Annotated in this window: 46 protein-coding genes (1 of these 46 running past the window's edge); 27 read left to right on the top strand and 19 right to left on the bottom strand. The window is 69.7% G+C overall.

What is annotated here, in order from left to right:
* The 7 genes from ABTW72_RS00230 to ABTW72_RS00200 all read right to left on the bottom strand — a co-directional run.
* Positions 1–327: the 5' portion of a hypothetical protein gene (locus ABTW72_RS00230; protein WP_350852108.1), read on the bottom strand. The gene continues 1,209 nt to the left of window position 1, outside the view; only the first 327 of its 1,536 coding nucleotides appear in the window; it begins with the start codon at positions 325–327; the stop codon falls past the left edge of the window.
* 160 nt (positions 328–487) lie between these two features.
* Complete coding sequence (locus ABTW72_RS00225) at positions 488–892, bottom strand: hypothetical protein (RefSeq protein ID WP_350852106.1); 405 nt, start codon at positions 890–892, stop codon at positions 488–490.
* Entirely contained in the window at positions 889–3,342 is a 2,454-nt protein-coding gene (locus ABTW72_RS00220; RefSeq protein ID WP_350852104.1) for an AAA family ATPase, read from the bottom strand. Before ABTW72_RS00220 ends, ABTW72_RS00225 begins: the two co-directional genes overlap by 4 nt.
* Positions 3,343–3,548: 206 nt before the next feature.
* Complete coding sequence (locus ABTW72_RS00215; RefSeq protein WP_350852101.1) at positions 3,549–4,367, bottom strand: ribonuclease HI; 819 nt, start codon at positions 4,365–4,367, stop codon at positions 3,549–3,551.
* Positions 4,368–4,411: 44 nt separating this feature from the next.
* Entirely contained in the window at positions 4,412–5,029 is a 618-nt protein-coding gene (locus ABTW72_RS00210) for a hypothetical protein (RefSeq protein WP_350852098.1), read from the bottom strand.
* 51 nt (positions 5,030–5,080) lie between these two features.
* A complete protein-coding gene (locus ABTW72_RS00205; RefSeq protein ID WP_350852095.1) occupies positions 5,081–6,856 on the bottom strand; it encodes a DUF6119 family protein in 1,776 nt (591 codons plus the stop codon).
* A 95-nt stretch (positions 6,857–6,951) separates the two neighbouring features.
* A complete protein-coding gene (locus ABTW72_RS00200) occupies positions 6,952–7,506 on the bottom strand; it encodes a DUF4352 domain-containing protein (RefSeq protein WP_350852092.1) in 555 nt (184 codons plus the stop codon).
* A 218-nt stretch (positions 7,507–7,724) separates the two neighbouring features.
* On the opposite strand from ABTW72_RS00200, the gene ABTW72_RS00195 reads away from it, so the two are divergent.
* From ABTW72_RS00195 to ABTW72_RS00165, 7 genes are all read left to right on the top strand, one after another.
* Positions 7,725–9,863 carry a hypothetical protein gene (locus ABTW72_RS00195; RefSeq protein ID WP_350852089.1) on the top strand — a complete coding sequence of 713 codons (2,139 nt, stop codon included), beginning with the start codon at positions 7,725–7,727 and terminating at the stop codon, positions 9,861–9,863.
* A 28-nt stretch (positions 9,864–9,891) separates the two neighbouring features.
* Complete coding sequence (locus tag ABTW72_RS00190) at positions 9,892–11,505, top strand: class I SAM-dependent DNA methyltransferase (RefSeq protein ID WP_350852086.1); 1,614 nt, start codon at positions 9,892–9,894, stop codon at positions 11,503–11,505.
* The gene (locus tag ABTW72_RS00185) at positions 11,498–12,763 is read left to right on the top strand and encodes a restriction endonuclease subunit S (RefSeq protein ID WP_350852084.1); all 1,266 of its coding nucleotides are present in this window, start codon (positions 11,498–11,500) and stop codon (positions 12,761–12,763) included. The genes ABTW72_RS00190 and ABTW72_RS00185 overlap by 8 nt, the downstream gene beginning before the upstream one ends.
* On the top strand, positions 12,760–15,969 hold the full coding sequence (locus ABTW72_RS00180) for a type I restriction endonuclease subunit R (RefSeq protein WP_350852081.1): 3,210 nt from the start codon (positions 12,760–12,762) through the stop codon (positions 15,967–15,969). Before ABTW72_RS00185 ends, ABTW72_RS00180 begins: the two co-directional genes overlap by 4 nt.
* Before the next feature lie 113 nt (positions 15,970–16,082).
* Entirely contained in the window at positions 16,083–17,219 is a 1,137-nt protein-coding gene (locus ABTW72_RS00175; protein ID WP_350852079.1) for a restriction system modified-DNA reader domain-containing protein, read from the top strand.
* A gap of 103 nt (positions 17,220–17,322) precedes the next feature.
* Complete coding sequence (locus ABTW72_RS00170; protein ID WP_350853907.1) at positions 17,323–17,916, top strand: DUF6308 family protein; 594 nt, start codon at positions 17,323–17,325, stop codon at positions 17,914–17,916.
* A complete protein-coding gene (locus ABTW72_RS00165) occupies positions 17,913–18,449 on the top strand; it encodes a hypothetical protein (protein ID WP_350852076.1) in 537 nt (178 codons plus the stop codon). The genes ABTW72_RS00170 and ABTW72_RS00165 overlap by 4 nt, the downstream gene beginning before the upstream one ends.
* A 67-nt stretch (positions 18,450–18,516) precedes the next feature.
* Here the strand turns inward: ABTW72_RS00165 and ABTW72_RS00160 are convergent, their stop codons facing one another.
* Together ABTW72_RS00160 and ABTW72_RS00155 are read right to left on the bottom strand one after the other, a co-directional pair.
* Positions 18,517–18,720, bottom strand: a complete 204-nt coding sequence (locus ABTW72_RS00160; protein ID WP_350852073.1) for a DUF397 domain-containing protein — start codon at positions 18,718–18,720, stop codon at positions 18,517–18,519.
* Entirely contained in the window at positions 18,713–19,600 is an 888-nt protein-coding gene (locus ABTW72_RS00155) for a helix-turn-helix domain-containing protein (RefSeq protein ID WP_350852070.1), read from the bottom strand. Before ABTW72_RS00155 ends, ABTW72_RS00160 begins: the two co-directional genes overlap by 8 nt.
* 232 nt (positions 19,601–19,832) lie before the next feature.
* On the opposite strand from ABTW72_RS00155, the gene ABTW72_RS00150 reads away from it, so the two are divergent.
* The 6 genes from ABTW72_RS00150 to ABTW72_RS00125 all read left to right on the top strand — a co-directional run bounded on the left by ABTW72_RS00150 (position 19,833) and on the right by ABTW72_RS00125 (position 28,998).
* Positions 19,833–20,135 (top strand): DivIVA domain-containing protein, encoded by a 303-nt coding sequence (locus tag ABTW72_RS00150; protein ID WP_350852067.1) that lies wholly within the window; start codon positions 19,833–19,835, stop codon positions 20,133–20,135.
* A complete protein-coding gene (locus ABTW72_RS00145; protein ID WP_350852064.1) occupies positions 20,132–20,383 on the top strand; it encodes a hypothetical protein in 252 nt (83 codons plus the stop codon). The genes ABTW72_RS00150 and ABTW72_RS00145 overlap by 4 nt, the downstream gene beginning before the upstream one ends.
* 237 nt (positions 20,384–20,620) lie before the next feature.
* Complete coding sequence (locus tag ABTW72_RS00140; protein WP_350852061.1) at positions 20,621–23,908, top strand: type ISP restriction/modification enzyme; 3,288 nt, start codon at positions 20,621–20,623, stop codon at positions 23,906–23,908.
* 385 nt (positions 23,909–24,293) lie between these two features.
* A complete protein-coding gene (locus ABTW72_RS00135; protein ID WP_350852058.1) occupies positions 24,294–25,802 on the top strand; it encodes a hypothetical protein in 1,509 nt (502 codons plus the stop codon).
* Complete coding sequence (locus ABTW72_RS00130; RefSeq protein ID WP_350852055.1) at positions 25,799–28,285, top strand: hypothetical protein; 2,487 nt, start codon at positions 25,799–25,801, stop codon at positions 28,283–28,285. The genes ABTW72_RS00135 and ABTW72_RS00130 overlap by 4 nt, the downstream gene beginning before the upstream one ends.
* Positions 28,286–28,314: 29 nt before the next feature.
* Positions 28,315–28,998: a hypothetical protein gene (locus ABTW72_RS00125; protein WP_350852053.1), complete on the top strand. Its 684-nt coding sequence runs from the start codon at positions 28,315–28,317 to the stop codon at positions 28,996–28,998.
* Between the two features lie 117 nt (positions 28,999–29,115).
* Here the strand turns inward: ABTW72_RS00125 and ABTW72_RS00120 are convergent, their stop codons facing one another.
* From ABTW72_RS00120 to ABTW72_RS00105, 4 genes are read right to left on the bottom strand one after another with little or no spacing between them, the layout of a single operon-like run.
* Positions 29,116–29,346, bottom strand: coding sequence for a hypothetical protein (locus ABTW72_RS00120; RefSeq protein WP_350852050.1), 231 nt, complete (start codon positions 29,344–29,346; stop codon positions 29,116–29,118).
* 3 nt (positions 29,347–29,349) lie between these two features.
* Positions 29,350–30,633 carry a WXG100 family type VII secretion target gene (locus ABTW72_RS00115; protein ID WP_350852047.1) on the bottom strand — a complete coding sequence of 428 codons (1,284 nt, stop codon included), beginning with the start codon at positions 30,631–30,633 and terminating at the stop codon, positions 29,350–29,352.
* Positions 30,630–30,974 carry a type VII secretion target gene (locus ABTW72_RS00110; protein ID WP_350852045.1) on the bottom strand — a complete coding sequence of 115 codons (345 nt, stop codon included), beginning with the start codon at positions 30,972–30,974 and terminating at the stop codon, positions 30,630–30,632. Before ABTW72_RS00110 ends, ABTW72_RS00115 begins: the two co-directional genes overlap by 4 nt.
* Positions 30,961–31,404, bottom strand: a complete 444-nt coding sequence (locus tag ABTW72_RS00105; protein WP_350852043.1) for a YbaB/EbfC family DNA-binding protein — start codon at positions 31,402–31,404, stop codon at positions 30,961–30,963. Before ABTW72_RS00105 ends, ABTW72_RS00110 begins: the two co-directional genes overlap by 14 nt.
* A 180-nt stretch (positions 31,405–31,584) precedes the next feature.
* Between ABTW72_RS00105 and ABTW72_RS00100 the strand changes: the two genes are divergently transcribed.
* Positions 31,585–32,529 carry a TAXI family TRAP transporter solute-binding subunit gene (locus tag ABTW72_RS00100; protein WP_350852040.1) on the top strand — a complete coding sequence of 315 codons (945 nt, stop codon included), beginning with the start codon at positions 31,585–31,587 and terminating at the stop codon, positions 32,527–32,529.
* A gap of 85 nt (positions 32,530–32,614) precedes the next feature.
* On the opposite strand, the gene ABTW72_RS00095 is transcribed toward ABTW72_RS00100, so the two are convergent.
* Together ABTW72_RS00095 and ABTW72_RS00090 are read right to left on the bottom strand one after the other, a co-directional pair.
* Positions 32,615–34,057 carry a sensor histidine kinase gene (locus ABTW72_RS00095; RefSeq protein ID WP_350852037.1) on the bottom strand — a complete coding sequence of 481 codons (1,443 nt, stop codon included), beginning with the start codon at positions 34,055–34,057 and terminating at the stop codon, positions 32,615–32,617.
* A gap of 6 nt (positions 34,058–34,063) precedes the next feature.
* Complete coding sequence (locus ABTW72_RS00090; protein ID WP_350852034.1) at positions 34,064–34,747, bottom strand: response regulator transcription factor; 684 nt, start codon at positions 34,745–34,747, stop codon at positions 34,064–34,066.
* Between the two features lie 144 nt (positions 34,748–34,891).
* Between ABTW72_RS00090 and ABTW72_RS00085 the strand changes: the two genes are divergently transcribed.
* From ABTW72_RS00085 to ABTW72_RS00070, 4 genes are read left to right on the top strand one after another with little or no spacing between them, the layout of a single operon-like run.
* Positions 34,892–35,914 (top strand): tripartite tricarboxylate transporter substrate-binding protein, encoded by a 1,023-nt coding sequence (locus ABTW72_RS00085; protein ID WP_350852031.1) that lies wholly within the window; start codon positions 34,892–34,894, stop codon positions 35,912–35,914.
* 1 nt (position 35,915) lies between these two features.
* A complete protein-coding gene (locus ABTW72_RS00080) occupies positions 35,916–36,377 on the top strand; it encodes a tripartite tricarboxylate transporter TctB family protein (RefSeq protein ID WP_350852028.1) in 462 nt (153 codons plus the stop codon).
* A 20-nt stretch (positions 36,378–36,397) separates the two neighbouring features.
* On the top strand, positions 36,398–37,903 hold the full coding sequence (locus tag ABTW72_RS00075) for a tripartite tricarboxylate transporter permease (protein WP_350852025.1): 1,506 nt from the start codon (positions 36,398–36,400) through the stop codon (positions 37,901–37,903).
* A gap of 43 nt (positions 37,904–37,946) precedes the next feature.
* Positions 37,947–39,881 carry a Na+/H+ antiporter NhaA gene (locus tag ABTW72_RS00070; protein WP_350852022.1) on the top strand — a complete coding sequence of 645 codons (1,935 nt, stop codon included), beginning with the start codon at positions 37,947–37,949 and terminating at the stop codon, positions 39,879–39,881.
* 347 nt (positions 39,882–40,228) lie between these two features.
* On the opposite strand, the gene ABTW72_RS00065 is transcribed toward ABTW72_RS00070, so the two are convergent.
* Positions 40,229–41,629 carry an MFS transporter gene (locus ABTW72_RS00065; protein ID WP_350852019.1) on the bottom strand — a complete coding sequence of 467 codons (1,401 nt, stop codon included), beginning with the start codon at positions 41,627–41,629 and terminating at the stop codon, positions 40,229–40,231.
* A 112-nt stretch (positions 41,630–41,741) separates the two neighbouring features.
* Here ABTW72_RS00065 and ABTW72_RS00060 point away from each other — a divergent pair, with 112 nt between their 5' ends.
* The 8 genes from ABTW72_RS00060 (at position 41,742) to ABTW72_RS00025 (ending at position 54,163) form a co-directional block, all read left to right on the top strand.
* On the top strand, positions 41,742–42,305 hold the full coding sequence (locus ABTW72_RS00060) for a TetR/AcrR family transcriptional regulator (protein WP_350852016.1): 564 nt from the start codon (positions 41,742–41,744) through the stop codon (positions 42,303–42,305).
* 170 nt (positions 42,306–42,475) lie between these two features.
* A complete protein-coding gene (locus ABTW72_RS00055) occupies positions 42,476–46,522 on the top strand; it encodes a discoidin domain-containing protein (RefSeq protein WP_350852013.1) in 4,047 nt (1,348 codons plus the stop codon).
* Between the two features lie 319 nt (positions 46,523–46,841).
* Complete coding sequence (locus ABTW72_RS00050) at positions 46,842–48,518, top strand: ABC transporter substrate-binding protein (protein ID WP_350852010.1); 1,677 nt, start codon at positions 46,842–46,844, stop codon at positions 48,516–48,518.
* 6 nt (positions 48,519–48,524) lie between these two features.
* Positions 48,525–49,481: an ABC transporter permease gene (locus ABTW72_RS00045; protein ID WP_091399352.1), complete on the top strand. Its 957-nt coding sequence runs from the start codon at positions 48,525–48,527 to the stop codon at positions 49,479–49,481.
* Complete coding sequence (locus ABTW72_RS00040) at positions 49,478–50,365, top strand: ABC transporter permease (RefSeq protein WP_091399349.1); 888 nt, start codon at positions 49,478–49,480, stop codon at positions 50,363–50,365. The genes ABTW72_RS00045 and ABTW72_RS00040 overlap by 4 nt, the downstream gene beginning before the upstream one ends.
* On the top strand, positions 50,362–51,378 hold the full coding sequence (locus ABTW72_RS00035; RefSeq protein ID WP_350852005.1) for an ABC transporter ATP-binding protein: 1,017 nt from the start codon (positions 50,362–50,364) through the stop codon (positions 51,376–51,378). The genes ABTW72_RS00040 and ABTW72_RS00035 overlap by 4 nt, the downstream gene beginning before the upstream one ends.
* A complete protein-coding gene (locus ABTW72_RS00030) occupies positions 51,375–52,376 on the top strand; it encodes an ABC transporter ATP-binding protein (protein WP_350852002.1) in 1,002 nt (333 codons plus the stop codon). The genes ABTW72_RS00035 and ABTW72_RS00030 overlap by 4 nt, the downstream gene beginning before the upstream one ends.
* Entirely contained in the window at positions 52,373–54,163 is a 1,791-nt protein-coding gene (locus tag ABTW72_RS00025; RefSeq protein ID WP_350851999.1) for a gamma-glutamyltransferase family protein, read from the top strand. Before ABTW72_RS00030 ends, ABTW72_RS00025 begins: the two co-directional genes overlap by 4 nt.
* A 23-nt stretch (positions 54,164–54,186) precedes the next feature.
* Here the strand turns inward: ABTW72_RS00025 and ABTW72_RS00020 are convergent, their stop codons facing one another.
* Positions 54,187–54,867 (bottom strand): GntR family transcriptional regulator, encoded by a 681-nt coding sequence (locus ABTW72_RS00020; RefSeq protein ID WP_350851996.1) that lies wholly within the window; start codon positions 54,865–54,867, stop codon positions 54,187–54,189.
* A gap of 70 nt (positions 54,868–54,937) precedes the next feature.
* Here ABTW72_RS00020 and ABTW72_RS00015 point away from each other — a divergent pair, with 70 nt between their 5' ends.
* The gene (locus ABTW72_RS00015; protein ID WP_350851993.1) at positions 54,938–55,654 is read left to right on the top strand and encodes a YoaK family protein; all 717 of its coding nucleotides are present in this window, start codon (positions 54,938–54,940) and stop codon (positions 55,652–55,654) included.
* Positions 55,655–55,657: 3 nt separating this feature from the next.
* Here the strand turns inward: ABTW72_RS00015 and ABTW72_RS00010 are convergent, their stop codons facing one another.
* Together ABTW72_RS00010 and ABTW72_RS00005 are read right to left on the bottom strand one after the other, a co-directional pair.
* On the bottom strand, positions 55,658–56,284 hold the full coding sequence (locus tag ABTW72_RS00010) for a response regulator transcription factor (RefSeq protein ID WP_350851990.1): 627 nt from the start codon (positions 56,282–56,284) through the stop codon (positions 55,658–55,660).
* Positions 56,281–57,531, bottom strand: a complete 1,251-nt coding sequence (locus ABTW72_RS00005) for a sensor histidine kinase (protein WP_350851987.1) — start codon at positions 57,529–57,531, stop codon at positions 56,281–56,283. Before ABTW72_RS00005 ends, ABTW72_RS00010 begins: the two co-directional genes overlap by 4 nt.
* Between the last annotated feature and the right edge of the window lie 140 nt (positions 57,532–57,671).

Below are 57,671 nucleotides of genomic sequence, written 5' to 3'. Positions count from 1 at the left end.
GGAGGCGGCGATCTTTCCCTTGCTCGTGACGAGCGAACCCAGGTTCCAGCCGCCCGACGTCATCGGCTGCGCCGTCTTGAGCGCCTGCAACGTCTCGGGCGCCAGACGCACCAGCCCCTGCGCGGTGGCCGCGCCCTGTGCGCCCTGCGCCGCGAGATTGCCGATGCCCGAGGCCATCGCGAGCTTGTCGGTCAGGCCCTGGCTTGCGTGAAGGCTCATCATTTCAAAGGGGATCAGGTCGAAGCCGACGGGCGGCTGGTCCGCGAAGAGCACGGCCAGCCCCGGCTCAATCTCGACGAGGCTCACCATCGGTCCATCGAGCGCCATCCCACATCCTTCATGATCGACAACGGGAGCATCACAGTACGTGTCAAGCAGGTCACCCCGGCTCAACCGGAGCGGCACCTCATTCCGCGTACTGTCCACACGAGAGTGGCTGAACAGGTCGAACGCGTGGCGCGAGCGCGACTGACGGATAGGGGCTGGGTCAGCTCGTGCTGCTGGCGGGCGCCTGGAGTCGGGTGAGCAGGGCGCTCACCTCGGTGTGCAGGCGACGCAGCTCCGCAGCGGTAGGGGCCAGCTCGTAGCAGTGGTGGTGCGTGGCGGTGGAGAGCGTCGCCCAGGCGAAGGCCACCCGACGAGCGGTTTCACTGCCTGGGCCGAGCCGCCCGCGCAGCATCAACTGCTTCGCGCGGCCCTGCCGGCACGCCGCCACGGCCGGCTTCACCCGCCGCCAGTAGGCGTCAACGCCGCCTTCGAGGGCGAGCCGGATCAGACAGGCGCAGGCCCGCGGCCACCAGCCCGCGGTCACGGCAGTGGCGCCGAGTAGCCCGGCCCCGCGCAGCAGCTGATCGGCCGCCGTCAGGCAGCGCTGTGGCGTCGGCGCGGTCACGACAGCGCCGCCACGAGGAGGCGGGCGTCCGCGACCAGGCCGGGCAGGTCCGCCAGGTACGCACCGTGCACACCCTCCCGACATGCCTGGTACGCGTTCACCGCACGTCGTCCGTGCCGGCGGCCCAGCCAGCCGAGCACGTCACCACCCTTCTCGGCGTCGTCGAACACCGCCAACGCGACCGTGGTGGCGACCCGCCGGGACGCGTCCTCGATCGCCTCCTCGATGTCGGCATGCCGGACACCCCGCGCCACCCGGTTCCGCCACACCGAGCGATGGCAGGCCGCCTCGACCGCGGAGCGGCACAGCTCCGCGACCACCGGCCCGCGCACCTCGGCGGGGATCTCCTCGTTGCGCGCCAACGCGTACGCGTCGTTCAGGTAGCGGGTCACCGGGTCGGAGCCGGGCCGCAGCGTCACCACCGACTTCTCCGCGCGGGTCACCTCGATGATCCGCGCCTTGCCGAGATCGAGTCGGCGGACCGCGTCCGGCAGCCGGGTGTCGTGGGTGAAGACGACCACCTGCCGCTGCTCGGCCAGCTCGGCGAGCACCCGCGCGAGACCATCCACCTTCGACGGGTCCATGCTCTGCACCGGGTCGTCGACCACAATGAACCGGAACGGGCTCTCCGGGGCGCAGCTTCGGGGCAGGAACGTCGCCAGCCCGAGCGCCTGCATCTCACCCTGACTCATCACGCCCAGCGCCGTACCGTTGTCAGCACCGTCCACGCTGACCGGGAAGACGACCCGCCGCCGCGTGTTCGCGCCCTCCAACGTCATCGACCCCAGCTCGACGTTGCTCTCCTGCCGCAGCTGCGCCCAGATTTCCTGCGAGTGCTTGGCGAACGGCGCGACGCGCTCGTTGCGGATCTCCGTACCGGCGTCCTTCAGCCAGGCGCGCGCGGCCTTCAACCGGGCCACTGTCGCCTCCCGCGCCGGCAGTCCGCCGGCGGTGGCCACCCACTCGCGCACGTCGGCCGCCGCCGCCCGCCAGCCGGTGTCGCGCTGCCGCAGAAACCCCTCGGCGTACGCGCGGGCGGCGTCGACCGCCGCCACCACCGCCGGGTACCGCGCGGCCAGGTGGTCGGCCAGCTCGCCCGGCTCCCCGGGTACGCGCCGCAGCGCGGCAACGGCGTCACGCAGCGCCCCGACCGTCGGCTCCGATCCGGGGCCCTCGGGCACAGCGAGGTCGTCGATCAGGTGGTGCGTCTGCCGCAGCAGAGCCGTCAGCCGGGTCGTCGCCGTCTGGGCGGCGACACTGCGCTGCCGAAGGTCGCCGAGCGACTCTGCGGCGACGGCACGCCAGCCACCGTCGAGAGTGCCGGTGGCGCAGACCGGGCACGACCCGTCGCCCTCGTCCTCGTGATGTTCGAGGGCGAGGCGGAGCAGCTCGGCGCTCCGCAACGCGGCCCGGGACCGACCACCGTCGTATCGTTGGGCCTCGACCGACGCGTCCCGCAGCTGACCGGCCAGCCGGGTCACCTCGTCGACCGGCGGCGGGGCGAGGGCGGCGAGCTCCCGACAGAGCAACACCTGCTGGTCGGTGGTCGCCTCGTCCGGCTCGTCGAGGATCGCCGTCACCGCCGCGAGGTCGACCGCGCCCCGGCCACGCAGCAGCGCGGCGGTCCGCCGGGCCCGGTCGTCGGCGATCCCGTCGAGCGTGGCGACCAGGGTGGCGCGCTGTGCGCGTACCTCCTTGATCGCTGCTTCGTGCGGCCGGGCGGCGCGCAGCAGACGCTGGTCGGCGTCGGTGAGCGCGTCCAGACCGAGGATCGCGAAGAGCGCGTCGAAGAGCTGACTCTGCGTTCCGGCGGCGAGCTTGCCCAGCTCGGCCGCTGTGAGGAACGGCCGGTACAGCTCCAGGGGACGGGCCAGACCCAGCTCGGAGAGGTCCGCATGCCGGCCCTGGGCGCTGGTCACGGTCACCTCGGCGTCGGCCAGCTCGGCGCCGACCGGCCAGGCGCGGTTCACCCTGGTCGGCGTGGCCACCCCGTCGACACGCAGCTCCACACCCACCCAGCACGGGTCCGGGTTGTGCAGGTTGCGCCACCCGGTACGCCAGACGCTGGTCTTGTCGGCCCACCGGGCGCTGTCCCCGGTGAGAGCGAGTTCGGCGGCCTCGGCGAAGCTCGACTTGCCGGAGCCGTTACGGCCGACCACAAGGGTGAAACCCGGGCCGGGCCCGATCTGGATGGTCCGCTCCGGCCCGACGCCACGGAACCCGGCGACGGTCACGGACTTCAACCAGATCCGTTCCGCCGGACCGTCGTCGGTGGGGGAGCGGGGGTCGAGCCGGGTGGGAGTGCCGGCGAGTGCCGCGGTCAGGTCCTCGTCGCCGGTGAGGGCGGCGAGGACGAGCTCGGCGGTCTCGGTCGGGACGCCGTCAGCGGCGGCGAGGCGGTCGAAGATCAGCTCGATCAGCGGGGCGGTGGTCGGTGCGGGCTGGGTCATGGTCGTCTCCAGGCGTGTGGTGTCCGCGGGCCGACGGCGCGTCGGCCCGCCCGGGGTGAGCGGTGGAAGTGGGGAGGCCGCTGTCGGCCTGGCTGGGGGCGAGCAGCGGGGTCGGGAGGCGGTGGTGGTCGCCGGACGCTGTGGAGCTGATGTCGCAAACGAATCAGTGGTCCAGCGCCGGCCGCTCCGGGCGCCCCCGGGAGGGCTCAGAGCATGGCGTTCGCGTGCCAGTCGCGCAGGAACGCGTCGACCAGGGCATGCGCACGAGGACGGAGGTCGAAGGACTCCTCCCGCCGGCGGCGGGCCATGTGCGACAGGCCGTCGGCGGCCTCGTTGAGGGCGTGGCCGCTGTGCCCCTTGACGTGCGTGAACGTCAGGTCGGGACGGTGGGCCACCTGCTCAGCGAGCCGGACCAGGGTCGGTTTGTCTGACCAGCGGCGCTGCCGCAGGCTGTAGCCGGCGGGCATCGCGTCGGTCTCGCCGGCCTGCCAGCGGTGCAGGTACCGCACGGCCGTCAGGCTGTCCAGCAGCACGGTCATGCCCGCTGGCACCTCGTCGTACCCGGTGAGCAGATAGTCGACCGCGCGCAGTTCATCGACGAGCACCCGGGACCTGCCGGTCGGGTCGAGCCGGCCGGTGCCTCGCCCGAGCAGGCCGTAGTGGCCGTCGCTGACCACGTACCCGATGCCACCGGCGCGGCCCTTCCAGCTGGCGTCGGTCGCCGCCACCAGCGGACCGGCCGCCTTCGCCCAGCGGATTACCCGCCCGCGCCCGCACTGCTGGTCCGGGCGTGGCGGCGCATGCTCGGCGTGCTCACCAGCGAGGCGCTCGGCGGTGTCGAGCAGCTTGGCGGCGGAGGTCAGCTCGTCGTAGTGGGCGGCGGTGAGGGCGAGGTGGACCGCATCACCGATGCCCTGGCAGTCGTCGCAACGGGTGGCGCGGGTGTAGGGGCGAAGGATGAGGACGCGGTCGTGCAGGGTCGGGGGGAGCTGGGTCAGGGCGCGGAGGAACTCATCGGGGCGCACGACGCCTCCTGACGTCTTGTGATGGGGGCATGCTCATCGAGTTCTCACAGCTCCGACACGTCGGTCACTACGGCGGTCAGCTTGTCGCCGGAGCGCTTCGTGCTGGCCGTCTCCTCCTGCTGGACGGAGGCGGAGTCGCCGGTCACCTCGAAGGTGTTGATGACCGGGTCCTCCGCGCCCTTGACCTCGTACGTCACCTCGTAGGTGCTGGACGGGTCGAGGCCATCGCCGGTGTAGGTGACGTCAATCCGGTAGGTGATGTTGCAGCCGGCGCTGCCGAAGCACTGCTTCCGCAGGGTCTTGACCTTGAGCTTGAAGTCGCCCTTCGTCGGGGTGTCGTAGACGGGTGCGGGCGGCGGCGTCGTCGCGGGCGCGGTGGTCGGCGCCGCAGCACTGGTCGGGGCGGACGTGCTGGGGCGCGACTGGGATGCGGCGGTGGGGGCGGCCTTGCCCTGGTCGGGCGACTCCTCACCGTTTGTCGTGGCCAGCAGCACGCCGCAGCCGCCGAAGCAGAGCAGCAGCACCAGAACGGCAGCACCGGCGATGACCCACCGGACCTGGGACCTCTTGCGGATGACGGGCTGCGGGCTCGTCGCGCCCACGGTCTCGGGCTGAGCCGAGGGCTCAGCCGGCGGGTTCGGCTGGTGGCGGGGCTCGGTCATGGTTCTCTCCTCTGTGGAGTCGGAAGCTGTGGAGCTGATGTCGTGAAGGGATCAGGCCGACGGGATGCCGACGACCTGGACCTCGACGCCTTCGTTGCGCAGGGACTTCATGGCCCGGTAGAGCGCGACCTGGGCGAAGGTGAAGAGCGAGTCCACGGTGAGTGGCTTGCCGGAGCCGAGGGCAATCGCGTAGATGACCTTGCGGGGCCGGAAGTCCAGATCGACGTCGCGCGCCGATGGCTGCCGCTTGACCATCTCGACCAGTGCGGTGCGGGCGTCAGCCTCGTAGCGGAGCGCGTCGACCGACACTGCGCCCTGGGCGAAGAGATGACTCAAGGCCGAGCTGCCCTTGGCCCGCTTGACGTGGATCAGCTCGTCGCCGGGCCCGAGCAGGTCGCAGGCCTCGAAACCGCGGTGGTGCTGGCTCGTCCGCAGCAGCTTCCGATCCAGCAGGGTCAGACCGCAGACCTCCGCGGCGCGGAGGTTGTACGCCTCCTCGTCCGACAGGTCGGCGGTCCAGGCCGGGAGCGCGAAGCTGGCCGGTCCGGCCAGGATCTGCTCGATTTCGTCGCGGAGGAACTTGCGGTGCTGGTCGCCGATTTCGTACCAGCCGCCCTCGTGCAGCAGGAGCTGACTCTCACCGTGGGCGAGCTGCGCGGTGATCCACCGCGAGGCAGCCGTCGAGCCAATCTCCTCCGCACCGGCTGCATCCGCGTAGAGGGTGACGCGTCCGTTGCAGAGCGACGCCCACCGCTCGCCGTCCGGGACGCCCTCGGTCTGCGCGAGCACGTCCGCCACCGTGAGCTCCGGCACACGCGCCGGAGCGAGGCCGGACTTCGGCACCCGAAGCTTGTACGACCGGATCCGCTCGATCTCGCTGAAGACCCGGCCCGGTACGGCCAGTCCGACCTCCGCAGGCTCCGGCAACCTGAGCAGCCGATCCAACTGCTCTTCTACCTTCGCCAGCCGGGGATCCCGGGCCGGCACCGGTCGGATCTGGGTGATGAACTCCAGGTCAGCGAAGGGTGCCTCCTGCCTGCAGACCCGGTCGATCTCCCGCAGGTCGGCGAGCAGGCTGGCGGGCTCGACACCGAGGTGGATGCGCAGGGTGTCGCTGCCCTCGACCGGGGTGGCCTTGCCGGTGGACCGGCAGACGGTGAGGTTCGGGTTGAACGTCCGCCCGCAGACCTGGCCGACAATCTCGCCCCACTTGTCGATGCCGTACATCCGGATGTGCTGACCGCCCGGGACCATGTTGCGGTCGACGCGGCCGGTGGTGCCGAACACCCGCCGGCGTACCTGCTTGATCTCGTCGGGGGCGAGCGAGCGCACCGCGAAGCCGATCCCGAAGCCCGAGTTGGCCAGGTCCAGGTCGACCATGTGGCGGCCGACGGTGCCGTAGGCGAGTGCGTAGACGTGGTCGTCGACCGCGACGAGCAGCGCGGCACCGCCACTGCTGAACCCCAGGTCGGTTTCCTCTCCGGTCAGCGAGGCGAGCACATCGCACCAGTCGGCCCGCTGGCGCGGCACCGTCCCGTGCACCAGCAGCGCCGGCGCACCGGCGACCAGGCGCTCCTCGACCAGGAAGTCGTGCTGTCGCACGTAGCGGTGGTTGACCGCGTCATGCAGTCCATCGATGGTCGGCGTCACCCGCTCGAGCTGGTAGACCGACGTCAGATAGGTGCCCTCCGGTCGCTCGGGCAGGTCGAGGTCGAAGAGGGTGGGTGCTTCGTACGGCGGATGGGTGACGTCCTTGCGGACGACACGGCGGTTGGTCGGTCTGGTCGTGGTGGCTCTGGTCGTGGTCGGCTGGCTCGCACGGCGCACGTCGATCTCCTCGCGTTGAGAATCGGGGTGGCGGTGGTGCGGGGGAGGGGTGCGCCGAGGACGGGCTTCGCGGGTCCCGCCCTCGGCGCGAGGGGTCAGCTCAGGGCGACGGTGACGCCGCCGGAGAACATCGAGTCGTGCAGCTCGAGCTTGGTGAGCTTGACGTTCTTCGGGATGTCGAAGACCACGACGCCGTTGACCTGGTTGCCGGGGTTGATGTCGTTGAGGAACGTCTCGGCGTTCTTGTTCGCGTAGATCGCCGCGCCGGTGTCAGCGGAATACTCGGTGCCATCGGCCGCGTACGCCTTCTGGCTGCTGCCGTCGAACATCTGCGCTTCCTTGCCGATGTTCTTCACGTTGACCGTGACCAGGCAGAACTGGCCCTGCGCCTTCTGGTCGAGCGGGGCGCTGCCAACCTTGGCGACGCCGCACTTGGACGACTTGACCGTGAACTCGAACTTCCCGTCCCGGGCCGGCTGGCCGATCTTCGCGGTCTTCGCCGGCTTGTCCTCGCTCTTGGCGCCGCCCGCGTTGTCGCCGGCACCGCCCGCGTCGTTGCTGGAGCTGCTCGCGTTGTCGGTCGAGCCAGCGCCGCAGCCGAGGGCGACGACAGCGGTGGCGAGCAGGGCGAAGGTGGTCATCTTGCGCATGGGGGTGCTCCTGTCGTTACGAAAGGGGGATGCCGCGGCTTCGTGCCGCCGGCTCGGTGATGCCGCTGAATCAAAACAGCTATGAGCACGACAGCGCGAGCACAAAGCCGTCGAGGCACTGATAACCCGGGTTACCAGAGTCATAGCTGGACCTGTAGCCGACGGACGTCTACTGTCGACGCGACCGTAGAAGGCGTTCCGAGAAGGGGGCGACACCTGTGAACACCCTGCTCACCGACCTGATCTCGCTGCCTGAGGTCGCGGCCCTGGCTGGTGTGCGCCGTCCGGTCGTCACGACCTGGCGCCGTCGCCACCCATCCTTCCCGGCACCGGCTCAGGTCGAGGCGGGTCGCCCACTCTTCAAGGCACGCGACGTCGTGGAGTGGTTGGTGGAGACCAACCGAGCGGTCCGTTCCACCATCGAGCCTGACCTTCGGCTCCACCTACTCGCCTGTCTGCCCCTGCAGGCCGGCGCCTCGACAGGTGTCGGCCGTCGTCGCAATCTGCGACCCCAGGAGTTGGTGGGGGCGATGACCGCGCTCATCTGCCTGCACCACCTCGATGACGAGCCGCTGCGGCCCGCCGGCTACACGGACCGGCAGGCCATTGACGCCCTCCGCGAACGAGCGGCCGAGGCCGACTGGGACGACCAGTTGCTGCGCAGCGAGATTGACACGCTGCCGTCGGACGCTGCCTGGCTCGCCGAGGTTGTCGACGAGCTGATCGAGGCCGCCTGGGGTTGCGCCCAGGCATACGAGCGGGTGCTCGCCGCCCGACAGCGGTTCGGCGTGCAGGCGCTCTACGAGGAAGCGGTTACGCCGCAGCTGGCCCGATTGATGGCCAGCCTCTCCGGTGCCCGGGAACGCGTTGACGAGCAGGGGTACCTTCAGGTGGCCGACTATCGGGCCGGTGTTGGTGACCTACTCATGACGGTGCGGCATCAGCTCGGCGATCACGAGCCGGTGGTGATCCGTGCGGCCGACTCCAACCCGTTCCTGGTCCGCATCCTGCGGCGTCGGCTGGCGGTGCAGGGCCTGTCACGCGGCAGCTGGCAGGTGGCGACCGCCAGGGGCCTGGCAACGGGCATCTCACCCGCCGATGTCGTGCTCGTGCACGTGCCGTACCGCCCGTCCGAGTCGCGCACCGACACCGACCCGTTCGCCGAGATCAACGAGGTCGCCCGTGGGCTCGCCCCGGGCCAGACCGCCGTGGTGCTCGGACCGGCGGAGCTGCTGGTGGACGCCCTGCCGCCCTATCGGCCGGCGGCCCGCTCCCGTAATGAACTGCTGAGCACTGGTCTGGTCGAGGCGGTCGTGCAGCTTCCCGGCGGCCTTGCATCCTTTCGGCCCGGCTACCGGACAGCGCTCTGGGTGCTTCGCAGGGAGGACCCATCGCCGTGGCAGGGACGGGTGCTGCTCGCCGACGTCTCCGACCGCGCGTTGACGGAACATGTCGTGGACGAGCTCGTCGTCGACATCGTGACCTGGCGGCGGAATGGGCACCGTCCCGAGGAGCACCTCCGGGCGTATGCCAGCCAGGTGAACATCGCCGATCTCACTGCGCCCCGACGCCCCCTCACGGCCCGGCGGCCAGCCCGTGCCCGGGACGTCGTACGCGATGGCAGGGTGACGGTCGCCGAGGTCACCGAGATGGAGGTCGCGCTCGACGACCTCGCCGGGCCGCGACCACGCCTACGCAGCCGCCTGGCCGCACGGGACGAACGGGAGCAACCGGCCACGAGGTCGATCGCCGCTCTGGTCCGCGATGGCCACCTGCAGATCGTCTCAGGGGTGCGCATCGCTGGTGACGACGCGCTAACAGAAGGTCACCACCCGGTGATCGGCCCGGACGAGGTGATCGGGCGAGCGCCGATCGGCTCCCGGCTGATCGACCGCGTGATCTTCGCCGAGCGATACCCACGGGCGCGCCCGACCGAGCCGGGCGACGTGATCGTCAGCCTGACGCCCACACTTCGGGCCCATCATGACACGGAGGGCTTCTCCGTTGTCGAGTTCCCGACCCGGGTGTTGCGGATCCGCCCCGACGGGCGAGCCCGGTTCACGCCGCGGGTGCTCGCAGCCCTGATCAACGCCGCAACGCAGCGACGGGCACCCGGCGCGGTACGACCCTCGTCCCGACTCACCGACCTACAGCTCGCCGTGCTGCCGCCCGCCGACGTCGCGCGCCTCGACGCGCTGCTCACCGCGTCGGAGGTGCGTCGTAACCTGGCCCGCCGTGAACTCGAACTACTTGACGACCTCGACCGCCGCGCTGTGGCCGGGCTCACCGACGGCCTCCTGACCATCGCGGAGGGGCCGCCGCTAACTGGACCGCCTCGGGCCGAAGAGCAAGACTGACCGCACCGCAACGAACGCAAGGAGCAGCATGCCCCCCAGGAAGAGGGCTGCCGGGCAGAACGCACTGCCCGGCATGCCGACCATGGCCGACCTACGCGACACCCTCTGGAAGGCCGCCGACAAGCTGCGCGGCTCGATGGACGCCGCGCAGTACAAGGATTTCGTCCTGGGGCTGGTCTTCCTCAAGTACGTCTCCGACTCCTTCGAGGAGCGGCGCGAGCAGATCAGACAGGAGGTGCTCGACCAGGGCATCCCTGAAGATCGCGTCGAGGCATTCCTCGACGACGCCGACGAGTACGCCGGGCAGGGCGTCTTCTGGGTGCCAGAGGAGGCGCGCTGGACGTACCTGGCGGAGAGCGCCAAGGGAGGCGAGATCGGGCTGCTGCTCGACCACGCCATGGACGTCATCATGAAGGCCAACCACTCGCTGCTCGGCGTGCTGCCGAAGATCTTCAACCGGGACAACGTTGACCAGCGGCGTCTCGGTGAGCTTGTCGATCTGATTACCGACGCCCGCTTCACCGGCCACGGAGATCGCCCTGCTCGGGACGTGCTCGGCGAGGTGTACGAGTACTTTCTGGAGAAGTTCGCCCGCGCCGAGGGCAAGCGCGGCGGCGAGTTCTACACCCCGCGCAGTGTCGTGGGTCTGCTGGTCGAGATGCTGGAGCCCTACTCCGGCCGCGTCTACGACCCCTGCTGCGGCTCCGGCGGCATGTTCGTGCAGGCCGAGAAGTTTGTGCTCAACCACCGGGGCCGACGCGACGACATCGCCGTCTACGGCCAAGAGCTGAACGAGCGCACCTGGCGGCTGGCGAAGATGAACCTTGCCATCCATGGCGTCACCGGCAACCTCAGCACGCGCTGGGAGGACACCTTCCACGCTGACAAGCACCCCGACCTGCGTGCCGACTTCGTTCTCGCCAACCCGCCGTTCAATATGTCGGACTGGGCGCGCAGCGCCGAGGACCCGCGCTGGCGGTACGGCGTGCCACCGGCCGGCAACGCCAACTTCGCCTGGTTGCAACACATCGTCTCGAAGCTCGCTGAGCGCGGCACCGCGGGCGTCGTGCTCGCCAACGGCTCGATGTCCTCAAAACAGTCCGGTGAGGGTGAGATCCGCGCGGCGATGGTCGAGGCGGACCTGGTGTCGTGCATGGTGGCGCTGCCGCCACAACTCTTCCGCACCACGGCGATCCCGGTCTGCCTGTGGTTCTTTGCCAAGGACAAGGGGCCGCAAGGGGCGAAGAAGCTGGCTGACCGGCGCGGCGAGGTGCTCTTCATCGACGCCCGGAACATGGGCACGATGGTCGACCGCACCGAGCGCATCCTCACCGACGAGGACATCGCGAAGATCGCCAGGATGTATCACGCGTGGCGCGGCACCGCGTCCGCCCGAGCCGAGGACCGGAAGTACGAGGACGAGCTGGGCTTCTGCTATTCAGCAACGCTCGACGACATCCGTGAGCACGATCACCTACTCACGCCGGGTCGCTACGTTGGCGCGGCCGAAATCGACACCTCGGGCGATGAGCCGATCGCGGACAAGATCGATCGGCTGAGGAAGGAGCTGCACGCGCACTTCGACGAGTCCGTTCGACTGGAGCACTCGATCCGGCAGCATTTGGAGGGCCTTGATGTCTGAAACGATCATCGGTGCCGTCCCGGACGAATGGCGTCTCACGACCCTTGGTGATCTTTGTAGATCGGGCGGCGGGGGCATTCAAACGGGGCCATTTGGTAGCCAACTACATGCATCGGATTATGTTCCGGTCGGTATCCCAAGTGTGATGCCGCAGAATATTGGGGACAACGTCATCCTGGAAGATGGCATCGCTCGTATAGATAACGATGATGCCCAGCGGCTATCGCGCTATCTCCTGCGTGAAGGAGACATCGTATACTCGCGGCGGGGCGACGTTGAACGTCGGGCACTTGTGAGGAGTCACCAAGATGGGTGGCTATGCGGTACAGGGTGTCTACGGGTGCGCCTTGCGGGATCGGCGGAACCGAAGTTCATTTCCTACTATCTTGGACATCCAGAGGTGCGTTCGTGGATTGTGCGCCATGCTGTGGGTGCCACAATGCCAAATCTGAACACGGCGATCCTTTCCGGCGTTCCTGTCGTCGTCCCGCCAGCAAATACACAGCGAGCTGTCGGTGAGGTGCTCGGGGCGTTAGAAGACAAGATCGCGGTCAACTCTCGGATCCTCGCAACTGCGACCGAACTGGCCGTGGCGCATGGGCAGCGATTGCTTTCAGAGGCGGGCGGGGCTGAGGTGTCTCTCGGGGATTACGCGGAGATCACCAAGGGGGTGTCCTATCGAAGCGCTGACCTTGGGGCTGGGGAGAACTTCTTGGTCACTCTGAAGTGCGTTGGGCGCGACGGGTCGTTCCAGCAAGTGGGCCTTAAACCGTACTCGGGCGAACACAAAGGTTCACAGGCTCTAGAGAGCGGCGATATTGTTGTAGCTCAAACCGATCTGACGCAGCGAGCAGAGGTCATCGGTCGTCCCGTGCGGGTAGTGCCCCTTAATCCAGCGGGCCGACTTGTCGCGAGCCTCGACCTCGTGATCGTTAGGCCGGGCCCTGCCCTCTCGCGAGAGGTGCTTATCGCCCTTCTCGATAGCCAAGATTTTCGTGATCATGCTCTTTCCTATTGCAATGGAACGACCGTGTTGCACATGGGCGCGCGTGCCCTTCCTGACTATCGGTTCAAGATGCCGGGCGGGGCGACGGTGGCAGCCGCTACCGAGTTCATGTCTCCTCTGCTCCTGAAAGGCGATAGCGCCGCACGGGAGAATCGGACCCTTGTCCAGATGCGCGATACGTTGTTGCCGGGGCTGCTGTCCGGGGCGATTCGGGTGCGGGATGCCGAGAAGATCCTGGAAGCGGCGACATGAACGGCGAGGTTTTCGAGCCTGGGCCTGACCTAACGGAGGCGCAGTGGGAGGCCCTCGCGCTGGAGGCATTGGCCGAGATCGGCTGGGAGCCCGTGCCCGGATCGTCGATTGCGCCCGGGACAGGGGAGCGTGAGTCGTGGTCGGAGCTGATCCTGCTCGGCCGGCTGCGTGACGCCATCGCTCGCCTCAACCCGCAGCTTCCTCCGGCGCAGGTCGACGAGACGGTGACCCAGGTGCTCACCGCCCGGTCGCGGGACGCCATGACCGAGAACCGGCGACTGCACGAGTTGATGGTGAAGGGCCTCCGGTCCGTCGTCTATAACGATCAGCACGGTGCCGTGCATAACCCGACCGTTCGCCTCATCGACTTTCGGGACGAGGCGGCCAACGACTACCTGGCCGTAAGCCAGGTAACCGTCACCGAGGGTGATCATAAGCGCCGCTTCGATGTCGTCTGCTACATGAACGGTCTGCCGGTCGGGCTGATCGAGTTGAAGAAGGCCGGTGACGCGTACGCCGATCTGCGGGGTGCCCACCGGCAGGTCGGCACCTACGTCGAGGAGCTGCCGCTGGCCTTCAAGGCCAACGTGGTCTGCCTGGTCTCTGACGGGATCACCGCCCGCTATGGCACCGCCTTCACCCCCTTCGAGCACCTCGCCCCCTGGAACGTTGGCGACGCAGGCGAGCCGGTGCCGCAGCCGCCGAAGCACGACGACGACTTGGCGCTGAACCTGGCTCTCTACGGCCTGTTCACGCCGCGCCGTTTCCTGGAGCTGCTCCGCGGCTACGTCGCCTTCGCCGACGGCGGAGGCGGCGCGATCAAGCGGATTGCGAAGCCCCACCAGTACTTCGCGGTGGAGAAGGCCGTCCGCAAGACCATCGAGGCGACCCGCAGCGACGGCAAGGCCGGCGTCGTGTGGCACACCCAGGGCTCCGGCAAGTCGATGGAGATGGAGTTCTACTCCCACCAGGTCGCCACCCATCCGAGCCTCGGCAACCCGACCATCGTCGTCATCACCGACCGCACCGACCTGGACGAGCAGCTCCTAGAGGCGTTCGTCGCGAGCGAATTACTGCCGGAGCGACCGGTGCAGGCCGTCACGCGGGAGAGCCTACGCACCGAGCTGACCAACCGCCGTACTGGTGGGATCATCTTCACCACGCTGCAGAAGTTCGGGCGTACGCGGGAAGAGCGCGAAGCGGGCCGCCACCACCCGCTGCTGTCGGACCGGCGCAACATCATCGTCGTCGTCGACGAGGCGCACCGTAGCCATTACGACAGCCTCGACGGCTACGCGCGTCACCTGCGTGATGCGCTGCCGTACGCCACGCTCATCGCGTTCACCGGCACGCCGATCTCTCAAGCGGACCGGGACACCCAGGCGGTGTTCGGCAACTACATCGACATCTACGACCTGACCCGCGCCGTGGACGACGGCGCCACTGTCCGCGTCTACCACGAGAGCCGGCTCATCCCGGTCGACCTACCCGCTGACATCGACCCGGAGACCATCGACGAACGGGCCGACACCGTGACCGCCGGGCTGGACGACGCTGAGAAGGCCCGCATCCAGCGCACCGTCGCGGTGATGAACGCCGTCTACGGTGCCCCCGACCGGGTGGAAGCCCTCGCCGCCGACCTGGTCGCGCACTGGCAGACCCGATCCGAGCAGATGCGCAAGTACATCGGGGGGCCTGGCAAGGCGATGATCGTCTGCGCCACCCGCGACATCTGTGCTCGCCTCTACGACGAGATGATCGCGCTATTGCCCGACGGTTGGCACTCGGACGCCGACGACCTCGGCAAGATCAAGGTCATCTACACCGGCGGCCCGGACGACGAGCCGCACATCCGCAAGCATGTCCGACGGCCGTCACAGACGAAGGTGATCCGGGCGCGCGCGAAGAACCCCGACGACGAGCTGGAACTCGTCATCGTCCAGTCGATGCTCCTCACGGGTTTCGACTCTCCGTCGCTGCACACGCTCTACCTCGACAAGCCGATGCGCGGAGCGGCGTTGATGCAGGCGCTCGCCCGGGTCAACCGGACCTTCCGCGGCAAGGAGGACGGCCTGCTGGTCGGGTACGCCCCGATCACCCAGAGCCTGCACGAGGCACTCGCCGAATACACCAAGAGCGACCAGGACACCAAGCCTGTCGGGCGGGACACCGACGAGGCGATCGCCAAGCTGCGGGACCTGCACGACGTCCTCTGCGGCACGATCCTCGCCGGGTACGACTGGCGGGGTGTGTTGAGCTCAGGCGCCAAGAACGCCTTCATGAACGCCGCCTTCGGCACCATCGACTACCTACGCGACCCGAGCCTGCCGGAAAACCAGCCGGAGCCGGGCGAGCCGAATCTCGCCGAGCGCTTCCGGCGGGCCGCAGCCACCCTCGACCGGCTCTACGCCCTCTGCTCCAGCAGCGGCGACATCAACGACCTCCGGGACGACATCGCGTTCTTCCAGGCCGTCCGCGTATGGATGGCCAAGTTCGATGTGGAGGACCGTCGCTCGCGGGGGCTGCCCATCCCGGCGGAGGTGGCGCTCTACCTGCGGCAGCTGACCGCCGGCGTCATTGAGGCTGGTGGAGTCACCGACATCTACGCCGCCGCCGGCATCGACCGCCCGGACCTGTCTCATCTGGACGAGGCGTACTTGGAGCGGCTGCGCGCATCCAAGACGCCGAATCTGGCGATTGAGGCGCTCCGGCGAGCCATCGAAATGACGATGCGCAAGGTGACCCGGCACAACATCGTGCGGCAGGAGGCCTTCTCCGCACGGCTGCTTGAGCTGATGCGCCGCTACACCAATCAGAACCTGACCTCGGCGGAGATCATCGCGCAGTTGGTGGCGATGGCGAAGGAAGTGAGCGCCGAGGCCGAGCGGGGTCAGCAATTCAGCCCTGCGCTGACCGATGACGAGCTGGCCTTCTACGACGCGGTCGCGGAGAACGAGTCGGCCGTCGTGGTAATGGGGGAGGGGCAACTCGCCGCCATCGCACGCGACCTGGTCAAGTCCGTCCGCCGGTCCATCACCATCGACTGGACCTCCAGGGACGACGTACGCGCCAAGCTCCGCTCTACGATCAAGCGTCTACTCGCTGTGCACGGCTACCCCCCGGATGCTGCCGAGGAAGCCATCCGGCGTGTGCTCCTGCAGACCGAAACCTTCGCCGAGGAGTGGTCACCCGAGGCGCTAAGCTGACCGATCTCTCCAACACCGTCGAGAGGGCCCCTTTATGCCATCGCGTCCTCGATCAGCGCCCGTTAAGGCCTTGTGGTTCTGTGCAGATTGGCTCGAGTTCAAGGCGGTCGCCGATGAGTGACCTGCGTGCCGTCGTCGAGCAGTGCGTGGAACGGCAACGGCGCTACCGCCAACCCGGCCAGCGGCTCAACGAGCAGAACACCAAGGCTGCGCTAATCGACCCGGTGATTCGGGCACTTGGCTGGGATCTCTTCGACACCGACGAAGTGCACCGTGAATACAAGCGGAGTGGTCACGAGAATCCGGTCGACTACGCCCTGCTGCTGCTGCGCACCCCGCGGCTATTCATCGAGGCGAAAGGGTTGGGGGAGAACCTCGACGATCCGCGCTGGGCCAATCAGACCATCGGCTACGCGACGATGGCTGGCGTGGAATGGGTCGCCCTGACCAACGGCGCAGAGTGGCGGGTCTACAACGCTCACGCCCCGGTGCCGATCGAGGACAAGCTTTTCCGTTCGGTGCGGCTGGAGGACGACATCGATGCCGCCCTCGAGTTGTTGTGCCTGCTCAGCAAGGAAAACATGGGGGACAACCGGATCGAGGAGCTGTGGAAGAGCTACTTCGTTGACCGGCAGGTCCATGCCAAACTGACGGATCTGTTCGCCGGATCGGATCCCGCGCCCGGACTGGTTGACCTGCTTGACAGCCGAATGCCGAGGTTGAGCCGCGAGGAAATCCGCCAGAGCCTTGTCCGGGCGCGGGCCACCTTCGACTTTCCAACGTCGGTGGCTGTAGCCGTGCAGGCCCAAGCGCCAGCCTCTCCACCGCAGGCGCACGAGGCTCCCGTGCAGAGATTGACGTCCGAGCCGGCCCCGCCGCCGGTATACCAGTCGCCGCCGACCAGAAGCTCGAAACGAGGATCACCGGTGACACCGGACGAGCGGAGGCTGAAGCTCGTGGATCTTCTTGCAGCTGGGCGGCTGCGGCCGGGGACTACGCTCTTTGGCCGCTACCTCGGTGAGCAACACACAGCGGAGCTGTTGGCGGATGGCCGGGTTCGCTATCGGGAAAACGTTCACAACTCACCCTCCCGCGCGGGCGAGGCGGTGAAGATCGCGATTCATGGCCGGGACATCACCGACACCCGCAAGGCGACTGACGGGTTCGACTTCTGGCAGGCGCAGGATGCGGTGGCGGGTGACGTTGTCAAGCTCAAGGAGATCCGCCGTCGCGTCGCCTCGGGCAGGTAGCAATGCCACCTGGTTGGCTTGGACTGTCCGACATCATTGCTGTACTCGATGACGAGCGGTCACTCGACGATCTGCGGCGGTACTTCGCTACCGGCCCGAAGTCCTGCTTGTTCACCGCAGTAAGTTTGAGGCACTGGGCGGCGACCCAACAGGCATGTTTCGTAACGTCGTGACCGCCGAGGACCTGATCGCCGTCGAGATGTTGAGCGTGCGCGTCCCGCCCATGGTCGCGCTCGAACTCCTGCAGGGCGAGCTCGGTCAGCAGATCAGTGATGAGCTACGCGAGATACCGATCGCCGTGGACCTGAGCGATGAAAGGGCAAAGCGGTACATCGACGACAACGGACCGGCAGACCGTGCGTGGCACCTCCTTGTGGGCTGTCACGGCGTGAACAAGACCATCGCCGGGAAGCTCCTCGCCCGCAAACGACCGAGGCTCATCCCGGTCTATGACAATGTTGTGGCCTGCGCCCTGCACGGGCGCTGTGGATTCTGGCTCTGGCTCTACGACCAGCTCCGGGCCGACGGCTTCAGCCTGACCAACCGGTTGCGGAGACTTCGCGCCGAGGCCGGTATCCCAACTCTGGTGTCCGACATCCGAATACTCGACGTCGTGATCTGGATGCGTCACCAGCCTCAACACCAGCGCAAGAACTGTCCTGGCATGACGGTACCGAGTAGGACGGCGGAGTTGTGACGCTAGAGGAAGAGGACGAGGACTACACCGCGAAGTCTGCGGATGCCAGTCGGATGGGGAAGACCGCTGAGCATCTCGTGGCAGCGTTCTGCATCCTGGCCACCCGTGGGATGCTAAACGTGTCGACAGCGCTGGTCGACGACGAAGGGGTCGACCTCGTCTTTCACCGTCGCAACTCCACGGCGACGCTAGCGGTACAGGTCAAGGCCCGGATGTCCGACAGCAAGCGAGTGCGCTCCGAGGGCTTCGTCGCGTTCGTCCGTGCGCAGACCTTCACCCCTCGGCCGGCACTTGATCTGCTCTTCGTGGCGGTCGATGTTGCCCGCGGCGCGGTGATGAAAGCGTGGCTCGTGCCGAGCGAGATCTATGCGGCCACACTCACCGCACCCAACAGCCGGGGCCGGTACCGGTTTGTAGCCTCGATGAAGCCAGAGTCCAACGATCGATGGCGTCCGTACCGCCTGGAGGCGGAGGAGTTGCCCCAAGCCGTCCTCAAGCGCTTGGAAGAACTGGCCATGCCTAGCATCGCCTAGGAGGATACGAATGCTGTAGGCGGAGCGCGTTCTGCCTCTCACATGGCTGTCGTCCCAGCCGCGCGGGTCATCGAGCAAGGCCCTCACGCTTGATCGCGGCGAGGAACGCCCTCCATGACCGAGGAGGATAGGACAATGCCGGGCAAGCGGGGTTCTTGGAATCCCGCACGGCCACGATGCCGGGGAGGTTGGTGGCGACCTCGACGCAGTCGCCGCCGTTGTCGCCGCTGCGGGTGCTCTTGCGCCAGACGGCGCCGGTCAGGTCAGTCATGCCGCATCTCCCCAGCGATCCGTTTGATCATGTCAGTCGATTCTGCCTCGCTGAGGGCCAGCGCATCTAGCCCTCGCCAGACGCGTTGGTAGGCGGCCAACTCGTCGGGCTTGTCGAGGTAGATCGCCCCGGTCAACGACTCGCTGTAGACCACGGATGGCTCTGGCGCGGCACGGCCCCCCTTGGTCGTCGGGAAGTCGAGGATCACGAAGGATCCTGCGACCGCGCCGGGCTGGGGGCCTGCTGCCAGTGGCAGCACCCTGACGCTGACGTTCGGTAGCTCGGACAGCTTGGTGAGGTGGGCGAGTTGCTCGGTCATGACCGGAGAGCCGCCAACGCCACGGCGGAGTACCGCCTCAGACAGCACGGACTCAACCCTAGGAGCAGCCGGCAAGCGCCGAAAGAGCAACGCCTGCCGTTGAAGTCGGACCTGTACCGCCCGCTCGCAATCCTCCTCGCTCAGTATCCCGCCGAGGCGGTAGAGCGCGTGGGCGTACTCCTTGGTCTGAAGGATCCCCGGGATGAGCGACTCGTCGTAACGGCGGAGGCGGGAAGCGGCGGATTCCAGGCCCACGTACAGCTCGAACCAGCTCGGCACCGCGTCGCCGTACGCGTGCCACCAGCCCTTGGACTTCGTCTCCGCAGCCAGCCCGCGCATCGCCTCGGTCATCTCGGGCGACACCCCATACAGCTCGCACATCGCCTTGACGTCGAGGACACGGACCGAGCCCTGGCCGCATTCGAGGCGCCAAATCTTCTGCCGGCTGTACTCCAGGGCCTCGGCGGCGGCGTCGAGCGTCACCCCGGCCTCATTGCGGAACTGCCGCAGCAGCCGGCCGAGTTGCCGGCGCGGAACAGTCGATCCGATGTCTTCGGGCATCCGCACACTCCCTGGTTCCAACACGCAACACTGCGTGACCCGCTCCTGCAACTCCTACGGGTTTCAGCAAAGAAAGTCAATGCACAACAGCGAAATTACGGTTTAGAACGTTGCGTTTCCACTGCGGACTGTCGCAGGCTGGTCACAGCACGGCAGCCGGCCGGTCCCCCCGAACGGCCGCCGTGTTTCCCCGAACACCCCTCGCCCCTCCGCATTAGGAAGGCAGGCAGGCATGAACGCAAAAAACCAGCGACCAGGGACGGCGAGCGGTGGCGCTACCTACCGCTCCGCCGCGTACACCAGTCTGCTGCCGTGGCAGGTGCGTGAGCGCCGCTTCGCGTCGGTCGGGTTCGGACGTCGCGGTTTGAACCCCGACGACGTGTACGCCTTCCTCGACCGGGTCGCCGTCGACATGGCCGCCGTCTACGCCGCCCTCGCCGAGAGCCGCCGCGAGACCGCCCGGATCAAGGACGGGCTGCGTCGCTGGCAGACCGATCAGGCCCGCGTCCGCAACGAGCGGGACCAGGCTCGATGAGCCAGCGGTACGTCGTCCACCTGCCCGTCGTTGCCAACGACCTGGCTGCCGCGCAACGCCTGGCCAGGGTCATCGGACGCTGGATGCTGGTGCTGCCGATGACCGACCCGGGGGAGACCACCGTCTCCGAAGAGGACCATCAGCTCGTCCGGCACCGGGTCTTCTGCGACCTGCTGATGCCCGGCGGCCGGCGCTGCCTGCTCCGCGCCGACCACGACGGGCCCTGCTCCCGCCGCCTGCGCCGTTGACAGCCGGTCCAACCCGAGATACCTGCGGCGCGGGTGCGCGTGCTTCTACTACTGGTCAGGGCATAGGCGGTACCGATCCTACGAGCCGTAGTCACGCATGGCTATCGATCGATTGCAGGATGTGCTCGGCGTGAAGCGCCGGTAATCCTGAGGGGCCAGCCCACGGCAGCAGGGGGATTCATGGGTAGTCCCGCACGTCGCCGTCATACGCCTTCCAGTGAGCGTCAGCTACGCCTGGTGCCAGATCCCACCGCCCAGGCAGTGGCTGCCTTTGGTGCCCGAGTCGCGGAGAAAACCGGTCGGGGCGGCGATCCCGAGGACCAGTTACGCAGTCCTCTGGAAGAGCTGCTTCGTCGCATGGGCCGGCACCTGGGAGTCGACGCCGTTCCCTACGGAGAGGTCCGGCTCGACGTGGTGCGTGCGCGCCCCGACTTCGCCGTGGACGTCGGGGGAGTCCGCGTCGGGTACGTCGAGCTGAAAGCCGACGGGCACGGGATCCCCTCGACCTGGCGTCGCCCCACGAAACGTGAGCGCCTGCAGTGGGAGAAGCTCAAGGCCCTACCGAACGTCCTCTACTCCGACGGCACTGCCTGGGCGAGATACACCTACGGAGAACTGGCTGGCTCCGTTGTTCACCTGGAGGGCGACCTCTCCGGCGGTCGGCGCCCGCTGCGGGCGAATGGGCCCGAGTTCGAAGCCCTCATCCAGGAGTTCCTGCTGTGGGAACCCGAACAGCCGCGAACCCTGGCCCAGCTCATTCGGATCGTCGCCGGGCTGTGTCGGCTGCTGCGCGACGAGGTTGGTGCGATCCTCGCGGACCCCACCCGTGATCTGGCCCACGAGGAGCTGTCGCTGCTCGCCGATGACTGGCGTGACCTGCTGTTTCCCGATCTGGATGACGCCGGCTTCGCGGACGCTTACGCCCAGACCGTCACCTTCGCACTGCTCCTTGCCCGCATCGACGGAATCGTCTTCGACGAGACCCCGATGCACGAGATCGCCCGTCTGCTCGGCAAGAAGCACTCCCTCATGGGCCGGGCTTTGGCGGTGCTGACCGACAACGACGCCGCCTACGAGCTTCGGATGATCGATACCTTGTTGCGGGTCATCGGTTGTGTGGACTGGAGCACCATCGACAACGGGCGGGGTGATATCCACGCCGACTTGTACGAGCGCTTCTTGTCCATTTACGACCCCACGCTGCGGCGGCGCAGCGGATCCTTCTACACTCCACAGCCCGTGGCGGGTGCGGTCGTCGACTTTGTGGACGAGATTCTGCGTGACCGGTTCGATCGTTCGTGGGGGTTCGCCGCCCATGATGTCACTGTCGTGGATCCCGCCATGGGTACCGGAACCTTCCTAGTCGAGGTGTTACGAGCGGTCTCGGCGACGATCGACGCCAAGCAGGGTGCGGGCGCGCGAGGACCACAATTGCGGCAGTTCTTCCAACAGCGTCTCGTTGGCTTCGAGATCCAGGCCGCACCCTACGCCGTCACCGAACTTCGGCTGCATCAGGCGATGAAGGCGCAGTTCCGCACCGAACTTCCCCCATCCGAGTACCGGTTCCTCACCGACGCGCTGGAAGATCCCGATACTCAGCAGGGCCGGCTGCGGGCAGCGTACCGGGTCATCGAACGCTCTCGCCTGGAGGCGAACCGGATCAAGCGTGAGATGCCGGTCATGGTTGTGGTGGGCAACCCTCCGCACGTGGAGAACACGCGAGGCCGAGCACCGTGGATCGAAGAGCGGCGGAAGACGCCCCTTCTTCCGGGCACCTGTCCCGATCGGCCCTCGCTCGACGAGTTCCGGGTGCCCGGCGGAGGCCGCTACGAGTCGGACCTCTACGGGCTGCCCTGGTGCTTCTGGCGCTGGGCGCTGTGGAAGGCGTTCGAGGCTCACCCCGGGGAACCGCAGGGGATCGTGGCCTTCGTGACGCCGTCGAGCTTCGTCAAGGGCAAGTCCTTCGAGGGCATGCGCGAGTATCTTCGACGAACCTGCGACGAGGGATGGATCATCGAGCTGTCCCCTGAGGGGAACCGACCACAGCAACACACCCGCCTTTTCGGTCCGGACGTCGGCCGGCAGCTCTGCGTTGCAATCTTCGCTCGCTACGGCCAGGGCGACCGGACGACCCCGGCGACTGTCAGGACCCTCGCAGTGACCGGCGCGATGGAGGACAAACTCCAGCGGTTGCAGGAGCTGTGCCTCCCCGACCCGGGGTGGCAGCGTTGTCGCGCGGACTGGCGGGCGCCGTTCCTGCCAGAATCCGACACCGACTGGGGCCGCTACCCGGGACTGAAGCAGCTCTTTCCGGAGTCGTCCCGCGGTGTGACGGCAGGACGGACCTGGATCTATTCCCCGGACGCCGATACCCTGCGCCGCCGCTGGCGCAGGTTTATCCAAGCTGGGGAGGGCCTGCGCCGACGGATGCTGCCCGAGTCCCGGGACCGCAAGCTCGACACCGTCGTCCGTCCGCTGCCCGGGATGCCGGGACCGGCCGGGCCGCTCGCTGCGGAGACGGGCCCGGCGCCGACGGCGGTAAGGGTCGCCTACCGCTCCTTTGACCGACAGTGGGTGCTGCCGGACAGCCGGCTCATGGTGATGCCACGACCACCGCTGTGGGCAGTCCGGTCACCGCACCAGATCTACCTGACCGAGCAGAACAGCCAGCCGATCGACAGCGGTCCGGGCGTGACCTTCACCCAGCTGATACCCGACCTGCACCACTACAACGGACGCAGCGGGCGGGTCTTCCCGCTCTACTGCGACACCTCGACAGAGCGGCCCAACATCGCACCAGGGCTATGCGGAATGCTGGCCGAGACGCTCGGTACCGAGGTGGCGGCCGCCGATGTGATGGCCTACGTCGCCGCAGTCACCGCCCATCCCGGCTATACCGAGCGGTTTCGGGAGGAACTGCAGCATCCCGGCGTACGGGTGCCGCTGACCGCGGATGCCGAACTCTGGGCCGCAGCGTTGTCGATCGGTCGTGAGGTGTTGTGGCTGCACACCTTCGGGCAGATCAGCCTGGCAGAGCACCCGATGTCGTTCCGCGACTTCGTTGACGAGGCGGCGCCAAGGGTGCGGACGGCGATACCGGACGAGCCGGGAGCCCTCCCCGACAGCATCTCCTGGGAAGCGGACAGCGAGACGTTGCTGGTCGGCAGCGGGCGCATCGCTCCCGTACACCGTCGAGTCTGGGAGTACGACGTTGGTGGGATGAGAGTTCTGCGGCACTGGTTCAACTATCGCTGCGCACACCAACGCCACCGACGTCGCTCCTCTCCGCTGGATGACGAGGAGCTGAACCGGTGGAGCAGCGACCTGACCGACGAGCTGCTGGAGATCCTCGCGGTACTCGGCGGTTGCGTGGCTGTGGAACAGCGGCAGGCGGACCTACTGGATCGCATCTGCGCCGGTCGGCTGATCTCCGTGGCAGACTTGGCGGCCGGTGGCGTCTTGCCGATACAGGGAGCCGCCAAGCTCACCACGGTTGACGAAGGGCGCAGCCCGAGATTGTTCTGACGGCTTCCCGTCGATGCACCCTTCCGATCGCTTGCGGAACCTCAACAGGCGTAGCAGTGCCCGCAGAGCAGCCGTCGTATCGTCTCCGGATTGGGGCCCTCACCGCCCCAGCGCCTCGTCGCAGGTGACGGCGTATCCGCTCTGGTGCAGCTTCGCCAACAGCTCGCGCGCCCGTGCCGATTTATCGGGATCGAGGATGTCGCCGTAGCGCGCCGTGGTGATTCGCCGTCTGCTCCGCGGTGAACACCGCGGCCCCAGCACCCGCCGCCTGCGCCGCTGACAAGACAAGCATGTCGGCTATCCGTCACTTCGCTGGCCGCGTCGGATTGGTCTGGTTCCGTAGCGCGGTGGATCTCATGGACCAGCCGAGCGTGGGGAAGCGCTGGTGACCGCGATGCTTGGTCCGGCGTGGACGCTCAAACCCGACACCCCGGAGGACACCGGCCGCCAGCCGCTCGCCGTGGAGACTGTGATCGGCACGCACGCGGCGGCGCTGATTCCCGGCGTCATCACCACCACCCCCCACGCCCGTTACCTGGCCCTGCACGCCCGCCTCGCGATCGAGGCACAGCGGCGCGGCTGGACCGACAAGACGGACCTGGAACGGTTCCGTGCGCTGGTCCGCCGCGCCGAGGTCGTGCTGGGCGCGGTGTCCGTCGCGCACGGTGAGGCGGACGACGACCACCACCTACGGGCGGGCTCCTTCGGGTCACACGGCGTGAACACGATTCGGCCGGAACTGGACCGGCAGCGTGCCGTCGATGTCGGTCGGGTGGCCGACGCGTACAGCCGAGTGCCTGGCGGTTACCTGCAGACGTACGCGGGGATCGAGGTGGTGCTCGGCCTCACCGATGGGGGGCGGATTCCCCTGCCCGGGCCGGCGGCCGACGCCGACCAGCTCGCCGCCCTCGATGAGGCGCTGAGCGTGGCGGAACGGAGGAGGCCGCTTTCCGTGGCGGACCTCGATGCCCTGCGCCACTTGTGCGTGTGCGCCATCGGCGACGCCCCCGACGGAGCGTGCGTGCGGAACGCCTACTTCGGCGACCGCGGCCACCTCGATTACGCCGGAACCCATCGGCGCAGCGCCGCGCTGTTGGTGGGGGCGCTCACCGGCGAGCAGATCGATGCTGAGTCGATCGACATGTCCATGGACCGGTGGTGCTGCTTCCGGCCGGGGCTGCTGGAGTTGGTGGGCGAGGACCTGCACCCTCATGCCCTCGTTTGGCGTGGTGCGCTGCTGCGCAATTGGTCGGTCTGGGCGTGGCGGCTGATCTGGGCGCGGTTGGTATCGCCGTTGTCCAGCACCGGCACCCTTGAGCAGGCGATCGCCGAATTCGTCCGCGCTCTTCCGGACGCAACCGTCCGTGAGGTGCTCGTCGACGGACTTCCTCCAGTGGTCGACCACGTCGGTAACCCATTGCCGGTCGAGCACGACCTGTACCGCGACGCGCTCGACGTTGACGACTGGACGGTGCTGGGAATGCTGCGGCTGCTCGCCGTCGGCGCCCGACGTCTGGACTATCTCGACCCGGTCACCCGGGACGCCTTCGTCGGCGCATTCGCCGACGACCTGGGACCCGGCTACGTCGCGGCGTGGCTCGACCGCGACGCCGACCGCCCGCTGGCCGAGGCCGTCTCCGGCCTTGCGGTCGCGCTGTTCCACCGCGCCGAATCGGTGAGCCGGCAGAAGATGCAGTGGACCCGGTACGGCCTGCGCCTGCCCACCCGCCTGCGGCGCGTCGGTGATCGGTGGCGGCTGGAGGGCCGGGAGGGCCGGGGGGCGGTCTCCCTCCGGCTGCCGACCTTCACCAACGTCATGCAGCAACTGGATGTGGTCGCTCACGATGGCGGGATCTGGCGTCCCGGCCGGCACGCCCGGGAGGTAACGTCGTGACGCCGTGGGAGGACCTGCGAGGAGCCGCTCCGCCGGCGCTGCTGCGCGGCCGGCCGCTCGCCGACGCCGAAGAGGTCCTCGTCCTCACGTACACCTGTGACCTGTCCTTCTTCGAGGACGTCTGCCTGCGGGAAGCGCAGGCCGTCCGCGCCCGCACCACCATCCTGTACGACGCCGAACAGCTCACCCAGGGGCCCCGCCGGGCCGATTACCTGGCCGTGCCGGTCGTCTGCAAGGGAGGCGGGGCCTTCCACCCTAAGCTCGTCGTGATCGCCTCCGAGACGGACGCCGTGGTTGCGATCGGGTCCGGCAATGCCACTCCGTCTGGCTGGCACCACAACGCCGAGGTCTGGACGCTGCTGCGCGGCGCAGGCCAGACGGTGCCGCAGCTGTTCCATGACCTCGCTGCCTGGCTGCGTCGACTGCCCACCGCGGTCTGGGTGGAGAACCTCGGTCGGGAACGCCTCGACCGGGTCGCGGCGATGCTCACCGCCCGTCCAGCGGGGCAGGCGCCCGGCCAGCCGGTGCTGGTGACGACGGCGGTACGGCCGATCATCGAGCAGCTTCCGGTGCCGAAGACGCACGTCACGTCGCTCGCGGTCGCCGCCCCGTTCTTCGACCCGCGGGCGGAGGCGCTAAGCCGGCTGCTCGACCGCTTCGGACCCGACGAACTGCACCTCCTGCTCACCCGGGACGTCCAGTGCGACCCAGACGCCCTCGCCCAAGTGGTCAAACGCGCGCCGACAGGGGTGGTCGCCACCCCGAAGAGCAACCGCTACCACCACGCGAAGATCGTGGAGTGGAGAACGGCCGACCAGTCGTGGGCGCTGACCGGCAGCGCAAACTGCAGCATGGCCGCCCTGGTCAGGACCATGGCCACGGGTGGCAACTGCGAGCTCGGCCTGCTCACCGAGACGGCCCCGTTGATCGACACCGGAGCCGCCCACGAGGTAGACCTGGCGCAGCCGGCGATTCTGCACGTACGGGAACCCGGCGAACGCGTCCCGTCGGAGGCGCCCCTGCGCGTGCTCGGGGTCCGGGTCGACGCCGAGTGGGTGGAGGCCACCGTTCTCGCCGACGCGGAGCTGGGCCCAGCATGGCTCATGGTCGACGGGCTGCGGCTCGACCACCACCACAGCGACGGCAAACTCCACCGCTACGTCGGTGTCCCGGCTGCCGACTGGTCCCTCGTATCCGGTGGGCGAGCGACCGTGAACGTAGAGACGGACATGGGCGTCGAAGTCCGCGACGTGGTGGTGACCGACGTGACTGCCGCGCTGTCGCGCATCGACCGCCCATCCCCGCTGGAACACACGTCGCTGCCGCTCGTCATCGCCGACCAGGCGCACCTGGCCGCGCTCGTCGAGGCGCTCGCCTATCTGGCCTCGGTCCGCCCGGACGGCATCGCCACCCCGCCCGGCATCAACCGGCGGCGCCAGGTGGAAGGTCGCATCACCGCGGCCGTCGGGCCGGCGCTGCTGCGTTTTACCCTCGGCGTGGACGGCCGGAGCCGGTCGACGCCAGCCGACGAAGAGATCTTCGACGACGCGGACGAGGACAACGGCGCTTCGCCCCGGGTCGGGCAGGAAGAGCTGAGAACGACGGCGGAGAGGCCGCCGGCCCGGGCGGAGACTGTCGCGACGGTCCTGGACGCGCTCACGCCGGGCCAGCGCACCCGACTACGACGTGAGATCGAAGGACTGGTCGACGCGTCGGAGGGATGGTCGCTACCGGCGAAGCTGGCCGTCAGCCGACTGGTGCTGACCTTGGTCGCCGGCGGGCTCTGGCTGGATCCGAGCGACTGGTCCGACCTTCTCTACTGGGTCGTGCTGCAACTGTGGATGACCGACCAGGAGGAGTGCCTGGACGACGAGCACGCGGCCCTCGCCACCATCGGGCTCGTGGCACTGCATGGCGGTCTTCACCGCCGGACTGAGTCGGACAGCGAACTCGTCGAGCAGTTCGAGGAGCTACGGAAGGCGTATGTGGAGTGGACCGAATGGCTCGCGGCGGTGCCGGTGGAGACGGTCCGCCGGTACGCGGCTGGCCTGGACGGACACACCTTCGGCCTGCTGTTCGGGCAGACCGACTTCGTGGCCGAGCTCAGCTGGATCCTGGGACGCTCGGCGTTACACGACGCGGTGGACCGGCTCACCGGTGCCTGGCTCGACAGTGGTTCCGTCGTCCGCGTCACCGGCGGCCGGACCACCCGTCAAGCCGTCCTCTCCGCCCTCGACGCCCTGCGCGACTTCCCCGACGTGCAGGTGGCGTCGGAGGGTGAGCCGGCGGTGCACGGCTGGTGGAACGGGCGACGTCTGCTGCTGGTCAGCCGGACGGGTGCCACGTGGCGGGCCGAGACCTGGTCGAACCTGATGACCGGTATCGCCGCCTACTCGCGCGGCGCGCCGTTGCGCCCGTCTGACCGGCGCTCGACGGCGTCCGGGCCGGACGCCGCCTTCGGAAGTCAGACGACCAGCCCATGAGCGAGCCGGACGAAGGGAACCAGACTTCGATGAGGGGCCTCACGATCGCGGAGCGGGTCATGCAGGAGTTGCTGCATACCAGGACGCCGCTCGACGACGACGAACTCGCCCGACGGCTCGACGTGCAACCGCGGCAGACCATCAACCAGGTGTGCCGCCGGTTGGAGCAGAGCCGTCGGATATGCAGATACGTCGGGCCCACCGGCAAGATTGTGAACGAACTCCCGAGGGAGGGCGGTACGGCGGCCCCGATCGTGCGGCAGGAGACCCGGCCGGCACCGGCCGCCGGCGACAGCGCGGTGCAACGGCACGCCGAGAGCGTGATGCTCGGGTTGCTCGGCGTCCGGTTGCGCTGCGCGCTCAGCCCTCGGCGATTCGTGCTGGAGGATGGATCCCGGGTCGAGGTCGACGGGGCGGACGAGAACCTGACCGTCCTCGTCGAGGCGTGGGCGCACCAGGGGCCGCCGAAGTCCGCGCAGAAGCACAAGGTGCTCGCCGACGCGTTCCGACTGATGTTCGTGGCGTCGTCGCTACCGACCTCGCCGCGCCTGGTGCTCTGCCTCTCCGACCCGGAGGCCGCCCACCATTTCACGACCGCGCGCTCCTGGGCTGCCGCGGCACTACGCGGGTTCGGGCTGGAAGTCGAGGTGGTCGAGCTGCCAACGGAGGTGAGGTCAGAGATCCTCGCGGCTCAGCAGCGTCAGTACCGTTGAGCTCTGGGCATCGGACTTCGCGCGCTCAGGGGAGCCTTCGCCGAATAGGTCCGTCCACCACTTCCTTGAACAACGCTTGACGTGGACACCGACGGGAGCTGGGCAGCCCGACCGGGTTCAGCTTGCGAAGAGCATTCTCGTCGGGAACTCGCCGCTGGACCGCCAAGCCTTCACGATCTTTGCCGTTATCGCACCTGCCGCCGAGTTGAAATCACCATCTTCGACACTGGCATCGAGGGTGCGTGGATCGATTGTCAGGATCCGGTCGAACTTGTCATCCAGCCCGAACTCGTATCGGACCTCACCCCCTGTTGCATCCACGCGCCGGGCGGTCACCATCATTCCCATGTTCTAGCCTCCCAACGCTGAGTAGTCCTCGTAGGTCGGCCCTGGTACGGACGTCTCCCAGTCGGACACCTGGTTGGCGGCAAGATGTGCTTCCCGGTATGCCGCCTGGGGGTGTTCCCGGTAGTAGCGCAGTTCCGCCAATTCGTGCTCCAGCAGTGCGTAATCCTCGGGCAACGGGCTGCCTCGCCGCAAGCGTAACCATGCTTCAGCCATGGGTGGGCTCGGATCGTATCGTTGATGGCTGATCCCGCCCGCGTAGTCATCCATCGGGTGCTCGTCAAAGAAGATGTGTCGGCGGATCTGCTCGATCTCCTCCTGCGAGAACCCTCGCCCCCCGTCGAGACGGGGGGCGTCCGTGAGATGGCGAGCGATGACGTCGGCATCGGCCCGTTGACGGATCGCCTCGTACGCCTCCTCCGCCCAATGATCCTGTCGTCCGTAGTCCGCCAGATTGCGAGGCCGAGTGGTATGGCCGCCATGGACCCACCGTGCCCCATGAGTTGCGCTGCCGGGGCCCGCATCCGGCGCGTTCCGAATGCGTCCCAACGCCTGCTTGAGTTTCTCGATGAGGTCGCCGAGTCGGCGGATCTCCGGAATCAGCCGTCGCAGGCTGGCCAGCAACCCGCGCAACAACCGCGCGATCCGCGCCCCCCAAGACGCCACCAAGGTCGTGACCTGCTCCACGACCAGCGGCGCGGCCAGTCCGCCGGTGATGAGGAGTTCGCCCGCGTACACGATGATGCGGGACACGCAGGTGGCGATGGCGTCGCGGACCAGGAGCCGGACGGCGGCCACCAGGCCGGCGGCGCCCTCGGTGATCGCCGCCATGGTGTCGGCGCCCTGGGCGAGGCCGGTGATGGCCTGTTGCTGTTCCGAGGCCCAAGTTCGGTAGGCGGGCCCGGCACTGCCGCCCCAGCCGGCGACTTCGGTGCGGACGGCGCGAGCCAACTCGGCGGCTTCGTCGCGGAGCGACCCGGCCACGTTGCGCCAGGTCTGGGCGTGTGCGGTGATCTGCGCTGGGTCGCCGGCGAGCCAGTCCAGGGCCTCGCTGAGCGGCTTGACGTGTTCGATCAGCCACGCGATCCCGTACTGGAGCAGGGCGCCGACCGGGTCGGAGACGAAGGCGAGGGCGTCGAGGCCGGCGCTCACGACGCCGAGGCTGCCGTCGATCCAACTGCCGGTCCGGATGCCCTGCGCGATGAGTTCGATGTCCTCGCAGATCCACACACCCGCCCAGGCGCTGGGCGCGGTGTCCGCAGCGGCGGCGACGAGCGGATTCGACGTCACGAGCGCTGCCGCACCCCGTCGAGCTGGTGCCGCCGCACCCCGTCGAGTAGCTCCTTGGCGTGGGCGTCGGAGCTTCGGTAGCGGTCCGCTCCGACCCGCAGTTTGCCTGCGGTGTCCCGCACAGATGCGGCGGCGGCGCCGATGCCGTCGACCAGGGTTCGCTGCAGACCGTCGAGCAGCCCCGGCATCATCGCGCAGAGCTGCCCGTAGGCGTCGGCGCCCAACCGGGCGTGCTGGCCTGCCTGCTGGGCGGTGTCGAGGCGGTCGGCGCAACGATCGAGGCGCGCGGCGTGGGCGGTCAGGTCGTCCGGGTCGACCTGGATGCCGTCACCGGCGGGCATCGTTCGATCCCTGGTCCGGGAGAAGCCGGCTGCGGTACGAGTCGATGATAGCTTGGGCGCTCGCGTCGTCGCCCAGTGACTCTGTGGCTGCGTCGCTGACCTGTCGGAGCAGGTCGGCGCGCGCGGCAGTGGTGGTCTCCAGGATCTGCCGAGCGGTGTGCGCGGCGGGTTGTTGCCGGATGCGCTCGTCGAGCCGTAGGTCGATCAGCAGGCCGGCCGAGTCGACGGTGACGTCGACAGTCCGATCGGCGTTGTGGGCGGTGCCGGTCAGATCCCGCATCGTCGCCGACAGAGTCTTGGCTCGCGCAGCCCGCTCGGCGAGCGACGATTCCCACTCGTCGAGCCGGCGCTCCGCCGCGTCGAGCGCCGCGTCGTCCGCCCACACGTCGACCCTCCCCAGGGGACCACTGCCGGCGGCAACCGTCGACATCACCGGCACGCTACCAACCAGTGGCGCTGCGTGCATGCCCCCTCGGGATGGTCAACAAGGCTGGATCGCCTCCGCGCGATCTTGCACTTTCTGTCGCGACGAATGACGCAGAATCCCGCATAACGACGACCGAAACTGCAAGATCGACGCAGTGGGGCGGGGCGTCCGTATCATCTCGGCATGACGCGGTTCAGTCGGCGGGCGGTGCTGCTGGCCGGCAGCGGGCTGCTCGTCGGCTGTTCACGTCACCCCGAGGCAAACGAGGTCCAGCTGCGACTGGCGACCGGGCCGGCGGGAGCGGTCTACCGGCGGATCGGTGGGGCGCTGGCTGAGCACATCTCCGAGCAGGTGCCGGGTGCCACGGTGACCACCGTGCCGAGCGGGGCGTCCACCGACAACATCCGGATGTTGCGGGCCGGCGAGGTGCACCTGGGGCTGACCAGCCTGGATGCGCTGATCACCAGCGACGGCAGCGCGCCCGGTGGACTGTCGGCGATCTGCCGGCTCTACGACAGTCATCTGCATCTCGTGGTCATGGCCGGCTCGGCGATCGGCGAGTTTCGGGATCTTGAGGGCAAACGCGTGTCCCTCGGTGCCCACGACTCCGGCACGGAGTTCACGTCGTTGCGGGTCCTGAAGCTCGGACCGCTCAAAGCCGACGGCCGGAACCTCAGTCAGGCCGAGTCGGCGGGGGCGTTGCGCGACGGCACGATCGACGCGATGTTCTCGCTGACCGGCGTCCCGACGCCCGCCATCACCGAGTTGGCGCAGCGGCACCCGATCCGGTTGATCCCGTTGGACGCGCAGGCCGACGGGCTCTTCACGGCGTACCCGGGTCCCTACGCCCCGGCCATGATCCATGCGGCCGCCTACGCCGGTGTCCCGGCGACCCGCACCGTCGCCGTACCGAACGTGCTGCTGGCGCGCGACGACCTGCCTGACGACCTGGTCTACGCCATCACCGACACGGTCTTCCGGCACACCGGGGCGATCACCTCCGCCGGTCGTGACGGCGCCGAGGACCTTCCGGAGGCGTGGCAGATCAACGTGCGTACCGGAATCTCCACCGCGACGGTCCCGCTCCATCCGGGCGCGGCGGCCTGGTTCCGCGACCGCAAACGCTGACCCCCGCGACCGCAAACGCTGACCCCCGCGACCACAACGCTGAGGCCGCGACCGCAAACGCTGACCCCCCCCGAGACCGGAGTCGTCAGATCGGCGACGGAGCGTCGGACGGCGACGCCACCCGGGGAGCGACCGGCAACACCACCACCGCGGCGAGCCCGTGCCCGGACCCGTCCGGACGCGGCAGGCCCTCCTCCAGCCGCAGCTCACCCCCGGCCGCCCCGATGAGGTCGGCACAGATCGCCAGGCCCAGGCCGGTCCCGGAGACGTTCTGGTGCCGAGGCGAGCGCCAGAACCGTTGCAACGCCTGGGCCCGCTCGGACACGTCGATGCCCTGGCCGTCGTCGCGAACGGCGACCGTGACGGTGCCCGGACCAGCGGAGACGACCCGCGCGGTCACCTCCACGACCTGCGCGTCGGACAGCCGCAACGCGTTGCTGATCAGCTCGTCCAGGATGCTGCCCAGGCCGCCCGGCGGTTCCAGCAACCGCAACCCCGGAGGTACGTCGACAGTCAGGGTCTGCCCGGCCGTGGCCGTCAGGGCCCGCCACCGGTCCACCCGGGTCGCCAGCACCTCGTCGAGGTCCACCGGCGACGCCGTGCGCAGGCTCTCCATCCGCGCGCTGGCCTGGAGCGAGTTCAGCATCCGCTGCATCGCCTTCAGTTCGTCGACGGCGACGTCGTACACCTGCTGCCCGGCACCCTCCGGTCGTAGGTGTGGCGCGAGGCTCTCCACGGCGAGCCTCAGGCTGGTCAACGGGTTGCGTAACTGGTGTGACGCGTCGGAGACGAAGGCGCGCTGTCGCTGGGCGGCGTTCTCGACGGCGTCCATCATGGTGTTGAACGACCGCGCCAGCCGCCGCAGCTCGATCGGGCCGGCCTCGGCGTCGGCGCGGATGGTCAGGTCGCCCTCGGAGATCCGTGAGGTCGCCGCGTCGAGTTTGCGTACCGGCCGCAGCACCCACGCCGACACCGGCCAGGCGACGGCCGTCAGCGCGAGCAACGGCAGCAGCCCGAGGCCGGCCAGCCGGGCCCAGCGTACGAGGATGAGCTCGCGCGTCCGGGACAGGTCGGAGATCGTCACGACGGCGCCGACGACCTCACTGTCCCGGCCGACCGGCTCCGCCACCACGAGTGCGGAGTCGTCCCACGGCGCCCATTCCCAGGACGGTTCGGAGCGGGCGCCGGCGAGCGCCGCGGTCACGATCCGGGGCAACGCGGCCTCCCCGCGCGCCGCCTTCTGGTACGCGTCGGCCGGTCCGAGCAGCACCGTGCCCGACGTGTCGATCAGCGCGACCGGGATGCCGTAGAGCTCGTGGTAGCGCGTCAACTCCTGCTGCAACGCCTCGGTGCGGCCGGTCGACAGCGCGGTCTCGGCCAGCGAGGCGAACCGGCCGACGTCGTTCAGCCGGTTGACGTACGTCTCCTGCATCTCCCGTTCGGCAACGGTGATGCTGAGCGGCACCCCGAGCGCTGCGACGAGCAGCACCGCGAGGGGAACCAGGACGACGAGCAGCCGGCGGTGCACGGCCCGTCAGCCGATCAGCTCCGGCTGGTCGGCCAGCAGCCGATAGCCGACGCCGTGGACGGTCCGGATGACCACGTCCGGCCCCAGCTTGTGCCGCAGCGCCGCGATGTGGGTGTCCAGGGTGCGGCTGGACGACTCCCAGGTCGCGCCCCAGATCTGGTCGAGGATGACGTCGCGGCTGACCACGTTGGGTGCTCGTCGGGCCAGGAGCAGGAGCAGTTCGAACTCCTTGCGGGTCAACGCCACGAGCGCGCCGTCGACGGTGACCTCTCTGGTGCCGACGCCGATCCGCATCGGGCCGAGGGCGAGTGGCTCGTCGGCCTGGCCGAGGGCGCGAGCGGCCCGGGTGCGCCGCAGGACGGCGTCGATGCGGGCGAGCAACTCGGGGATGCCGAACGGTTTGACGATGTAGTCGTCGGCGCCGGCGCGCAGGCCACGGACCCGTTCGTGCTCCTCGGACCGGGCGGTCACCGCGATGACGGCGGTCTGCGGGTGGTCACGCAGCTTGCGGATCACGTCGAGCCCGTCGCCGTCGGGGAGACCCAGGTCGACGAGGACCACGTCGGACGGCGCGGCGCGCTCGGCTTGCGCGGCGGTGGCGACGCGGTGAACCTCGAAGCCCGCCTGGGTCAGGACGGTCACCAGACCCCGCGCCACGCGGTCGTCATCCTCGATGACGGTTATCCGCATACCGGCGAAGTGTACGGCCCGGATGGGTGCTCGTGCCGGCCCGGTTCTTGGGATTTTTCTGACACCATCCGGGCCCCGACCAGCCGAGACTGGGTGCCACTGACGCGCCGAGGAATGTCCATGCGTTGATGGGGAGGTCGCCACATGGGAACGACCAGCAGGTACCGGGCCACCGCGCGGATGATCGCCGCGATCGGTGTCGTCGCGCTCGCCGCCGCCTGTTCGGGTAACGGGGGTGCCGCCGGCGGAGGGGATGCCGCGAACTACCCGGACGAGAACATCACGATCGTCGTGCCGTTCAGCGCGGGTGGTCCGACGGACACTGTCACCCGGATGATCGCCGGGCCGATGGCCGCGAAGCTCGGTGGCAAGATCGTCGTCCAGAACGTCGAGGGTGCCGGTGGCACTGTCGGCGCCGGCGATGTCGCGCGGGCCAAGCCCGACGGCTACACAGTGCTCATGCACCACATCGGCATGTCGACGGCGCCCGCCCTCTACAAGAGCCTGGGTTACAAGCCCCTGGAGGACTTCGAGACGGTCGGGCTCGTCACCGAGGTGCCGATGACGATCGTCGCTCGTAAGGACTTCGCGCCCGCGACGCTCCAGGACCTGGTGACCCACGTGAAGGCGAACGCCAACAAGGTCACGCTGGCCAACGCCGGCATCGGCGCCGCGTCGCACCTGTGCGGTCTGCTGTTCCAGAGCACCACCGGTGTGAAGCTCCAGGAGGTTCCGTACCAGGGCACCGGTCCCGCGCTGACCGACCTCGTCGGTGGCCAGGTCGATTTCATGTGCGACCAGACGACAAACACCAGCGGTCAGATCGCCGCGGGAAAGGTGAAGGCGTACGCGGTCACCACGCCCGAGCGGGTGAAGAGCCTTCCCGACCTGCCCACCACCACCGAGGCCGGGTTGCCGCAGCTGAAGGTCAGCGTGTGGCACGGTCTCTACGTTCCGGCCGACACCCCGCCGGAGATCGTCCAGAAGCTGTCCGAGGCGTTGAAGGTGGCACTGGCCGACCAGGGGGTCATCGACCAGATGGCCAAGCTGGGCACCGCGCCGGTGCCGGCCCAGGACGCGACCCCTGACGTGCACCGGGCGAAGCTCGACGAGCAGCTCGGCACCTGGGCGAAGATCATTGCCGACTCCGGGGTCAAGGTCTCCTGAGGTGGAGCGCCGTCGGTCGTTCCCCGACGTCCTCGCCGGGGGGCTCTTCGTCCTGATCGGTGGCGCGTTCGTGGTGGGGGCGCTCGGCTACGAGCTGGGCACCCCGACCCGGATGGGCCCGGGCGCCTTCCCGCTGCTGGTCGGCGCGGCCGTGGTCGCCCTGGGCCTGGCGATCGCCGGCAAGGGGCTCATCGCCGGTGAGGTGATCTCGTTCGGGCCGGTCCCGTGGCGGGCGGTCGCCGTCATCGTGCTCGCGGTCCTGTTCTTCGGGTTCACCATCCGGCGACTGGGGTTCGTACCGACGACGGCGGTGACCGCACTGCTCACCACACTGGCCAGCGCACGCGTACGGCTGCTCACGGCGGTGGCCGTGGCCGCCGGGCTGACAGTGGCCAGCACGCTCATCTTCGTCGTCGGACTTCAGCTGCGGATCCCGCTGTGGGGCCCCTGGCTGGGCCTCTGACGCGGCATCCGGATTGAGGCATGGAACTTCTCGACAACCTCGCGCTGGGCTTCTCGACGGCCCTGCTGGTCCAGAACGTCCTCTACTGCTTCGTGGGAGTGCTGCTCGGGACCGCGGTCGGCGTGCTGCCCGGCATCGGGCCCACGGCCACCGTGGCGATGCTGCTGCCGATCACGTTCAGCTTCGAGCCGGTCACCGCGCTGATCATGCTGGCCGGCATCTACTACGGGGCACAGTACGGCGGCTCGACGACCGCCATCCTGATCAACCTGCCCGGTGAGTCGTCCGCGGCGGTCACCGCGCTGGACGGGCACGAGATGGCCCGCCAGGGCCGGGCCGGCCCCGCCCTGGCGGCCGCGGCGATCGGTTCCTTCGTCGCGGGTACGGTCGCCACCGTGGCGCTGGCCGCCGCTGCCCCGCCCCTGGCCAGTGTCGCGCTGAAGTTCGGCCCGGCCGACTACTTCTCACTCGTGCTGTTCGGCCTGATCGTGTCGATCGCGCTGGCGCGGGGCGCGGCGCTCAAGGCACTGGCGATGATCGCGCTCGGCGTGCTGCTCGGCACCGTCGGCCAGGACATCTACACCGGTACGCCCCGCTTCGTGTTCGAGCAGCGCGAGCTGTACGGCGGCATCGACTTCGTGTCGGTCGCCGTGGGCCTGTTCGGGGTGGCCGAGATCCTGCGCAACCTGGAGAACGAGCAGACCCGTACGGCGATCGTCAGCAAGGTGACCAACCTCTGGCCGACCCGCGAGGACCGGCGTCGGATCGTCGCCCCGATCCTGCGGGGCACCGGTCTCGGCGCCGCGCTCGGTGTGCTGCCCGGCGGCGGCCACGTGCTCGCCTCGTTCACCTCGTACGCGGTCGAGAAGCGCATCTCGAAGCGGCCGCAGGAGTTCGGGCAGGGCGCGATCGAGGGTGTCGCCGGCCCCGAGTCGGCGAACAACGCCGCCGCGCAGACGTCGTTCATCCCGCTGCTCACCCTGGGCCTGCCCGCCCACCCGGTGATGGCGCTGATGATCGGCGCGTTCATCGTCCACGGCATCACCCCGGGCCCGAACGTCATCAACGACGAGCCGGCGCTGTTCTGGGGCCTGATCGCGTCGATGTGGATCGGCAACGTGCTCCTGCTGCTGCTCAACCTGCCGCTGATCGGCCTCTGGGTGCGCATGCTGCGCATCCCGTACCAGGTGCTCTTCCCGATGATCATCCTGTTCGCGGCCATCGGCACCTACTCACTGAACTTCAACGCGTACGACGTCTACGCCATCGCGTTCTTCGGGATCCTGGGCTACGTCCTGATCAAGTGCGGGTGCGAGCCGGCGCCCCTGCTGCTCGGCTTCGTCCTCGGACCGCTGCTGGAGGAGAACCTGCGACGCGCGCTCATCATCTCCCGCGGCGACCCGTCGGTCTTCGTGACCCGGCCGATCTCCGCGGCGCTGCTGGCCCTGGCCGTCGTCGCGCTCGTCGTCGCCGTGCTGCCGACGATCCGTCAGCGCCGGGCTGTCGTCTTCGCCGAGGAGGAGTAGCAATCCGGACCACGTGACGGTCAGGTCGACGAAGATTGTTCCCGTGACGAGCGACAACACGCCCCGGGGCTGGACCAGCCGGACCGTCTGGGACAGGCGGTTCAACGCCCCGCTGCGCTCGTTCCTGCGTACCGAGACCGGCGGCGCGCGGGTGGTGCTGATCGCCGCGGTGGTGGCTCTCGTCTGGGCGAACCTGCACGTGTCGTCGTACGAGTCGGTCTGGGAGACCTCATTCTCGATCCAGCTCGGCGACTGGCGCGTGTCACATGACGTGCGTTTCTGGGTCAACAGCGGCCTGATGACGTTCTTCTTCCTGGTCGCGGGGCTGGAGTTGCGCCGCGAGTTCGACATCGGCGAGTTGCGGGAGCGGCGTCGCCTGGCGTTGCCGATGCTGGCCGGGGTCGGCGGCATGCTCGTGCCGATCGCGATCTACCTCGCCATCAACGCCGGGCACACCACCGCGGCGGGCTGGGGTGCGGTGATGGCCACCGACACGGCGCTCGCGCTCGGCGCGCTGGCCGTCTTCGGGCCACGCTTCTCGGAACGGCTGCGGGGTTTCCTGCTGACCGTCTCCGTCGTCGACGATGTGGTGGCGATCGCGGTGCTGGCCATCGCGTACCCGCATCACCCCTCGCTGACGGCGCTGATCGTCGCGGCGGCGATCTTCGGCGTCGTCCTGCTCGTCCGGGGCTGCGGGGTGCGGTTCGGGCCGGTCTACGCGCTGCTCGGGGTGGCGGCCTGGCTCGCCGTCTCGATGTCCGGTGTCGACCCGGTCGCGGTGGGCCTGGTGATGGGGTTGCTGACCTACGCCTACGCTCCCGGTCGAGGCGACCTGCAGCGGGCCAGCGACCAGTTCCGCCTGTTCCGGGAACAACCCACCCCGCAACTCGCCCGGATGGCCCGGGCCGGGCTCACCTCGGCGCTGTCGCCCAACGAACGGTTGCAGACGCTCTACCACCCGTTGGCGAGCTACGTGGTGGTGCCACTGTTCGCGCTGGCCAACGTCGGCATCGTGATCGACGGCGACCTGCTGGCCCGGGCCGTGACCTCACCAGTCACGCTCGGGGTTGTGGTCGCGTACGTCGTCGGCAAGCCGGCCGGGATCGTGGCCAGCGCGTGGTTGGTGACCCGGCTCAGCGGCAACCGGTTCCGGCCGCCCGTCGGTTGGGTTGCCGTCGCGGGGGTCGGCACGATCTCCGGCATCGGCTTCACCGTCGCGCTCCTGATCGCCACCCATGCCCTGAGCGGCCCGGCCCTGGACGAGGCGAAGTTCGGCATCCTCGTGGCGACGCTCGGCGCGTCCCTCGTCACCTGGCTGGTGTTCCGCTCCGTCAGACGGCTCTCGCCGGCGCGGCGGACCCGCGCGCTGCTGGGCGTCACCGAGGGGATCGTCGACCTGATGCTGCCGGTCGATGCGGAACGCGACCACCTGCGGGGGTCGCTCGAGGCGCCGGTGACGGTGGTGGAGTACGGCGACTTCGAGTGCCCCTACTGCGGGCAGGCCGAGCCGGTCGTCCGAGAGCTGCTGGCGGACTTCGCCAACATCCGGTACGTCTGGCGGCACCTGCCGCTCACCGACGTCCACCCGCATGCCCAACTCGCCGCCGAGGCCGCCGAGGCGGCGGGGGAGCAGGGCGCGTTCTGGGAGATGCACGACCTGCTGCTCGCCCACCAGGACGCTCTCAACCCCACTGACCTGCTCGGTTACGCCGAACAGCTCGGCCTGGACCTGGACAGGTTCCGGGAGCACATGGTGAAGCGGATGGGCGTGGACCGGATCGCCGAGGACGTCGACTCGGCCGACCTCAGCGGCGTCACCGGCACCCCGACCTTCTTCATCAACGGCCGGCGACACCACGGCGCGTACGACATCGCCGCGCTCTCGGCGGCGGTCAAGTCGGCGTTCGCGAGCGCGAAGCTCCGCCCCGAGTACCACCCTCGGGATCCCGGCCGCCGCGAGACCGGGCCGGCGAGCTGACCGCGCGGTCCGTGCGGTCGTCACCGGGCCCGGTGGTCGACGGGCGCCGCGTCGCCTCCCGGCCGTCGGCGGTGCCGCCACGATCACGGGTACGGGTGGACGTCTCGCTCACCCTCCGGCAGTCGCGGCTCGCCGGATCAACGGGATCCGCCGCCGTGCCCTTCGATCCGCCTCCGCGTCGCGGGGTGGAGAGGTGTTGGTCGGCGCCTTTGGAGCTGAATCGTTTGCGACATCACCGTGGCACACAGAGGGTGTGAATCGTTTGCGGCATCAGCTCCAAAGGCAGCGTGCCAACCCATACAGCCCCACAGCCCGCAGCGCTTGCGGCCCGAGGCAGCGCGGGGCGTTCAGGCGGCGGGGAGAGCGGCGAGCCGACTGGCGCGGTGGCCGGCGACGGCCACGGCGACCGCGAGGGCCAGGGCGATCAGGAAGAAGACGTCCGCGCCGGTGAAGGCCGCGTGAAAGCCCGCCGTCGGGTCGGTGGCAGAGCTGGCACGGGTGTACGCGATGGTGAGGATCGCGATGCCGAGTGAGCCGCCGAGTTGGTGGGCGACGTTGACGAGACCGGACGCGGCGCCGGCGTCCTGCGGTTCGACACCGGCGACGCCGCCCTGGGTCATCAGGATGATGGCGATGCCCTGGCCGATTCCGATCACCAGCAGGGGCAGCAGCACGTCCGGGAAGTAGCTGGAGTCGGTCGAGATGCGCGACAGCCAGGCCATGCCGACCAGCGCGAGAACGAGCGATGCCACCAGCAGGACTGGACGGCCGAGCCGGTTCTGCAGGGGCCGGATGGCGTACACCATGGCGAAGAACATGCCGGTGATGGGCACGTACGCGAAGCCGGTCTGTAGGGCGCTGAGGTGCAGCACCTCCTGGAAGTACTGGCTGAGGAAGTAGAAGGTGGAGAAGGTCGCGCCGACGATGAGGATCCGCCCGGCGTACGCCCCGGAGCGCTCCAGGCTGCGGAAGAGCCGCAGTGGGGTGATGGGCTGCGGTGCCCGGTGTTCGATCAGCACGAAGGCGGTCAGGAGGCCGGTGCCGAGGCCCAACGCGGCCACGGTGGTCGGCGCGCCCCAGCCGGCCGCTGCGGCCTGGATGAAGCCGTATACCAGGGCGGTCATGCCGCCGGTGGAGGTGAGAGCCCCGCCGAGGTCGAACGTACCGGCACGGCGTTCGGTCTCGACCAGGAACCGTGGTGCGAGCAGCGCGATGGCGATGCCGATCGGAACGTTGACGAGCATTCCCCAACGCCAGGAGAGCAGGTCGGTGAAGACGCCGCCGGTGACGATGCCGACGCTGCCGCCGGCGCCGATGACCGCGCTGTAGAGGGCGATCACCCTGGCTCGGGCCCCCGGTTGAGGGTGGTCGGCGACCAGCAGCGCGAGCGTGGAGGGCACGGCGAGCGCGGCGGCGAGACCCTGCACGACGCGGGCGGTGATCAGCCAGCTGCCGCTCTGGGCGAGGCCGGCGGCGAGGGACGCCGCGGTGAACAGGGTGATCCCGGCGAGGAAGACGCGGCGGCGGCCGAGCAGGTCACCGGCTCGTGCGCCGAGCAGGAGCAGGCCGCCGAACGCCAGGACGTAGGCGTTCTGCACCCAGGAGAGCCCGGACTGGGAGAAGCCGAACTGCCGCTGCACGTGCGGCAACGCGGTCGTGATGATCGAGGTGTCCAGCGTCATCATGAGCTGCGAGCCGAGGATGAGCGCCAAGGCGATCCCGCGACGGGAAGCGGGAGTCGGAGACATGGTCCGCCTACTTTCGGACTAGACTGATAGGAGACCTCCGAATAAGTGGAGGCGCACTATCACTCTAGTGATAGCCGACCTCCGGTTGCTAGCGCTGGGAGACATCGGCATCGTGACGGCCCTCACCCACCTGCGCGTGGCCCGCCCGCACCGGGCCGACGCCGCCCGCAACTACGACGCGATCCTGGCGGCGGCCCGGGTCGCCTTCGCCGAGCAGGGCGCGGAAGCTCCGCTGGAGGAGATCGCCCGCCGGGCCGGAGTGGGCATCGCGACGCTCTACCGCAACTTCCCGACCCGGGAGGTGCTGATCGAGAACGTCTACGTCACCGAGGTCGAGGCGGTGTGCGCGACCGCCGGGGAGGCGGAGAGGCTCGCCCCTCGCGACGGCCTGTACGCATGGCTGCGGCGCTTCGTGGAGTACATCGGGGCGAAGCAACCGCTGGCCGCCGGCCTGAACCGGGAGTCCACCGCCTACCTGGAGTGTCGGCGGGCGCTCTACGCCGCCGGTGGGCCGCTGCTGGAGCGGGCCCAGCGGGCGCGCGAGGTGCGCGCCGACGTGACCATCGACGACGTCATGCGTCTGACCAGCGCCATCGCCTCCGGGCACTTCCCCCGCGCCGACCAGCGCGATCACGTGCTCACGGTCGCCCTGGACGGGCTGAGCACGCAGCCGTAGTGACCTCAGGCCAGCCTGCGGGTCGATGTCCGAAGTGGAACAGCTGCGGAACGTGATCGCGGAATCACGATGGACTCGGGCCCTTGACTCTCGGGAAACATCGGGCCACCATCTGACAACGTTGTCAGAGACCCCCGCCGTATGACAACGTTGTCATGTCTGGAGGCAAGATGTCCGAGCCATCGCCGATTTCCCGGCGTACCTTCCTCTCCGCCGGCGCGACGCTGCTGGCGTCGGTCGGGGTGACCGCGGCTCTCCCGGACGCCCTCGCGTCCGCCGCCGGGCCGGCGCCGACCGCCACCCCCACCCCCACCCCCACCGCCACCGACCTGGCCCGGTACCGCCCGGTGACGGTCTCCTCGACCGACTACGCGCCGACGCCGGCCACCTTCGCCGTGGACGGCCTGCCGCAGGTCGGCGTCCGGGGGAGTGGATGGCGCGCCGCCAACGGCGACCCGCAGTGGATTTCGGTGGACCTCCAGGCGCTGTGCCGGATCGAGGCCGTCTCCCTGGTCTTCGAGGCCACGCTCACCGACGGGCCGTTCGACGGCAACTACACCGACACCGACGGCGACGAGATCCTCTCCAGCGCCGCGACGGCGTACCGGATCGAGGTCTCCACCGACGGCCGTGCCTGGCGCTCGGTGTACGAGACCAGCGAGGGCCAGGGCGGCGCGCAGACCATCAAGCTGCCCGAGCCGGTCAGCGCCCGGTGGATCCGGATGACCGCCACGAAGCGCTCGAACAGCAACCCGGTGGGCCTCAACGGCTTCCAGGTCTACGGCGTACCGCTGGCCGGCCGGCCGAAGGCCGAGGGCTGGACCAGTTGGGAGGGCGGCAACACCGGCCCGGCCCCCGAGCTGAGGGTCGCCGCCGACGGCACGGTGCCGCTGGAGTCGGGCTGGTCGTTGACGATGGACGACTTCGCCGGCACCGCCGACGGCGCCGAACTCTCCCGTGCCGGCGTCGACGTCCGGTCCTGGCTGCCGGCGACGGTGCCCGGCACCGTGCTGGGCACCCTGGTCGAGCAGGGCCACCTGCCCGACCCGGTGGCCGGCTTCAACAACATGCGCATCCCGGAGGCGCTGTCCCGGCACACGTGGTGGTACCGGCGTGCGCTGCGGCTGCCGCGCGACCTGGACACCTCGGCCGGTCGACGGATCTGGCTGGAGTTCGACGGGATCAACCACGAGGCGACCGCCTGGGTCAACGGCGTGCAGGTCGGCAGCGTCAAGCACCCGTTCGCGCGGGCTGCCTTCGACATCACCGACGCGTTGGCCGGTCACCGTGGCGAGCACGTCCTCGCCGTCCGGGTCACCCCGATGCCGCACCCGGGCACGCCCGGCGACAAGGGCCCCGACGGTCGTACCTTCCTCCAGTCGGCCCACCACTACCTTGACGCACCGACCTACCTGGCGGTGTCCGGGTGGGACTGGATGCCGGCCGTCCGTGACCGGGTCACCGGCCTGTGGGACCACGTCCGCCTGCGCAGCACCGGCGCCGTGGTCATCGGCGACCCGCACGTGCAGACCACGCTGCCCGATCTGCCCGGCACCGACACCGCCGAGGTCACCATCCGGGTGCCGGTCCGCAACGCGGCGACCAGCGCCACCACTGTCACCGTCCGCGCCGAGTTCGACAAGGTACGCGTCGAGTCGACAGTGACCGTTCCCGCCGGCGGGAGCACCACAGTCACCTTCACGCCGGAGCGCTTCCGCGCGCTGCGGCTGCGCGACCCCCGGCTCTGGTGGCCCAACGGCTACGGCGACCCCCACCTGTACGACCTCACTCTCACCGCCACCGTGAAGCGCTCGGTCAGCGACCGGCGTGCGCTCCGCTTCGGTGTCCGCGAGTTCGCCTACGACTGGCACCAGCCGATCGTCATCTCGCCGCCCGGCAAGCCCGCGCTGGAGTTCGTCGACGGCGCGGCGACCCAGACGGTCACGTTCGACCGGCAGCACGCCCGGCACGTGCGCATCCAAGCCGGCCAGCGCGCCACCGGTTGGGGCATCTCGATGTTCGCGCTGTCGGTAGCCGACGGCACCGGCCCGGATCTCGCCCTGCGCCGCGACGCCACCGCGTCGTCGTCGGAGAACGACGGCAACGGTCCCGGCAAGGCCGTCGACGGCGACGCGGCGACCCGCTGGGCCTCGCAGGCCGAGGACAACCAGTGGATCCAGGTCGACCTCGGCGCGGCTGTCGACTTCGACCGGGTCACCATCGTGTGGGAGCAGGCGTACGCGCTGGACTACCGCGTCCAGGTCTCCGCCGACGGGGACGCCTGGAGCGACGTGACGTCGGTCAGCAACGACACCCCGCTGGGCAGCCGCGCCACCCAGGTCGAGACGTTCGCCAGCCAGACCGCACAGCACCTGCGCATCCAGACCGGAGCGCGGGTGACCTCGTGGGGCGTGTCCATGTGGGCGCTGTCGGTGCAGCGGCAGGCCGAGCCGGACGTCGACCTGGCCCTGCGCCGGACCGCCACCGCGTCGTCGTCCGACAGTGACTCGAACGGCCCGGACCGGGCCGTCGACGGCAACCCCCGGACCCGCTGGTCGTCGAAGTTCGAGGACAACCAGTGGATCCAGGTCGACCTCGGCGCTCCGGTCAGCTTCGATCAGGTCACCATCGTCTGGGAGCAGGCGTACGCCCGTGACTTCGTCATCCAGGTCTCGGACGACGGGCAGCGGTGGACCGACGTGAAGTCGGTCAGCAACGCCGTCACCCAGCTCAAGATCAGTGTGAACGGTGTGCCGGTGTTCGCCCGGGGCGGCAACTGGGGCTGGGACGAGCTGCTGCGTCGGGTGCTGCCCGACCGGCTGGCCGACACCGTCGAGATGCACCGCGACATGAACTTCACGATGATCCGCAACTGGCTCGGCAGCAGCAACCGCGAGGAGCTGTACCAGGCCTGCGACGAGCAGGGCATCCTGGTGTGGAACGACTTCTGGCAGGCGGGGGCGTTCCTGCCCAACCCGCCCGGCTACGTCGACATCGCCGCCGACACGATCCGGCGGTTCCGCCACCACCCGAGCATCGTGGTGTGGTGTGGCGCGAACGAGGGTGACCCGCCGCCCATCGTGGACGCCGGGCTCAAGCAGGCCGCGGCCACCGAGCACCCGGAGATCCTCTACATCCCCAACTCGGCCGGCGGCATCGTCAGCGGCCACGGCCCGTACCACTGGGTGGAGCCGGCGACGTACAACAACAGGAACACCTACGACACGGGCGCGTTCGGTTTCCACACCGAGATCGGCATGCCGGTGGTGTCGGTGGTCGAGAGCATGCGCAATCTCGTCGGTGACGCGCCGGAGTGGCCGATCGGTGAGGTGTGGAACTACCACGACTGGTCGACCATCGGTAACCAGCGTGTCGGCACGTACCAGGCGGCGATCGACGCGCGGCTCGGTGAGTCCGACTCGCTCGACGAGTTCGCCACCCGGGCGCAGTTCGTCAACTACGAGAGCCACCGCGCCATGTTCGAGGCGTGGAACGCCAACCTGTGGCGGGACGCCACCGGTCTGCTGCTGTGGATGTCGCACCCGGCGTGGCACAGCACGGTCTGGCAGACCTACGACTACGACCTCGACGTGAACGGCGCCTACTACGGCGCGCGCAAGGGGTGCGAACCGGTGCACGTCCAGGCCGACCCGGGCACCTGGCAGGTCCGGGTGGTCAACCACACCGCCGCCCCGCTCAGCGGGGTCACCGTGAGCGCCCGGCGCTACGACCTGAGCGGCCGGTCGCTGGGCTCACCCCAGCGTCAGCGGGTGGACGTGGCCCGCTCGGCCACCACGGCGGCCTTCCCGCTCTCCGCGCCGGACGGCGGCGGGCTGCACCTGGTGCGACTGGAGCTGCGGGACAGCAGGGACCGGCTGCTCGCGGAGAACACCTACTGGCGCTACGACAAGGCCGAGCAGTTGCGGGCGCTCAACGACGTACCGAGCACCCGACTGTCGACGTCGTCGAGCACCGTACGCGTCGTGGACGGGCGCAACACCGTCACCACGACGGTCCGCAACCAGGGTCGTACGGTCGCCGCTCTGGTGCGGCTCGCGGTGCGCGACCAGCGCGGCAAGCGGGTCCTGCCGGCCCGCTACGACGACAACTACTTCTGGCTCCTGCCGGGGGAGAGCCGCGACGTGCGGATCTCCTGGCCGGCCCGGTCGGGCCTCGCCCGCCAGGTCACGGTGACCGCGCAGGCGTACAACTCCTAGACCAGGGCGCTGCGAGGCTTGCTGGCTCTGGCCGCGGACCCGGAGCTGTGGACCGGCGGGGTGTGGCTCGGCCGGTGACGGTCGGTCACCTTCGTCGGGGCGGATGCGATTGTGAGCGGTATACCTCAGAGGTATGAATATGCCTCTGAGGTTTACCGCTTTTCGGCAGATCGACATGGCGGGCACCCGGCCCGCGAGCTGATCGCCGGCCAGGCCTGTTCAACGCATCCGGGGTGCCTGACGAGCCATTCACGGAGGTCTTGCGGCGGTCATCGTATACAACATACGCTCCCCGAATCGCCCACTTGAGGAGCTCTCCATGACGAACCTCTCCGTCCGCGAAACGAACCTGCCCCGCCGCCGGGTGCTCCGGGTCGCGGTGGCGGCGGCCGCCGTCGTCTGCACGGTCGTCGCCTGCTCACCGGTGTCGAACAACGAAGGCGGCGACCCGTCCGGCGGCGACCAGTCGGCAGGCCAGGATTCCTTCGGTACGCCCGCCGACCCCGCCGCCGTGAAGCAGGGCGGCAAGCTGGTCATCGCCCTTTCCGCCGAGCCCGACGCGCTGGACCCGACGCTGTCGAGAAGCCTCTACTCCCGCTACGTCTTCCAGGCCATGTGCCAGAAGCTCTACGACGTCAACGAGCAGGCGCAGGTCGTACCGCAGCTCGCGACGGCACTGCCCACCACGAGCGGCGACGGCCGGACGGTGACCATTCCGCTGCGGCCCGGCGTGCGCTTCGCGGACGGCACGGCGTTCGACTCGGCCGCGGTGAAGGCCACCCTGCAACGCCACCTCACCAACGCCCGGTCGGCGCGCAAGAGCGAACTCGGCCCCATCGACGGCGTCGACACCCCGGACGCGCAGACCGTCGTCCTGCGGCTGAAGCAGCCGTTCGCACCGCTGCTCGGTGCCCTCGCCGACCGGGCCGGCATGATCATGAGCGCGCAGGCGCTGCGGACCCTGGGCGACGACTTCGCCTCGGCACCGGTCTGCGTCGGCCCATTCAAGTTCGCGAAGCGGGTGCCGCAGAACTCCATCGAGGTGGTGCGGGACCCGAACTACTACGACGCGAGCAAGGTGCACCTGGACACCATCTCGTGGCGGATCCTCACCGACGCCAGCATCCGCGCCGCCAACCTGCGCTCCGGCGACGCGCAGGTCGCCGACTCGGTCTCCACCCAGGACGTCGCCTCGCTCCGGCAGGACGCGGCGGTCTCCGTCCTCCAGTCGCAGTCCCTCGGCTACCAGGGTCTGACCATCAACGTCGGCAACGTCGACGGCGTCGGCACCGCCCCCAAGCCCATCAACCGCCCCCTCGCCCAGAACGCCAAGGTGCGGCAGGCCTTCGAGCACGCCATCGACCGCAAGGCCCTGGTCGACGCGGTCTTCAACGGTCTGCACGCCGCCGCCTGCTCCCCGATCTCGCCCGCGAGCACGTTCTCGTCCCCCGAGGCGCAGACCTGCCCGGCGCACGACCCCGCCAAGGCCAAGCAGTTGCTGGCCGAGGCCGGCGTGCAGACGCCGTACACGGTCACGATGCTGGCCTCGAACACCCCCGACACGCTGCGTCTCGCGCAGGCATTGCAGTCCATGGTCAAGGACGGCGGATTCGACCTGAAGATCAACCCGGTGGAGTACTCGTCGCTCCTCGACGAGCAGGACCGCGGCAACTTCGAGTTGCTGCAACTGGGGTGGAGCGGACGGATCGACCCGGACGCCAACATCACGAACTTCGTCGGCACCAACGCCAGCCAGAACGTCGCCGGCTACAGCAACCCGCAGCTCGACACCCTGCTGACCCAGGCCCGACAGGCCGGCGACGTCGAGCAGCGCAGGAAGCTGTACGGGCAGGCGGTCACAGTGCTCCAGCAGGACGACGCCCTGATCTACCTCTACCGGCAGCGCAACCTGACCGCCGTCAGCAAGCAGATCCAGGGCCTTCAGGTCTACCCGGACGGCGTGATCCGGGCGGCCTTCGCCGGCTTCGGCAAGTAGGCCGTCGTGGCCCGATATCTGCTCACCCGCGCCTGGCAGTCGGCGCTGACCCTGCTGTTGTCGACGATCGTGGTCTTCGTCGGCGTACGGGCGCTCCCCGGCGACCCGGCCCTCGCCCTGGCCGGGGAGGACCGGTCGCCGGAGGCCCTGGAGGCCATCCGGCGGCACTACGGGCTGGACCAGCCGCTGCCGGTGCAGTTCGCCCAGTACGTGGAACGCATGGCGCAGGGCGACTTCGGGGTGTCGATCCGCACCGGCACACCGGTCTCGTCGATGCTCACGACCGCCCTGCCGGTGACCGTCGAGCTGTCCGTCCTGGCGATCCTCATCGCGGCGGCGCTCGGCGTCGGCGCCGGGGTGCTCGCGGCGGTCCGTCGTGGACGGCCGGCGGAGTGGCTCGCCAACGGCCTGGCCCTGATCGGCCTGTCGGTGCCGCACTTCTGGCTGGGGCTGCTGGCGATCCTCTACCTGTCCGTGGCGACCGGGCTCTTCCCCGCCTCCGGCTTCGTGCCGATCCTGGAGGACCCCGTGGACAACCTGCACCACATCGTCCTGCCGGCCGTGATCCTGGGCACCGGCCTGGCCGCCATCATCATGCGGCAGACCCGGTCGGCGATGTTGGACTCGCTCTCCTCCGACTACGTGCGCACGGCGAAGGCGAAGGGCCTGCGACCGCGCGCGGTCATCACCCGGCACGCCCTGCGGAACAGCCTCATCGTGGTGGTGACCGTCGTGGGTCTCCAACTCGGCGGGCTGATCTCCGGCGCGGTCGTCACCGAACAGATCTTCGGGCTGCCGGGCTTCGGCAAGATGACCATCGACGCGGTGTTCCAACGGGACTACCCGGTGATCCAGGCCGTCGTCCTGCTCACCGCCGCGGCCTACATCGTGATCAACTTCTTCGTGGACCTGCTCTACTCGGTCATCGATCCACGAATCCGGGTGACGGGAGATCCGGCATGACCGTCCTCACCGTACCGATGGCGGAGACCGGCACCGCCAGCATCACCCGGCGTACCCGGGTGCTGCGGCGGCTGCGGCGCAACCCGCTCGCCGTGGTGAGCTTCGTCGTGCTCGCGCTGGCGGGCGTCATCGCGCTGCTCTCACCCTGGCTCGCGCCGTACTCGGTCGACCAGACCGACTTCGCCCGTACGTTCGCACCTCCCGGCACCGCCGGGCACCTGCTGGGCACCGACGACCTCGGCCGGGACGTCCTCTCCCGCATCATGCTCGGCGCCCGGGCGTCGTTGCAGGTGGGGCTCCTGGCGGTGGCCACGTCGCTGGTCATCGGGGTGCCGCTCGGGCTCGCCGCCGGGTACTTCCGGGCCTGGGACGCGGTGATCTCGCGCTTCACCGACCTGTTGCTGGCGTTCCCGTTTCTGATCATGGCGGTGGGTTTGGCGGCCATCCGGGGCGCCAGCCTCGGCAACGCCGCGGTGGCCATCGGCATCGCCCAGATCCCCGGGGTGATCCGGGTCGTCCGCTCGGACACGCTGCGTCTCAAGTCGCTGGACTTCGTCGCGGCGGCCGTCGTGGACGGCGCGAGCGACCTGTGGGTGCTGGCCCGGCACATCCTGCCGAACGCGACCTCGGTGATCCTGGTGCAGGCCACTGTCGCCATCCCGGCCGCGATCCTCGGCGAGGCGGTGCTGTCCTTCCTGGGCCTCGGCATCCAGCCCCCGGCACCCAGTCTCGGCACCATGCTGGCCACCGCCCAGCAGTTCGCCGCCCGCGCACCCTGGGCCGCCGTCTTCCCCGGCGTGGTGATCATGGGCCTGGCGCTGGCGTTCAACGTCTTCGGTGACGCCCTGCGCGACGCCCTCGACCCGAAGGGAGACCGGCGATGACCACCGCCTCCGCGCCCGTGCTGGAGATCCGCGACCTGTCGGTGTCGTTCCCGACCGAGACCGGCACCGTCTCGGCGGTCGACGGGGTCAGCCTGGACCTCGCAGCCGGCGAGATCGTCGGAATGGTGGGCGAGTCGGGGTGCGGAAAGAGCGTCACCGCGATGAGCATCGCCGGACTGCTCCCGGGCAGCGCCCGGGTCACCGGGTCGGTACGCCTGGACGGCACCCAGCTGGTCGGGGCCCGCGAGTCGGCCCTGCGTCGGGTCCGTGGCCGGGAGATCGCGTACATCTTCCAGGAACCGATGACGTCGTTGAACCCGGTGCTCACCGTCGGGCGGCAGATCGGGGAGGTGCTCCAGGTCCACGAACGGATGTCCCGACGGGCGGCGCGGGCCCGCGCCGTCGAGCTGTTGACGCTCGTCGGGATCCCGTCCGCCACCCAGCGGGTCGACAACTATCCGCACCAACTCTCCGGGGGCATGCGCCAGCGCGTGATGATCGCGATGGCGGTCGCCTGCGGCCCGAAGGTGCTGGTGGCCGACGAGCCGACCACCGCGCTGGACGTCACCGTCCAGGCCGGCATCCTCCAGGTGCTGCGGGACCTGCGCGACCGGCTCGGCACGAGCGTCCTCATCATCACCCACGACCTCGGCGTGATCGCCGACATCGCGGACCGCGTCGTCGTCATGTACGCGGGCCGGGTGGTCGAACGGGCGCCGGTGGACGACCTGTTCGCCCACCCACGGCACCGGTACACGGCCGGCCTCCTGTCGGCGTCACCGCAGCCGGGCCGGCACGCCGGCACCGACCGGTTGACCGAGATCCCCGGGCTGGTGCCCGTCCTGGCCAGCCAACCCGACGCCTGCACCTTCGCGGATCGCTGCCCGGCCGCCGATGAGCAGTGCCGGGCGGCCGCCCCACCGTTGGAGGATGTCGGTGGCACCGACCATCTCGCGGCCTGTTGGCACCCCTGCACCACGGCACCGACGGCAGCTCAGGAGGCGAACCGATGACGCCGCAGCCGAACGCCCTGGAGATCACGGACCTGGTGATGCACTTCGGCCCGGTGCGTGCCGTGGACGGGGTGTCCCTGACCATCGCGCGGGGCCGGGTCACGGCCCTGGTGGGGGAGAGCGGTTCCGGGAAGTCCACAGTGGGCCGATGCGTGGTGCGGCTCGTCGAGCCGACCGCGGGGACGGTCCGGATCGCGGGCACCGACGTCACCCACCTGTCCCGACGACGGCTGCGCCCCCATCGCGGCGCGGTGTCGATCGTCTTCCAGGACCCGGCCGCGTCACTGGACCCACGCATGCTGGTGGGCGAGATCGTGGCCGAGCCGTTGCGGCTGGCCGGCAAGCGGATCTCCCGGCGCGACCGGGACGCCCGCGTCGCCCCCCAACTCGAACGGGTCGGCCTGCGCGCCGAGGTGGCCCGTCGCTATCCCCACGAGCTGTCCGGCGGGCAACGCCAACGGGTCAGCATCGCGCGGGCCCTGATCTCCGAGCCCATGCTGCTCATCGCGGACGAACCCACCAGCGCGCTCGACGTGTCAGTGCAGGCGTCGGTGCTCAACCTCCTCGCCGACCTGCAACGCGACATCGGATTCGCCTGCCTCTTCATCACCCACGACCTCTCCGCTGTCGAGTACCTGGCCGACGACATCGCGGTCATGTACCTGGGTCAACTCGTCGAGACGGGCAGCCGCGAGCGGATCTTCGCCCGGCCCGCACACCCGTACACGCAGGCGCTGCTCTCCGCCGCGCCGGTGGCCGACCCGGTGCGTCAGCGCCACCGCCAGCCGGTGCTGCTCGGCGACGACCTGCCGTCCGCGCTCGACCCGCCGTCCGGCTGCCGGTTCCGGACCCGGTGCCCGCTCGCCTTCGACCGGTGCGCGACGGAGGTGCCGGCGCAGACCGCCACCGGCGACGGCATGGCCGCCTGCCACCTGGTCCGGCCGGACGGCACCGGTCCCGACGTTCGTACCGCAGATCCCAGTGAGGTGTTGTCATGACGTTCACCACCCGACCCACGTTGCAGGGCACCTTCGGCATGGTGTCCTCCACCCACTGGCTCGCCAGCCAGTCGGCGATGGGCATCCTGGAACGCGGGGGCAACGCCTTCGACGCCGCGGTCACGGCCGGGTTCGTCCTGCACGTCGTCGAGCCGCACCTGAACGGGCCCGGCGGCGAGGTACCGGCCATCGTGGCCACCGCGCGGGACCCCCGACCGAAGGTGCTGTGCGGGCAGGGGCCGGCGCCGGCCGGCGCCACCATCGCGCACTTCCGCTCGCTCGGGATGGACCTCATCCCGGGTGCCGGGCCGCTCGCGGCGGCCGTACCGGGCGCGGTGGACGCCTGGCTCCTGCTGCTGCGCGACCACGGCACGCTCACCCTCGCCGAGGTGCTGGAGCCGGCGATCGGCTACGCCGGCGCCGGGCACCCGCTGGTGGGCCGGGTCGGTGACACGGTGGCGGCCGTCCGGTCGTTGTTCGAGGAACACTGGCCCACCTCCGCCGCGCTCTGGCTGCGCGGCGGCCGGCCACCGGCTGCGGGGGAGTTGGTCACCAACCCGGCGTACGCGGATACCCTGCGCCGGCTCGTCGAGGCGGGACGGGCGGCCGGCGTCGACCGGGAGGCCCAGATCGAGGCGGCGCGCCGGGCCTGGAGCACGGGTTTCGTCGCCGACGCGATCGACGCGTTCAGCCGGCGACCGTTCCAGGACTCCAGTGGCCGTCCGCACGCCGGGCTGGTCACCGGCGACGACCTGGCCGCGTACTCGGCGAGCTGGGAGTCGCCAGCCACCCTGGACTGGCACGGCTACTCGGTGGCGAAGACCGGTTTCTGGGGTCAGGGCCCGGTGCTGCTGGAGTCCCTGGCCACAGTGGACGCGCTCGACGACCCGGGCGCGTACGACCCGGCGACCGCGGCGGGTGTGCACGCCCAGGTCGAGGCGCTCAAGCTCGCCTTCGCCGATCGGGAGGCCTGGTACGGCGACGGGGCCGACGTGCCCGCCAAGGCGCTGCTCTCGCCGCAGTACGCGCGGGAGCGGGCCGCCCTGATCGGCGATCGCGCGTCGGCGGAGTTGCGGCCTGGGCGCCCGGACGGGGCGCAGCCGCGCCTGCCCGCCCACGTCCGACCCGGTGCCGCGCGGCGTACCGGGCCGACGGATGCCACGACGGGAGAGCCGACAGTGCAGTCGGACGGGGTGACCCGGGGCGACACCTGTCACGTGGACGTGGTCGACCGCTGGGGCAACATGATCTCCGCGACGCCCAGCGGCGGCTGGTTGCAGAGTTCCCCGACGATTCCGGAGCTGGGCTTTCCGCTGGGCAGCAGGTTGCAGATGTTCTGGCTGGAGGAGGGGCTCGCCTCGTCGCTGGCGCCGGGCCGCCGCCCGCGTACGACGTTGAGCCCGACGATGGTGCACCGCGACGGTGAGCCGGTGCTGGCCTGCGGCACCCCCGGCGGCGACCAGCAGGACCAGTGGCAGTTGCCGTTCCTGCTGCGGCACCTCGTCGGTGGGCAGAGCCTTCAGGAGGCCATCGACGCACCGGCGTGGCACACGGTCAGCCTGCCGGGGTCGTTCTATCCCCGCGACATGGAGCCCGGTGTCCTGGTGGTGGAGAACCGGTTCGACGAGGGCGTGCTGGCGGCCCTGCGGGCGTACGGGCACGAGGTGCGGGTCACCGACGGGTGGAGCCTCGGTCGGCTCTGCGCGGTGACCCGTGACCCGGCGACGGGAGTGCTGGCGGCCGGCGCGAACCCCCGGGGGATGCAGGGCTACGCGTGCGGCCGGTAGCGGGCGGCGTGGCCGCGTGCCCGTCAGCGGGCGCCGTAGCCGCCTTCGGCGTTCTCGTACGCCGCGGCGGATGCCGCGTCGAGGTGGTCGAGCGCGGCCCGCTCGGCGCGGTCACCGTCGCCCGACTCGATGGCGTCGACGAGTTGGATGTGCTCGGCCCACGAGTGTGGCGCGCGTTCGGCCGCCCCGAGCCGGAAGACCCACTGGACATGGAGGTAGAGCGACTTGGCGATCGACGACAGCCAGGGGTTTCCGCTGATCTGGAGGATGCGCAGGTGCAGCATGCTGTTCAGCTCGGCGACCCGGGCCAGGTCGTGGCGCTGGGTCGCCTCGCGGCCCTGGTCGAGCAGGGCGCGCAGGGACGCCACGTCGGCCGAGGTGGCCCGCTCGGCGGCCAGTCGGGCGGCCAGCGTCTCCAGGCGCTCGCGCACGGCGAACATGTCGGTGATGGTCCCGCTGCTGGGTGAGGCGACGACCGCTCCCCGGCGGGGAAGGATCACGACGAACCCCTCCGCCTCGGCGACGCGTAGTGCCTCCCGCACGGGGTTGCGGGAGACGCCGAAGTCCTCGGCGAGGCGGTCCTCGGTCAGCCGTTCCCCGGGCAGGTAGTCGCCGTCGATGATGGCGGTCCGCAGCGCGGCGAGGACCTGATCGCGGAGCGGCAGGTGTTGCGCACCGAGCTTGTCCCGTAGGTCTTCAGCCACCTGGTCGCCTCTCCGTGAACGTGTCCGGACAAAGTGTATACGAAGAACAATTACTGGAAGGTGGCCGACAGTGTCGAGCACAGCGCCCCGCGTCACCCACCCCCGCGTCGCCCCGCGCCGAGACGAGCGCCTGCTGCGGCGACGGCAGGCGCTCGTCGTCGTCCTCACCTTCCTCACCGGTAGCGCCGACGCTCTCGGTTTCCTCGCCCTCGGCGGCGCCTTCGCCAGCGTGATGACCGGCAACATGGTCCTGCTCGGGCTCTCGGCCGGCCGAGGTGAAGCCGATCTGGCTCTGACGTCGGGCTGCGCCATCGTCAGCTTCATCGTCGGTGTCCTCGCGGGCGCCCGCGTCGTCGGCTCGGCACAGCCCGACGATCCGGTCTGGCCCCGGCGGGTCACCTGGGCGCTGGTCCTGGAGCTGTCGGTGTTCGGGGTGTTCGCCGTCGTCTGGGAGGTCACCCTGCACACCCCCGACACGGGCGTCCACCTGGCGCTGCTCATGCTGTCCGCGGTAGCGCTGGGCGTGCAGAGCAGTGCGATCCAACGTTTCGGCGTGTCCGGCCTGTCCTCCACGTACCTGACCGGCACCCTCACCAGCCTGATCGCCGGGGTCGCCGCGCGCAGCCCGTGGGCCAGCCTGCGCCCCAAGGCTCAGGTGCTGCTGGCCCTCATGGTCGGCGCGGCGGTCGGCGCCCTGGTCGCCCTGCACCTGCCGGTCGTCGCCCCGGCCCTGCTGATCGTGCCGCTGGTGCTCGTCATCGCCGTGTCCGCGCGGATGCGGGCCTGACCGTCAGACACCGCGTGCGAACAGGGCCAGCCGTACCCGGTTGGGGCTTTCGGTCTTGGTCATCAGGCTGGTGATGTGGGTCTTGACCGTGGTGACACCGATGTGGAGCTGGTCGGCGATCTCGGTGTTGGACAGGCCCTCGGCGACCAGGTCGAGCACGTCCCGTTCCCGGGCGGTCAGGCCCGGCAGGGCCGGTGGTGACCCGGGGCGGGCGTGCACCGCACGCTGCACGAGGCGACGCAGCACCTCCGGGCTGAACGGGCTGTCACCGACGGCGGCCCGGCGGATGCCGTCCAGCAGCTCGGTCGGGGGTGCGTCCTTGAGCAGGAACCCGCACGCCCCGGCGGTCAGCGCGGGGTAGAGGTGGTCGTCGTCGCCGAACGTGGTCAGCACCAGGACGCGGGTGGCGGGGCGTTCGGCGAGGATCCGGCTGGTCGCGGTGATCCCGTCGACACCGGGCATCCGCAGGTCCATGACGACGACATCGGGGAGGAGCCGCCCGGCCAGCGGGATCGCCTCACGGCCGTTGTCGGCCTCCCCGACGACCTCGATGTCGGGTTGGGCGTCGCAGAGCATGCGCAGCCCGGCCCGGATGAGGTGCTGGTCGTCGACCAGCAGCACCCGGATCACGCCGGCTCCGGCGCGGGCGACCCGGCCGGGGCCTCCCGCTCGCGGGGCACCGCGCCGACCGGTGCGTCGCCGGACGCGGCGGCCACGACCGGAAGGACGGTTCGCACCCGCCACCCGGCGTCGGTCGGGCCCGCCTCCAGCCGGCCGCCGAGGACCTCGACACGCTCGCGCATCCCGGTGATGCCGTGCCCGCCACCGGCCGGCACGCCCGCCGGCATCCCGCCGCGCCCGTTGTCGGTGACCTCCCAGTGCACGGCGCCGTCCCGGACAGCCACCACGAGGTGCGCGAGCGCGGACGTCCCCGCGTGTTTGGCCACGTTGGTCAGCGCCTCCTGGGTCAGTCGCAGCACCGCCATGCCGCGCACCGCGTCGAGTGAACCGATCGCCGGGTCGAGATCGGCCTCCACCGTGACACCAGCCTGCCGGGCGCGGTCGATGGACGCGCCGATCGCCGCCGGCAGCGCGGACGGTTCGATCGCGGTCAGCGCCGCGTCGCCGCGTACCCCGTCGGGGTTGCGCAGCACCGCGACCAGCCGGCGCAGCTCGGCGAGGGCCGCGGTGCCGGTGCCGTGCACGTCGTCGAAGACCTCGCCCACCCGCGGGTCCAGGTCGGTGAGTACGTGCCGGGCCACGCCGACCCGCAGGACCATCGACGCCACATGGTGCGCAATGACGTCGTGCAGCTCGCGGGCGATGGCGCTGCGTTCGTCGGCGCGGGCAGCGCGACTCTCCGAGGCGTGCTGGCGTTGCTCGGCCACCGCCCGCTCCACGGCCTGCCGACTCAGCTCCCGGTTGGTGCGGATGACGAGACCGAGCAGCACCGGCACACCGACCTCCAGGGCCAGGCCGACGACGCCCGAGGCGACCTGGCGGACCGGGTCGCCGACCGAGTCGGTCAGGTCGACCACGACCAGCAGCGCGGCGGACAGCCAGATGGTCCGGGGGCGGCGTGCCCGCATGGTGATCTCGAGCAGGGCCCAGCTCGCGCCAACCTGGTTGATGGTGAAGTCGTCGACCAGGCGGATCGCGACCGTCAGCAGGGCGGCCTGCGCCAGCAGGTTGACCACCGGCCAGCGGTGCACCGCCAGCCCCACGGTGAACGCGAGGACCGCGAGGATCCACTGTGTCGTCGTGGGCGTGCTGGCGGAGTGCGGGACGAAGAGCAGGTAGCCCAGCCCGGCGAGGTCGAGCAGCGCCATCCGCACGAGCGTGTCCCGCATGTCGAACAGTCGCCCCGGCCAGCTCACGGTGGTCAGCCTAGGTGCTGCGGGCCCGGGGGGGGGGGCGCGCGCGCGGGCCCCCCCCCGCCCCCCCGCCCGGCCCGCGCCCCGCGCCCCGGCGGACGCGTGCAGGGGGGGGCAGCCGCGCCCCCGCCAAACACACCCCC

The sequence above is a fragment of the Micromonospora sp. NPDC127501 genome, from assembly GCF_040302185.1.
Taxonomy (GTDB): Bacteria; Actinomycetota; Actinomycetes; order Mycobacteriales; family Micromonosporaceae; genus Micromonospora.
The sequence above is the reverse complement of the archived record's forward strand: the minus strand, read 5'-3'. Positions and strand labels throughout refer to the sequence as shown.

What these genes read in the sequence shown, in the direction of transcription:
- ABTW72_RS00085 (WP_350852031.1), top strand. Translation starts at nt 34,892, where the DNA reads ATGGGAACGACCAGCAGGTACCGGGCCACCGCGCGGATGATCGCCGCG.
- ABTW72_RS00035 (WP_350852005.1), top strand. Translation starts at nt 50,362, where the DNA reads ATGACCACCGCCTCCGCGCCCGTGCTGGAGATCCGCGACCTGTCGGTG.
- ABTW72_RS00040 (WP_091399349.1), top strand. Translation starts at nt 49,478, where the DNA reads ATGACCGTCCTCACCGTACCGATGGCGGAGACCGGCACCGCCAGCATC.
- ABTW72_RS00065 (WP_350852019.1), bottom strand. Translation starts at nt 41,629, where the DNA reads ATGTCTCCGACTCCCGCTTCCCGTCGCGGGATCGCCTTGGCGCTCATC.
- ABTW72_RS00145 (WP_350852064.1), top strand. Translation starts at nt 20,132, where the DNA reads ATGAGCCAGCGGTACGTCGTCCACCTGCCCGTCGTTGCCAACGACCTG.
- ABTW72_RS00210 (WP_350852098.1), bottom strand. Translation starts at nt 5,029, where the DNA reads ATGACCGAGCCCCGCCACCAGCCGAACCCGCCGGCTGAGCCCTCGGCT.
- ABTW72_RS00120 (WP_350852050.1), bottom strand. Translation starts at nt 29,346, where the DNA reads ATGGGAATGATGGTGACCGCCCGGCGCGTGGATGCAACAGGGGGTGAG.
- ABTW72_RS00150 (WP_350852067.1), top strand. Translation starts at nt 19,833, where the DNA reads ATGAACGCAAAAAACCAGCGACCAGGGACGGCGAGCGGTGGCGCTACC.
- ABTW72_RS00185 (WP_350852084.1), top strand. Translation starts at nt 11,498, where the DNA reads ATGTCTGAAACGATCATCGGTGCCGTCCCGGACGAATGGCGTCTCACG.
- ABTW72_RS00220 (WP_350852104.1), bottom strand. Translation starts at nt 3,342, where the DNA reads ATGACCCAGCCCGCACCGACCACCGCCCCGCTGATCGAGCTGATCTTC.
- ABTW72_RS00110 (WP_350852045.1), bottom strand. Translation starts at nt 30,974, where the DNA reads ATGCCCGCCGGTGACGGCATCCAGGTCGACCCGGACGACCTGACCGCC.
- ABTW72_RS00025 (WP_350851999.1), top strand. Translation starts at nt 52,373, where the DNA reads ATGACGTTCACCACCCGACCCACGTTGCAGGGCACCTTCGGCATGGTG.
- ABTW72_RS00100 (WP_350852040.1), top strand. Translation starts at nt 31,585, where the DNA reads ATGACGCGGTTCAGTCGGCGGGCGGTGCTGCTGGCCGGCAGCGGGCTG.
- ABTW72_RS00125 (WP_350852053.1), top strand. Translation starts at nt 28,315, where the DNA reads ATGAGGGGCCTCACGATCGCGGAGCGGGTCATGCAGGAGTTGCTGCAT.
- ABTW72_RS00200 (WP_350852092.1), bottom strand. Translation starts at nt 7,506, where the DNA reads ATGCGCAAGATGACCACCTTCGCCCTGCTCGCCACCGCTGTCGTCGCC.
- ABTW72_RS00030 (WP_350852002.1), top strand. Translation starts at nt 51,375, where the DNA reads ATGACGCCGCAGCCGAACGCCCTGGAGATCACGGACCTGGTGATGCAC.
- ABTW72_RS00160 (WP_350852073.1), bottom strand. Translation starts at nt 18,720, where the DNA reads ATGACTGACCTGACCGGCGCCGTCTGGCGCAAGAGCACCCGCAGCGGC.
- ABTW72_RS00180 (WP_350852081.1), top strand. Translation starts at nt 12,760, where the DNA reads ATGAACGGCGAGGTTTTCGAGCCTGGGCCTGACCTAACGGAGGCGCAG.
- ABTW72_RS00050 (WP_350852010.1), top strand. Translation starts at nt 46,842, where the DNA reads ATGACGAACCTCTCCGTCCGCGAAACGAACCTGCCCCGCCGCCGGGTG.
- ABTW72_RS00175 (WP_350852079.1), top strand. Translation starts at nt 16,083, where the DNA reads ATGAGTGACCTGCGTGCCGTCGTCGAGCAGTGCGTGGAACGGCAACGG.
- ABTW72_RS00090 (WP_350852034.1), bottom strand. Translation starts at nt 34,747, where the DNA reads ATGCGGATAACCGTCATCGAGGATGACGACCGCGTGGCGCGGGGTCTG.
- ABTW72_RS00055 (WP_350852013.1), top strand. Translation starts at nt 42,476, where the DNA reads ATGTCCGAGCCATCGCCGATTTCCCGGCGTACCTTCCTCTCCGCCGGC.
- ABTW72_RS00190 (WP_350852086.1), top strand. Translation starts at nt 9,892, where the DNA reads ATGCCCCCCAGGAAGAGGGCTGCCGGGCAGAACGCACTGCCCGGCATG.
- ABTW72_RS00155 (WP_350852070.1), bottom strand. Translation starts at nt 19,600, where the DNA reads ATGCCCGAAGACATCGGATCGACTGTTCCGCGCCGGCAACTCGGCCGG.
- ABTW72_RS00105 (WP_350852043.1), bottom strand. Translation starts at nt 31,404, where the DNA reads ATGTCGACGGTTGCCGCCGGCAGTGGTCCCCTGGGGAGGGTCGACGTG.
- ABTW72_RS00075 (WP_350852025.1), top strand. Translation starts at nt 36,398, where the DNA reads ATGGAACTTCTCGACAACCTCGCGCTGGGCTTCTCGACGGCCCTGCTG.